Here is a 55,017-nt window from a genome sequence, read left to right on the forward strand (position 1 = left end):
GTTTAGTTTTCAAAGATCATTTTGTCTTTCGTTCAAGCGACTTTATTATTATATCTTATCAATCTCTTGAAGTCAACAACTTTTTAAATTTCTTTTTTCGTCAGCGCCTTGTTTAGCGGCAACGAATAATAATATACCACCTCACAAATAATAGTGCAATAGTTTTTTAAAAGAAAATCAAAAAAGTTTTACGAGCGGCTTGTTTCTAAAAAAGCGCCGTACTGCGATAAGCAGAAACGGCGCCTTCCCTTTTATTAGCGTTGTCTCATTTGAGGGAATAATAAAACGTCTCTGATAGACGGAGCATTTGTTAACAGCATGACAAGGCGGTCGATACCGATACCCAATCCCCCGGTCGGCGGCATGCCGTATTCAAGAGCTTCAACGAAGTCTTCATCCATCATATGCGCTTCATCGTTTCCTTCTTCTCTTTCTTTTAACTGCGCTTCAAAGCGTTCCCTCTGGTCGATAGGGTCATTCAGCTCCGTAAACGCATTAGCGTGCTCACGGCCGACGATAAACAGTTCAAAACGGTCTGTAAAGCGAGGGTCCTCCGGATTTTTCTTAGCAAGAGGAGAAATCTCTACAGGGTGGCCGTAAATAAATGTAGGCTGAATGAGTGTTTCTTCAATTTTTTGTTCGAAGAATTCATTGATGATATGACCCACCGTCATTGAGTTTGTGATCTCGATACCATGCTCTTTTGCATGACCGCGCGCTTCTTCAACAGTCATCTCATTCCAGAAATCTACACCTGTCGCTTCTTTGACCGCATCTACCATGTGGAGTCGTTTCCATTCAGGTTTCAGATCAATCTGCTCTTCGCCGTACTGGATTGTGGTGCTTCCAAGCACTTCCTGCGCAATATGTGCTACGAGGTTTTCCGTAAGGCTCATAATATCTTTATAATCGGCGTACGCTTCATACAGCTCGATCATCGTGAATTCAGGGTTATGGCGTGTAGAAACACCTTCATTACGGAACACGCGGCCGATTTCGTAGACTTTTTCCAATCCGCCGACAATCAGGCGTTTCAGGTGCAGTTCAATCGCAATACGCATATAAAGAGGCATGTCGAGCGCATTATGGTGCGTGATGAACGGGCGCGCAGACGCTCCTCCCGGTATGCTGTGCATCGTAGGTGTTTCAACTTCTAAGTATCCATGGTCATCTAAGTATCTTCTCATCGCTTGGATGATTTTGCTGCGTGTGATAAACGTTTGTTTGCTGTCAGGGTTTACGATGAGATCGAGATAGCGCTGGCGGTAACGCTGTTCAACGTCTTTTAACCCATGATATTTATCAGGAAGAGGACGCAGTGCTTTTGTCAGCAGTTCAAAAGATGTCGCTTTGACAGAAAGCTCGCCTACGTTTGTTTTGAAAACTTTCCCCGTGATGCCGATAACGTCTCCGAGGTCTGAAGATTTAAAGATTTCATATTGTTCTTCGCCGACACTGTCTTTTCTTACGTAAATTTGAATTTGACCTTCTAAGTCCTGCAGATGCGCAAAGCCGGCTTTCCCTTTTCCGCGCTTTGTCATCATACGGCCTGCAATGGTCACTTCGACCGCTTTTTCTTCCAGTTCTTCTTTAGAAAGCTCCTGGTAGGCGTCAATGATCTGTTGAGATTGATGCGTTCTCTCGAAACGTTCGCCGAAAGGGTCAATGCCGTTTTCTCTCAGCTGGTTCATTTTATCTCGTCTGACTTGCAGCTGGTCGTTCAATTCCTCATGATTTTGCTCTTCTTGACTCATTGGTATCACTCCGTTACATTTTGATTTCACGAAAAAGCAGAAAAACTGCCAGCGGTAAGCTGGCAGTGAGCAGCAATAGAGGGTGTATATTAACCTACTTTTGCATCTTGAAGCTCTTTTGCCTCTGCTTCGGCGGTAAATGCATCTAAAAGCTGCACAACTTCTTCACGCGTCTCACATTGGTTAATTTCGTTGCGTACATTCGCATTGCCTCTGACACCTTTCAGATACCAGGCAGCGTGTTTTCTCATTTCTCTGACTGCCACATTTTCGCCTTTTAACTTAATCAGGCGGTCTAAGTGCAGTTTGCATACCGACATTTTTTCACGGACTTTCGGTTCGTCTTTTAACTCGCCGGTTTCAAGGTAGTGCACCGTACGGTAAATCATCCACGGGTTGCCGAGTGCGGCCCGGCCGATCATGACGCCGTCAACTCCTGTTTCCTCAAGCATGCGTTTCGCGTCCTGAGGCGTTTTGACATCACCGTTTCCGATGACGGGAATGGAGACGGATTGCTTCACTTCTTTAATGATATCCCAGTTCGCAGTGCCTTCATACATTTGCACTCTTGTGCGGCCGTGCAGGGCAACGGCTTTTCCGCCGGCACGTTCAACGGCTTGGGCATTTTTCACCGCATAAATGTGCTCTTCATCCCAACCCATTCTCATCTTCACTGTAACCGGCTTATCAACAGCATCTACTACTGCGGATACCATTTCATAAATCTTATCGGGATCGAGAAGCCATTTGGCGCCCGCATCACATTTTGTAATCTTGGGTACGGGACATCCCATGTTAATATCAATAATATCAGCAGTCGTGTTTTGATCTACAAACTTCGCCGCTTCCACAAGGGTTTCCTTTTTTCCTCCAAAAATCTGAAGGCTGAGCGGTTTTTCACGTTCATCAATGTAAAGCATCCCCATTGTTCTGGCGTTATTGTAAAGAATCGCTTTGTCACTGACCATTTCAGCGCATACCAATCCGGCTCCGAATTCCTTTACAGTCAATCTGAACGCTGAGTTGCAGACACCGGCCATAGGGGCAAGCACAACCCGGTTTTTCAATTGAATATCACCGATTTTAAACATTTTTCCCCTCCTTTCATTTGTCTATTTTTCAGGCGGGGCCAATTCGTCCGCACTTATATTTAAAACATCTGCCGCATCTTGAATGATGGCATCTGACGGCAACCGGTTTCCGCGTTCAATTTCACCGACAATAGAAACTGATATACCTAATGCTTTTGCAAATCCTTCTTGAGTATAACCTTTCAGCTTTCTGAATGCACGAATTCGCCTACCCCAGATTTCTGCTTCCATACTCTTACACCTTCTTGGTTTGTTTCAGCGCTTATCGTGATATGATCCGCCTGCGGGCATATTTCTTTTAACGGCGCAAGGACAAATAAGCGCTCATACATTCTCGGATGCGGAACAATCAGCCGCTCTGTTTCAATATTTTCACGATTATACAGCAAAATGTCAAGGTCTGCCGTCCGCGGTCCCCAGCGAATCTCTCTCGTTCTGCCTAATTCAGCTTCAATGCTCTGCGTTACATCAAGAAGTTCAAAAGGAGATAACGACGTTTTCACTTCAACCGCCATATTAAGAAACTGATCTTGATCCTCATAGCCGACGGGATCTGTTTCATATATGGAGGACACCTTTGACACCGTCACGCCATGATGCCGGCTGAGCATGGCCACTGCCTGACGCAAATAATGTTCACGGTCGCCCATATTGGAACCGAGGCCGATATATGCCGTATTGTTCATGATTTCTTTCTCGTCATTTCTATGGCTACTGATTTATAATGGCCGGGAATCGGCGGGTCAGGCTTAACAACTTTTACCGTACATTGCTGCACCGGCTCAAATTTCTCAAGGACGGTGTCTGCGATCCGTTCCGCAAGCGTCTCGACCAAATTGACGGGTTCGCCCTCAACGATGCCGCGGCAGACACTGTACAATTCCGCATAGTTAATGGTATAAGAAAGGTCATCCGTTTTTCCCGCTTTGCTCAAATCCAGTTCGGCAGTCAGGTCTACTTTGAAGCGCTGGCCGAGTTTGTTTTCTTCTTCGAACACGCCGTGATATCCGTAAAACTCCATACCTTCCACATATACTTTATCCATAATGTACGCCTCCTTTGTTCAACATAGCATCCATCATCTTCGTCATTCTTGCGATCTCTTTGACATCGTGCACCCTCACAATGTCGCAGCCTTTTTGGACGCCAAGGCATACTGTCGCTCCCGTTCCCTCGGCACGTTCTTCAGGGGGAAGGTCAAGCACACGGCCGATGAACCTTTTTCTCGATGTCGCCAGAAGCAGCGGATAACCTAACCCGCTGAACACCTCCAGCTTGTTCATGACAGCCAGATTGTCCTCATAGTTTTTCGCAAAGCCGATCCCCGGATCCAGAATCATATTTTCATCTGTGACGCCGGCTTCCGCGGCAATTTTTACGCTTTCCATCAAGTCTGCAAGCATATCAGGAATAAGATCGTTGTAGTTTCTTTCCATGCGGTTATGCATTAAGATAATCGGAACCCCGTGTGCGGCGGCTACTGACGCCATGTCAGGATCACCTTTCGCCCCCCAGATGTCATTAAGGATAGAGGCTCCCGCTTTGACCGCTTCGTCTGCCACGGACGCTTTGTACGTATCGATTGAAAGCGGAATGTCCAGCTCGCTTGTGATCCGCTCTATGACAGGGATGACTCGTGACATTTCCTCATCAGCCGACACGAGTGATGCGCCGGGTCTTGTCGATTCACCGCCGATATCTATGATATGCGCCCCTTCTTCAGCCATCTTCGCCGCATGCAGAAGCGCCCTTTCCGTACTGTCGTATTTGCCGCCGTCAGAGAAGGAGTCTGGCGTTACATTTAATATCCCCATAACGAGCGTCTTCTCTTTATAGGAAAGAGTGCCTTTTTTTGTATGAATCAGTTTAGGATGTTCAATTGTTTGCTGCGCCATTTTGTTCCTCCTCCTGTACATTCATTTTGTTTATTTCCTGCTGATACTGCTTACGGAGCAATTGCACCGTTTTTCCGCTCACTCCGGGCAGCGGCACTTCCTCTATTTTAGAAAACGGGATGATTTCAAGCACGGAGTTTGTCAACCATGCTTCATCCGCTTCAAGCATTGATTGAAAACGGAATCGACCTTCGGTGACTTCTGTCCCCTGCCGTTTCAATTCATCAATGACAAACTGTCTCGTTACACCATCGAGAATTCCCGTATCCAAGGATGGCGTAAAGACCTTGTCTCCTTTTCGCCAAAACACGTTGGAGACAATGCCTTCCGCGACATCTCCTTCTCCGGTCAGGAAAATGCCTTCAAAATTGGGATCATTCCCGATCTCCCGTTTAGCATACATGTTGTTTAAATAGTGATGGGATTTTAACCGGAAATATCCTTCAGGCGTATTTCTCCTGATAGAGAGAAGCCTGCCTTCTTTTTGAACAGGCAGAGTTTCCGGATTGAGCCGGTTGACGAAACAAAGGACGGTCGGCTTTTCATAAGTCTGCGCGGCAAACCCTTTATCGCTGACGCCTGCCGAGATGTTAAGCCGGACACGCGCGCTGCCGTCCTTGATCTCATTGAGGAGCAACAGTCTCCGAAGCATATCAAGCAGCTCCTGTTTGTTCACCTCATATGCAATCTGCAGATCCCGAAGCGCCCTGTTGAGCCTGGCGACATGCGCATCCGGCAGAAACGGCCGGCCGCTGTAAAGCCTGAACGTCTCGAACGCGCCGATCCCGTACAGATAACCATGGTCAAAAGGAGAAAGCGCCGCTTCTTTCTCCTCTATATATTGACCATTCAAATATATAATCACACCGTCACTTCCTTTTTGCGGTGTGTCTCTATAAAGTTTCTGAGCATCTCTTTGCCGAAGGAGGTCATGATGGATTCCGGATGGAACTGAACACCTTCAACAGGCAGCTCATTATGGCGGATTGCCATAATTTCTCCTTCTTTGGTTTGAGCGGATACCGTAAAACAATCCGGCAGCGTGTCCGCTTTGACAATAAGTGAATGGTACCGGGTGGCGACAAGCGGATTTTGCAGGCCTTTAAAAATCGTCTGTCCGTCATGCATAACTTCTGACGTTTTGCCGTGCATGAGCCGCTCCGCTCTGACGACGTCGCCGCCGAATACTTGCGCAATCGACTGATGTCCGAGACATACGCCGAAAATAGGAATACTGCCGGCAAAATGTTTGATCGCTTCGAGGCTGATCCCCGCTTCATCAGGACTGCACGGCCCGGGTGAAATCATTAAGAAGTCCGGACCCAGCTCTTCAATCTGCTCAATCGTAATCTCGTCATTCCGTCTGACGATCAGTTCCTCCCCGAGTTCACCCAAATATTGAACCAAGTTGTACGTAAATGAATCATAATTGTCAATCATTAAAATCATCTCTGCTCACCTCGTCTGATTTTTTGTCTCTTCTTCGCTCAGCTCTAACGCCTTTTTCATCGCAAAAGCTTTTTTGAACGATTCCTTGTATTCATGCTTCGGAACCGAATCAATGACCACTCCTGCTCCGGACTGCATAAAAGCATGTCCGCCGGCTGCATAGATCGTCCGGATCACAATGTTAAACTGCAAATCTCCGTTAAATCCGAACCAGCCTATAGATCCAGTATAAAGCCCCCGTCTTGTCGGCTCAAGCTCTTCTATAATTTCCATCGTTCTCACTTTGGGCGCTCCCGTGATGGTGCCCCCCGGGAATACCGCATGAATAATGTCTGTCGCGTCATATCCGTCCTGCAGCTCTCCCTGTACGTTCGACACGATATGCATGACGTGGGAATACTTTTCGATCGCCATAAATTCGTTAACCCGCACGGAGCCGTAGCGCGATACGCGCCCGAGGTCATTGCGCTCAAGATCAACAAGCATGACATGTTCCGCACGTTCTTTTTCGTTGTGAATTAATTCATCAGCCAAAGCCTTGTCTTCAGCATCGTCTTTTCCTCTTGAACGCGTACCCGCGATCGGTCTCGTTTCAAGCTTCTTCCCCTTCTTTGTCACCAATAGCTCCGGCGACCCGCATATCACTTGAAACCCCGGTGTCTCGAGATAGGCCATGTAAGGAGACGGATTGACGTTTCTCAAGTGTTTATACACCTCATACGGATGAACGGATAAGGACTGAGACTGCCTGATGGACAAATTCACCTGGAACACATCGCCGCTCGTGATATATTGTTTAATTTGTTCTACAGCCTGTGAAAATCCTTCCTCAGTGAACGGAGCGGCGTACGATCCGTCCCCATTCCGATTCAGCGGTGAAAAAGGCTCGTCCGCCGTTTGGAGGGAACACCACATGTCCTCTAAGCGGGACAGCTTTTCTTCCGCAAGATCCGCTTCTTCCGCTTCAGTATGGGTAATGAGCCATAACGCCTCTTCCTCATGGTCATAAACGGCCACATCATCAAAAACAAGAAAGTAAATATCAGGTGTTTCCAGATCATCTAACGACAGCATCTTAAAATTCTCAATATATCGGGCGTAGTCGTAACTGATAAAACCAATCGCACCGCCTTGAAAGTCCGGAAACTCAACGTTTGTTTCCGTTCCGAGCGTTCCAAACCATTCATGAAAGGCCCGCAGCGGGTCACCTTCTTTAAACAGTGTTTCCCCCTCATGCTTGATCGTTGTAATTCCGTCTTTTCCTCTGACGGACGCAATCGGATCTAGACCGGCTATACTGAATCTTCCCCCTCTCGCGCTTTCGAGCAGAACATGCCGTTTTCTCGATTTCGAAAGGTTTTCATATCGCTGTAAAAATGCTTGTTTCGTAAAAGGTATTTTTCTTCCTGCCGGTCTGCGTTGTGCCATCATATCAATCCTCTGCTTCGTTTTACTGTAGTTTTATTTTAAAGCAATCACACTGGTGAAAAAAGTGAATTTCACTTCCAACCATAAAATTCGAAACGTTTTTTGGATTTTCGATGCTTCAGGCACAAAAAAACTCCCGGATACAGCCGGGAGCCGTGTGTATGTCTCTATTCAAACTGATAAAGCGGTGTGCTTAAGTAACGTTCTCCGTTACTAGGGATGATCGCAAGCACTTTCTTGCCTTTCCCCAATTTTTTCGCGATTTCCAGTGCCGCGTAAATGGCCGCTCCGGAAGAAATGCCGCCAAGAATCCCTTCTTCTTTTGCCGTTTTACGGGCATATTCAAATGCATCCTCGTTTTTGACGGGTATGATCTGATCATAGATGTCCGTATTCAATGTTTCAGGGACAAATCCCGCTCCGATACCCTGAATTTTATGCGGGCCCGGTTTTCCGCCGGAAAGAACTGGAGAATCCGCCGGCTCTACCGCATAGATTTTGATGGATGGATATGCTTCTTTCAGCACTTCGCCCGCTCCCGTGATGGTTCCGCCGGTACCGATTCCGGCCACGAACGCATCAAGCTGGTCGTCACCAAACTGTTCTACGATTTCTTTCCCTGTCGTTTGGCGGTGAATTTCCGGGTTTGCCGCATTGTTGAATTGCTGAGGCACAAAGTATCCGTGTTCCTCGGCAAGTTCTTCCGCCTTTTTAATGGCGCCCTTCATTCCTTCTGCGCCGGGAGTCAGCACAAGCTCCGCTCCGTATGCGCGCAGCAGATTGCGTCGCTCCATACTCATTGTATCAGGCATAACGAGAATGGCTCTGAGACCTTTAGCCGCTGCCACCATCGCAAGACCGATTCCTGTATTTCCGCTTGTCGGTTCAATGATTGTGTCGCCGGCTTTTAATTTTCCTTCTTTTTCAGCCGCTTCAATCATCGCCACTCCGATCCGGTCTTTTACGCTGCTGCCCGGATTCATGTATTCAAGCTTCAGATATACATCTGCACTGTTTTCATCCGTCAGGCGATTCAATTTCACAATAGGAGTATTTCCGATTAGTTCAGTAATAGAATTTGCAATACGCACCATGTTGGACACCTCAATTTCCGACTAAATTTATTGGTATTATAAATATAAGTTATCAATTTCAAAATTTTTTGTCAATCATTTAGTTCTTTTTTCCCCGTAGAACCAAGAGACCCCCGCCTCTTTCCACAGCGTTTTGACTGTCGCCTTGTCACCTAATTGATCCATCGCGATCTGGCGTCTGATTTGGCTCTTCACTTCATTGTATGAGAAAGTTCTCGATTTAAGCTTTTCTTTCAGCTGAATGACGGCGTATCCTGAAGAAACTTTAATCGGTTCAGCGGACCATTCATCTTCTTTAAGATTTTTAGCTTCTGTGATATATGCCTGCGGGATATTTTCCTGATTTTCTGTCACAAAGCCGAGGTCTCCGCCATACTGTGACGTGTATCTGTCCGTGGAACGCTCAGCGGCGACGGCTTCAAAGCTGGAACCGCCTTTCAAATCAGCAAGCACCCTGTCCGCCTCATCTTTGTTTTTGACGACAATGTGCCGGATTCTGTAGGAATCATCAAAATGGTACAATTCTTTATTTTTATTATAAAATGATTGCATTTCCTTATCCGATATATCGATGTCCTTCGTCAGCAGTTCTTCAAGAAGAATGTTGTAGCGGATCTGGTCTCTCCATTCTTTTTCGGTAATATGGCTGTCTTCATAAAATGAATTATCTACCGCTTTGATTAAAAGAAATTCCCGCTCCAATTCGCTGTTTGAAACTGTAAGTTTATTCTTTTTCGCAAGCTCTTCCACTACTTCTGCATTAATCATGTCTTCCAGAGTTGATTTTCCGTACTGGTCTTCCATCTTTTTCATCCAGTCTTGCCGTGTGATATGTTTATCACCGATTGTCGCGATGGATTCTTCAGATGACCCCGCGGCTTGGGATTTTGTTAACTTATACGCCACTATCACACTGCATACTAACAGCGCCGCTACAATAATCGTCAAAAGTGTTCTCGATTTCAAAATCTACCCCATCCCTTTTATAAAATAGAACAACCCGCTAAAGAGCTAGCGGGTTGTTTCGTCACGAAGCTCTTCCAGTTCTTCTTTTGTAAATAAATATTTCTCATTACAAAAATGGCAAACCGCTTCGGCTTTTCCGTCTTCTTCTATCATATCTTGTATTTCTTTTTTGCCTAGTCCTAAAATGGCCGTTTCGAATCGATCTTTTGAACAAGAACAGTGAAATTTGACCGGCATTGTTTCGAGAACGTCCGGTTTTTGACCTAGAACTTCTTCTAAGATTTCTTCCGGTGTCAGGCCTTTTTGAATCAATTTTGAAATTGGTTCGATTTGAGATAATTGCTTTTCAATTGTTGAAATGGTTTCTTCATCAGTCCCCGGAAGAAGCTGAATGATGAACCCGCCCGCAGCGAGAATGGTGTTATCAGGATTTACTAGAACACCTACGCCGACAGATGAAGGGACTTGTTCAGAAGAAACAAGATAATATGTGAAGTCGTCACCGAGTTCACCCGAGACAATCTCTACTTGTCCCGTAAAATAATCACGTAAGCCCAAATCTTTTACGACACTGAGTGTTCCGTCAGTTCCGACCGCCCGTCTGACATCCAGTTTCCCTTGTTCATTGAGATCAAAATGAACGTGCGGGTTTGATACGTATGCTCTTACCTCACCCTTTGCGTTCGCATCTGCGACAATGGCTCCGATCGGGCCGCCGCCTTCTATTTTGACTGTCAGCTTATCTTCACCCTTAAGCATCGCTCCTAGCATCAGAGAAGCTGTCATCGTCCGGCCGATTGCGGCTGATGCCGTCGGCCACGTGTCATGCCTTCTTTGCGCTTCATTAACCATATCTGTCGTTCTGGCTGCATAAGCCCGCACTTTACCGTCATATGCAATTGCTTTAATTAAATAATCCATCGTTTACCTCCTATACGTGACCCACGCGATTTCGCTCATAAATGATTTCCAGCCCTTTCAGAGTGAGAAACGGGTCAACAATATCAATACAATCTGATTCGTTTGCGATTAATGACGCAAGCCCGCCTGTCGCAATGACTTTCGGTTCCTGTGTTGCCTGCCATTTCATCCGCTTTACAATGCCTTCAACTTGTCCGACATAGCCGAAAAGGATGCCGGACTGCATGGCGCTTACCGTGTTTTTGCCGATGATATTGTCCGGACGGGCAATTTCAATTCTTGGAAGCTTCGCCGCACGTGAGTACAGCGCTTCCGTTGAAATTGTAATGCCGGGAGCAATCGCGCCGCCCATGTATTGTTTGTTTTCATCAATGTAGCAATACGTCGTCGCCGTTCCGAAATCAACAACAATTAAGGGGCCGCCATACTGCTGGATCGCCGCAACGGCATTGACGATCCTGTCAGCTCCCACTTCTTTCGGATTGTCATACTTTATATTTAAACCTGTTTTCATTCCCGGGCCGACAACTTGCGGCTCGATGTGAAAGTATTTTGTGCACATTCTTTCTAAAGAGAACATAATCGGCGGCACCACGGATGAGATGATAATCCCTTCAATCTGTTCAAACATGAGTCCGGAATGTTCAAATAAGGAGCGGAGCAGCATGCCGAATTCGTCTTCTGTTTTGTGCCTGCTCGTTTCTATGCGCCAATGATATTCTAATTCCCCATCATGATATACACCAATCACGGTGTTGGTGTTCCCCACATCTATAACCAGTAACAACCTCTATCACCACTTTTGAATAGTTTCTAATCATAACATTTTCAACATTCTACAATACCATACACGATCTGCGGCTCTTTTGTAAACAAAACGGAACCAGTAAAAAAACCGCCGGTATACGCCGGCGGTTTTCATATCAGAAAGCGAACTATTCTTTCGGCTCGTCTTTCTTTTCGTCTTCTGTTTTAGACAGGATGTTTACTTTCACATCGTCTTTTTGAAGATGGTCATCTGAGAAATTGCGCTCAGGGAGTTTTCCGTGATCCACGAGATGCTTGATTTGTTCCGCATCTAATGTTTCCACATCAAGCAATGTCTGAGCAATCAATTCAAGCTTATCACGATTTTCAGTCAGGATGGTTTTCGCACGCTCATAACATTCTTTAATGATGCGCTGAATTTCCTGATCGATTTCGTAAGCGATCTGATCACTGTAGTTTTGCTCGTTGTTGAAATCCCGGCCCAGGAATACTTGACCGCCTTGAGATTGACCGAACTGAAGCGGTCCGAGTTTTTCAGACATACCGAACTCTGTCACCATTCTTCTCGCAATGTTCGTTGCCCGCTGGAAGTCATTGTGAGCGCCCGTGCTGACTTCGCCGAAGATAATTTCCTCGGCAACGCGTCCGCCCAGAAGACCGACAATTTTATCGAGAAGTTCAGGTTTTGTCTGGAAGTAACGGTCTTCTCTCGGAAGCATGACCGCGTATCCGCCAGCCTGCCCCCTCGGAACGATCGTTACTTTATGAACCATATCGGCTTCATCCAGCACAAGTCCGATAACGGTGTGACCGCCCTCGTGGTACGCCACGATATTGCGTTCTTTTTTCGAGATGACGCGGCTCTTCTTCGCAGGACCCGCAATGACACGGTCCGTTGCTTCATCAATGTCGCGCATATCAATTTTCTTCTTGTTTTGACGGGCAGCAACGAGTGCCGCTTCGTTAAGAAGGTTTTCTAAATCGGCGCCTGAGAAACCGGGTGTTCTTGAAGCGATTGCTTTTAAGTTCACCGTTTCATCAAGCGGTTTGTTTCTCGCATGGACCTGTAATACGGCTTCACGGCCGATGACATCCGGACGGTCTACCGTAATCTGACGGTCAAAACGTCCCGGACGAAGCAATGCAGGGTCAAGAATGTCCGCACGGTTTGTCGCAGCGATAATAATGATTCCTTCATTCGCACTGAAACCGTCCATCTCAACAAGCAGCTGGTTCAGCGTCTGTTCGCGTTCATCATGCCCGCCGCCAAGACCTGCGCCGCGCTGACGTCCCACCGCGTCGATCTCATCAATGAAGATCAGACAAGGCGCATTCTTTTTCGCATTTTCGAATAAATCACGCACACGGGAAGCACCGACACCGACAAACATTTCAACGAAATCAGATCCGCTGATGCTGAAGAAAGGAACGCCCGCTTCACCGGCTGAGGCTCTCGCAAGCAGCGTCTTACCGGTTCCCGGAGGTCCGACCAACAGCACGCCTTTAGGGATTCTGGCGCCAAGCTCGGCGAATTTGCGAGGATCTTTCAGAAACTCAACAACCTCAACAAGCTCCTGCTTCTCCTCATCCGCGCCGGCTACATCTTTAAACTTCACGCGTTTCTTTTCTTCCGTATACAGCTTCGCTTTGCTCTTTCCGAAGTTCATGACACGGCTGCCGCCGCCCTGAGCCTGATTGAGCAGGAAGAAAAACAGAATAAAGATGATGACAAACGGAATGATCGTCGTTAAGAACGTCACCCACCCGCTTGTTTCCTGTGCGGGATCAACTTTTACGTCCGTCTTTTTAATTGCATCAAATATCTGGTCTGCTCCTTTTCCTTCAGGAACATGTGTTAAAAAGTACTGGTCTTTGTCGTATTTTTTCAGCTGTCCTTTTACCTCATAAACACCTCTGACAGGCTGAACCGATACGCTATCAACTTTCCCTTCATCGAGGTTCTTGATAAACGTACTGTACGACATATTTTCTGTTTTCGGGTTTGAAGTCTGGAAGTAACTCACAACCCCGATTACTACTAATAAAATAAGTAAATAAAAAATGGTATTACGGAAGACCCGATTCATTCCTTACCTCCTCCCACAGTAAGCACAACTATGTTCAATAGTACCATAGAAAATCATTCCAATACAACCGATAACCATCTCGGAAGCAGGCAGCCGATCAGCTTTCATAAATCGCCGGTTTTAATACTCCGATGTAAGGCAGATTGCGATAGCGTTCGGCATAATCAAGTCCGTAACCCACAACAAACGCGTCAGGAACTTCAAAGCCTACGAAGTCTGCTTTAATGTCCGCTTTTCTTCCGCTTGGTTTATCCAACAGGGTAACAATCTTAATTGATTTCGCTTTACGATATCGGAAGAGTTCTACGAGATAGCTCAAGGTTAACCCACTGTCGATAATATCTTCAATGATTAAGATGTCCCGGCCTTCTACAGATGTATCCAAATCTTTGATGATTTTGACTTCTCCGGAAGAAACCGTGGAATTTCCGTAGCTTGATACATCCATGAAGTCCATTTCCAAATATGTATCAATATGCTTTATAAGATCAGCCATAAAAGGAAGCGCTCCCTTTAACACACCGATTGCCAACGGAAACGTGTCGCTGTACTCGCTTGTTAATTGTTCTCCAAGCTGTTTTACTTTCTGCTGGATCTCATCTTCTGAGATCAGCACTTTTTCGATATCCTGTTTCATGTTAATGCTTGCCCCCTACACTTTTCATGCTGTCTATATTGTAATACAATGCGGTCACTGTTTGAAATCACAAGATCGTCAAAGATGGATTTTTTCAAGCCAGGCAGCCAGATAATTTCACCGCTCGCATCCGTTACAATCGGCCATTCGTCCCGATCCCGCAGAGGCAGTTTATGATCAATAAATATATCTTTCACCTTTTTCGAGCCATTCATCCCTTTAAGTTTGATCCGGTCGCCGATTTTTCTCGTCCGGATTGTTAAAGGAAATTGCACCTTGTTTCTGCTTGTCATAAAAACAGCATTCCCATTTTTGATATGAGGGTCAGCCTGATCGGCCACCTCTATCATAAAGCCGTTGGGGAGAACAGCAGTCTCGCCTTCCGCTCCTTGCAGCTGCAGCTCAAAGGGAACTTTTTCACATTGCCATTGTTCAAATGTAAACAAACATGTCTGATATGATTTGACCACCTTCAGCCCTTTCGGAAAATCAAGCACTCCCGAGGCGCTTCCATTTTCCGCCCATTCGAGAAACTGCTGTATGTGGCGGGCGGAAAACGACGATGGAACGTTTTCATAAAGATAGTTTAATATTAGTTGAACTCCTCTTCTTTGTAAAGGTATCGGAAGGGCAAGCAATTGAGAGGAATTGACTTCAACCGATGTGTCAGACTTGCTTGTAATAACCTTATTCATTCGTTCTTTCGTTAATGACTGCAGGTATTGTTCGTCTTCTGTCAGTGCTTCACTCACCTTTTGAAACATTTTATGAACGTCAGGTGATTCATGTTTTAAAAAAGGAAGCACGGTCTTTCTGAATCTGTTTCTTGTATAATCGTCTTTTGCATTGCTCTCATCCGTTCTGTAGCTGAGCCCTTCTTGACGGCAGTATTCAAGGATTTCATCCTTTGCCGCATAGAGGAAAGGCCTGATCAGCCAGCCGGATGCAAATTCGCGGACGGGCTGCATTCCCGCAAGCCCTGCCCCGAGCGTACCTTTCGCAAGCCTCATGAGCATTGTCTCAACCTGGTCATCGCCGTGATGAGCCAGCGCCAAAAACTTCGCTTGGTGTTTTGTCATCAGATCTTCGAAAAACTGATATCTGCAATCACGCGCGGCAGCCTGCTTGTTCAGCTTATTCTTCTTTGCGTATGCAGAAACATCAATCTGTACCGTTTCGCAGAGGATATGTTCCGCTTCGCAATATGACTGCACAAACTTCATATCTTCTTCAGATTCAGGACCCCTGAACTGATGGTCGACATGCGCCGCTATGATAACGGAAGAATGCCCGAAGTGCTTATTCAGCATACTGAGAAGCGCCATTGAATCAGGGCCTCCGGAGACCCCGGCAATAATCGTTTCTCCCTCCGCCTGAAGATGATATGTTTTGAAAAAATCTTCCACGCTTTTCACAATGTCCCCCTCACAATGAGCAGGTTTTTTAAAGATATACATATCCTATCACTTTCATTCCCTCCAAGCAAAGAAGAAGCATGAGCGCAGGCGTCCGGCCGGCACTAGATGAGAAAAAAGACGATGTAAGCGAAATAAAGGGCGAGAACGCTGATTAAAATAAGTGTTGTTTCAAACAAACCATTGTGCTTTGCGGGTTTTTGTTTAGGTTTATACCGCGTTTGAGATACAGTGCCCTGCCGCGGTTTTGATTGCGGCGGCTTAGGCTTGGCGGCGGCTTTCCTTTTACTCCCTGCACTCTGCCCCGCCGTCAGGATGTCATGCTTCATGGCTTCCGCAGACGGATATTGGCCGTTTAAAGCAGAAAACAGAACCTTCTTATACTTATTCAGAAACGGGTGGCCTTCAATGATAGAACGAAGCTGTTCTTTCGGCTGTCCTGACTTTTTGCACTCTTTCTTCTGGACACAGTGGATCATGATCATTGCGACAGCAAACAGGTCATAGGATGGTTCTGCTTTTCTTGTTCCATACCCCCAATAGCCCCTGTCGTAAAACTCCGTATACTCTTTAATCGCGCGGCCCTGTTTTGTCGTTCCCCCTACATCAATGCAGCGAATGGCAGCCGGTGGTCCGGTTACAATGAGATTGTCCGGTTTGAGGTCGCCAAAAACCCACCCTTGCTGATGAAGGACTGACAGGCTGGAAAGAAGCTGCACCATCAGCACCGGAATCCACTCCGCTCCCTTACTGCTGATATATTGCGGAAGAAGCGGCCCTTCTATGTACTCCATCACGTAAAAAGAGACATTTTTATTCAGCTGCGGAATAAACGCGTCATCCGCATCAAAAAAAGAAGGCCCCATCGTTTGCGACCGGACCTTTGAAAAGGATTTTAAGACATTCACTTCAGAGGTAACAGACATGCTGTCGCTGCTTATTTTCAAAGCGACCTGTCCGCCTGATGCTTCTGCCAGATATACAATACCGTTAGCCCCTTTTCCAAGCTGTTTGAGCAATCTGTAGGATTTGCCGTTCCATTTGCCCTGAATTGCCGTCCCCGGTGCCAGACTACATGCCAAACTCGTTAAAGCGTCGTTCATCATCTGCCAACATGCTCCTTCTTGAGCGGATTCTCTCAAACTGCTGCGTCGCTTCCCGGATAGCGGGGCCCGTAGGGGTGATACCGCCGGTCGACAGCTTCGCAAAGAGTGCAGAAAGGGATTCAAGCTTCGGCGTCCAATTCAGCACAAGCTCAACTTCCTGGCTTTTCCCGGGAAATATACACATTGCAAATTCATTTTGCCCGGCCCGGGAATTTAAACTGATGGAAAGATCGATCAGCGCTTCTTTCACCGTCGGCAGTTTCGGCGCCATACTCGCACTCGTATCAACCAGCACAAGCACTTGCAGATGAACCGTTTCGCCGAGTTCATCAACCACTTCCATCACTTCGCCGCGTTTTTCAGGAGAAAGCTCTTCCATTTCAACGTTTTTCCCTAAGATTTGTTTAAGCTCTTGATTGACGACACCTTGCAGCGTCTGGGTCATTGCTTTTTTCGTCACCATTTGAACCGTCTGAGACAATTGTGACGCATACACAACTTGATGGACGCCGCCTCCGGCCATGGCGATGCCTTCAACTTCCTTCATTGCCTCTTGGTCAATCGCGTTTTCTTCCATAATTCCTATAACATTCACCGTAATCCCCTGCTCCTTGGCGAAAGCCGCCATTGCGATCGGGTCTTCACCATGATTGGAGCAGCCATCTGTAATCAGCAGAACTTGATTTAAATGTCCCTTATTCACATACATTCCTCCCGGTGATACGATTAGTCCCATCTTCGCCAGAAGGAAAGTGATTTATACGAAATGATTAAGAAATCTCCTTTTTATTTTGGAAAACCGCCGGCACCGGTATGGAAGCCCATTTCGGCGTGTTGTGGTCAATCCGGACAACAACCACTGTCATATCGTCTTCGATTTGGCCGGAACGCGTTCTGATGACCTCTTCCATTAATATATCAGCGATTTCTTGCGGGTCTTCGGTTTTCAGCCCTTTCATTTTCCGTTTCATCCACAGGTCGTGGTTTTCAACGTGCTTCGGCCCTTCAAAAATACCGTCACTCATCATGACGAGCAGATCTCCCGCTTTTAACTGTTCACTTACAACCTCCACGTCAAATTCATTGATGATGCCGATCGGCAGATTGCTGGCCTGCACTTTCATGACTTGATCTCCCCGCTTGATAAAACTCGGCGTTGAACCGACCTTCAAGAATTTGCAGCTTGCATCCTGAAGATCAATGATAGAAAGATCGAGAGTTGAGTAGATTTCGTCTGTCGTCCGTAAAGACAGAATACTGTTGATCGTTTTTATCGCTATTTTTTCATCAATACCTGATTCGAGAATTTTTTCGAGCAGCTTAATCGTTTCATTGCTCTCATAATGGGCCCTCGCCCCATTGCCCATGCCGTCACTGATCGCGGCCGCATATTTTCTCGCCCCCAGTTCCATCATGCTGTAGCTGTCGCCGGAGACAAGGCCGCCGCCTTTTGCCGCATGAGCCGCGCCTGTCGATACCCGGTACGACTTGGTCGAACCGAACGCAACATGGCTGTAGCCATTCGGATGAGTCGAGTGCTGTTCGCTTTTGACAAGTATCTGCTCCTCAAGAATGTCAGACAGCATCGGGGCGATAATTTTCTCACTCTCGCCGTGTCCTCCGCTGAACGGGATTGTCATTTCGATATCAATATTGCCCTGCTCCAAGCTGTATATCTCGACATGCTGAATCTCGATTCCGAAATGCTGAAGCGCCTCTATCATTTGTTCTTCCTGAATAAAATGCTGCTCCCTCTCCCGTTTTATTTCCCGAGAAAAGTCCGCCATGACCTCAGAAACCCCCAACAGCTGCTCGGCAACAAGCCTTCTGCTGTCCTGAACTTTTCTCTTCAGTGTCAGATGGGCGTGATGGTGGGCAAGTTCGTCCTCAATCAGCTCTTCCACCTGTCTGGATTTGGAACAGTGCTGTTGAAACTCCTTTTTTAATCTGCGGTTTGAGGCATACTGTTTTTCTTCTGTTTCATGCATAACTTGTTTCATTAAGTCATATGTTTTATCAAAGTTTTGAACCCAGCATTTGCTTTTCTTATAGCAGGATTGGCACGAATGCTCCGTGATTTTGCTTAAAAAGAGATCCACTTCCCCTTCTTCCGCCTGCTCATCGGAAGACGTCTGATGAAAGGTGGCGAAGCTCTCCGACAAGGCATGAAACACATTGGAGAACTGGTCTACTTTCTGGGCGGTGACATCTCTGATTTTCCTCGCGTACTGCTGCTGTTCCTGACTGTGCTCAGCAGTGCCCGGTATGTATCGCGCCACCTTTTTCGTAATCGATTGAGGCGTAATCAAAAACAAAACAACGGCAATCAAAGATTCATAAAGAGTGGTCATTAATCCGGCAGACCCTTCTCCATATAATGAAATCAGCAGTGAGCCGATCACTAATCCGACTGCGGCTCCGGCTTTCTTTCCTTCTTTCAGCAGCCCGCCAAGAAGCCCGGAAAACGCAAGCAGACTCATTTGATAGAGGTTCCCGATATTCGCAAGCCCGAGGATCAGTCCGGTCACAACACCGACCGTACAGCCGATGCTTGCCCCGCCGACAAAGGAAAAACTCAGCACGACATAGCGGGCCAGGATATGTTCAGCCTGCATTCCCTGAAATGAAACACCGGCAAGCCCGGTTAAAACGGATGCGATCAAGATCATAAAACAGATGATTTCTTCTATTTTTAACGATTGCTTCACTTTTTTGATCGTGAAGATCGGCAGGCTTTGCAAAAAGATCAGCGTCAAAATAAAGGCCAGGCCCGCCTCGACAACAGCCATCACATAATCATAGGTGGTAAAAGCGCCGCTTTCAAAATAAACAAATCCGATTCTCGCGGCAGCCATAGAGAAAAACACCACGATCGGCAGCATCTTCACCCGGTCCTGCACGATATATGTACCGATTTTTGAAAATAGAGTGAAGACGGCCAAAGCTGTGAGAATCAATAAAGAGTGTTTCGGCGAAATGGTTAAAGCGCCCGCAAGTAAAGACAGACAAGCATAGAAGGCTTTATCTCTTCTGATCAAAAGCATCGCTCCGAAAAACGGCAGCGCAAACGGAAGAACCTCAGATAATATGAAAGCCCGTCCAAGTAAAAAACCGATCACGACATAAATGAAACCCTTATAGAAAAAAAGTGAATGCGCTTGATGGACTGTAAGCTTTGCCGCCTTTTCAAAAAACGATTGCAGTTTTTCCAGAGCTTGTCCCGCCATCGGCCCGTTCACTCTTCTTTCCGCTTTTTCCATTGCTCTCATCCCCCACCTGTTTTATTCGTTGCTTGTCATTATAAATGAAAGCCCAGATAGGATTTTGTCAAAAGAAGGTAACAATTCCAAAGAACTCTTCGACGCTTTCTCCCTTGTTCCCCTTTCCTTTCGTATTTCCTCCGACATTTCTCAAAAAGTTGTCTAAATATGAAAAAATCGGCTTCTGCAACAGAAGCCGATTCGCTTGATGACCCGTACGGGATTCGAACCCGTGTTACCGCCGTGAAAGGGCGGTGTCTTAACCGCTTGACCAACGGGCCATATATATGGTAGCGGCGGAGGGGATCGAACCCCCGACCTCACGGGTATGAACCGTACGCTCTAGCCAGCTGAGCTACACCGCCATATAGGTGCTTATAAGCACAAGTTATATAATACAAAGGTTTCTTCATTCCGTCAACAGAAACTTTAAAGTTTTAATTTTCTGACTATATGGGTGAATACAAAAAAAGCACCCGCTGGGATAGACGGATGCTCCATGTATTTATAGAAAGCAGCAAGTTATCCTCTTCTTGCTCCGCGCCCTCCACGTTTTGATTCCGTGTTTCGTTTTAAAGATGATAAGCGGTCTTCGCTATCTTTAAGAAACTTGTTCATTTTCTGTTCAAAAGATTCTTTCGGACGGAAATCATTTCTAGGTCTGGCTTGCGGACGGTCTTTAGCTTTTTTAATTGATAAACCAATTTTCCCGTCTTTTTCAACGTTGATGACTTTCACTTCAACTTGATCGCCGACTTTTAAATGCTCGTTAATGTCTTTAACATAATTATCGGCTACCTCACTGATATGAACGAGACCGGTTGAGCCTCCAGGCAATTCAACAAATGCTCCGAAATTTGTAATACCTGTTATTTTCCCTTGCAACTTGCTGCCAACTTCAATCGACATAAAAAAAGTGCTCCTCCTTAGGCTTATAAAAAGATCGTTTGTTTAATTATACCTAAATAAAAATTTAAGTGTCAACAAGGCTACTTGCTCTTCTTTTCTACATTGAAGAGAATCTCACCATTTCCTGACATAAACAAGTCTCTTCTGGCAAGCTCTGTGACGTAATCCTCATCCTTTAATTTGGAAATTTCATCTTTTAAATCAGCCTGTTTCGCGTTCAATTCTTTCACTTGTTTTTCCAGCTGAGCTTTCTTTTCTTCGTTTGCGCTAAGGGAAGAGGTCTGTGACCACAGAGAACCCGCTAAGACAATAGCCGTCAACAACACAAGGGCGCCGAATACGATCAACCGTCTGAAAAGCCCTTTCCGCCTTCTTTTCATAAGCTGGGATTGCCGTTCAACCTGCTCTTTATAGTCGTTTTGGATTTCAGTTATTGTACGTTCTCTAGATAGATTCAAACCAGACGGTCCTCCTTTCACCTTTTCAAAATACGTATCATGGTCGATCTGATTGTTATGATTAGTTTCTTGCTCTTTTGTAAAAATCCTGCACTTTTTTGAAAATATCGTTTGAAAGTAAGACGCCACTTTTCAGGAAGAAGTTTCAATAATTGTTTCAACAGGAAAAACAGCGGATACAGCAAAAACGTTACGATCTTAAAAAGACACTTCGCAAAAAAGGCACTCACCCGATAGGAGTATAAAGAAATAACCGTGATCAGCCCGATGAGCAGCTTAAAGAGCAGAAGCACCGGACGGAACAGCACGTGCTGAATGAGCTTTTTTGCGAATTGGTAAAGAGACACCGCAAGATGAATGGCAAATTTCAGTATTTTTATATACATTCGTTTAAACAGGCTTTGGTACGTCGCAATCCCCAGTAAGACAGCCAAGAAAATGTATACCCTGAGTTCCCCTTCATTCACGTTGAGCAGCACATAGAAAAACAGCAGACCTTGTACAATCCAAAAGAGAATGTCATGAATGAATAACAGCCATCTGGCCGTTTTGGCGCGGCTGACAAACAGCCTGTATGTATCAAGCGACGCTCCGAGCCAGGCGCCCATACCGGTCATTGCCAGCATCGTATAAAATTGGGTGGTCAGCGTCATTTAAACAACTTGCTAAAAAACCCTTTAGCTTTATCCCCTTGCTGCTCGTCTAAATATACAAGGTCAAACACCCTGCCTTTTATAGATACAATCCCTTTTTCCACATCAAGATTTTTCATCTGCAGGTTCTCGCCTCTGACGGAAAGCATTCCCATAACCGTTTCCAGCAAAAACTCTTCGTTGTCAAAACTTTCTACATGCTTGACGCCCGAAATGTCTAAATGCTTTCTCCCTTTCATCGTTACATCATGCTGTTCCGGAACAGAAGAAGAACCTTTTTGCTCATAATATGAATTCATCTATTCAGCCCCCATATCCTCGATACTTTTAGCATTATTACTGCATTGTATGAGACGGGAGCCTTGTTTAGAACAAGCCTATTCGCCGAGTTTTTCTTCCTTGACGATTGTATACATGCCCGCGGCTTCTTCTTTTTTCGTTGTTTCTTTCAATTCGTTTACCTTCACGGTGACAAGCTTCTGGCCGAAGCGGACCGTCAGTTCATCGCCGGCTTTTACGTCTGAGCTGGCTTTCGCCTGATTCCCGTTAACTGTGATTCTCCCTTGATCGGCGACCTCTTTCGCCAATGTGCGGCGTTTAATTAATCTGGATACTTTTAAAAACTTATCAAGTCTCATATCAGAATCTCCTCTCCATTTCTTTTGCTTCATCCCACAATTTGTCCATTTCCTCAAGTGACATTGCGGTCAATTCAAGTCCCTTTGCTGCCGCTTCTTTCTCAATATAAGCAAAGCGTCTGCGGAATTTGTCATTTGTCATGGCGAGCGCTTCCTCAGGCTCAATTTTATAGTATCGGCCGATATTGACCAATGCAAATAAAACATCGCCGAATTCAGCTTTTAAGCTGATTTCATCTGCTGATTCGGCGGAAGCCTCTGCAGAAAATTCCTTCAGCTCTTCATTTACTTTATCCCATATATCCTGAACGTCATCCCAGTCAAAGCCGGTTTTTGCGGCTTTTTTCTGAAGCTTGGCCGCTTTTGCAAGAGAAGGCAGTGTTTTCGGCACGGCATCCAGCAATGAAGTGGATGTTGTTTGCTTTTCCGCCTTTTTGATTTCTTCCCAGTTGGCGACGACATCATGTTCATCCTGAACCTTAACATCCTTAAACACATGCGGGTGCCGTCTGACCATCTTCGCACTGATGTCTCTGATGACATCATCAATTGAGAAATACCCCTCGTCTTCTCCGATCTGGGCGTGCAGCATAACCTGAAGCATGACGTCCCCGAGTTCTTCTATCATGTGATCCGTGTCCTCTTCGTCAATGGCCTCAAGCAGTTCGTAGCATTCCTCAATCATATATTTCTTTAATGACTGGTGTGTCTGCTTTTGATCCCACGGACAGCCGTTCGGCCCGCGAAGCTCGCGAATAATACTTCGGAATGCAGAAAATTCCTGGTAAAGGAGTTCTTCTTTTTTAATCGGCGGAACATACACGCTTGTTAAGTTATTTATTTCTACATTGCGGTCAAGCTCAAACAAAGGCACCTTGGTCATCTTTTCTCCCTTGCTTCCGGCTGCCGTGACGATGACCACTTCATAGTCGTCAGGCAATTTCTCCATAAGCGTCAGCTTCACCTCAGAGGCCGTCATTTGGTCATAAACCTGGCAAATGATCAGGTGATGGCGGAGTTCGAGCTCATCCGGCGTCATTGTTTGCGCATCCGTAAATTGAAACCCTTCAATCGGATCAATTCGCAATGCATTAAAAGTGGCATCCAAAAAGCTTTGCCCTCCGGCAGTATGAACAGCTACCTGTTGTTCTTCCCGGCGTTCAAATAACAGCTGAACGGTTTTCTCAGCGACAAACGGATGTCCGGGAACAGCGTAGACGACATCCTCTTGCTTCGCTTTTTCAAACAGAATGTCCGCGATCTCTTCATAGACCGCTTCAAACTGATCATGTTTTTCATAAATATCATCAAAATACCGGATGTCCGCTTCCGTCTCTTGCTCTAATTCCGGAATCAAAGGGTGGTCTTTCGTTCTTATATATAAATGCTTCGCCTGAGTCAGCAGCTTATGTATGCCCACTGTCAACTGATCCATGTCTCCGGCGCCGAGGCCGACGACCGTAATGTTACCTGCCATGTTTTTCTCTCCTCTTTTTCAATTTGCTTAAAGCACTGCCGAAAGGAAGGCCGCTCAGCTCTTCGTCCGTGAAAATCTTCATTCTTATCATACAATAAATAAACAATAGCCCTCCGATGACTGACGCAGACAGACTCTCACATACAGCTCCGGCCCTGCTGACGGGAACAAATAACTGCCATAGCTTCATATATACGAGCAGAAAGAAGACCATCAGCAGACTGCACCAGCACAGACGGGCAATCACGCCGCCGATATTCGTCAGCCAGCCCTTCGACCAAATTCTCCGGAGATTCAGGCACGCAACTGCGGCAAATGCCAAGACGGTCGCCAGTGCCGCTCCTCTAATACCCCAGCCGGGGACCAGCCAAACATTCAGCACCCATTTCAGCGCCCCTCCCGCCAAAACGGATACGGCGGGGAAAACGGTATGTCCCGCTCCTTGCAGAATCGCGGCTGCTGTAAGCGCAATCGAGGCAAAAAAGATAGATAAGCTGAATATTTGTAAGGTCTGCGTCCCCTCACTGTTTTGGAAAAGCATGATATTCACCGGCTCTAAAATGCAAAAAAGCCCGGCTGATGCACCGATCCCTACCGCAAGGCAGAGCTTGACGGCTGATGTCGCTTTCTCTTTTATGATAAACGGCTTATTCTCATGCACCGCTTTTGAAATTGAAGGAACCAATGACGCGGCGATACTGACGGCAAACACGGTTCCCAGCTGAAGGAGCGGCTGTCCGCGGTCATATATGCCTTTCAGCTGTTTCGCGGCATGGCTCTCCGTCCCGTCTGAAAGCAGTGAATATAAGTTTAAGGCGTCTACAAGCTGAATCAAAAGCATGAGTACACTGCTGATACAGATGGTGACTGAATAAAGCAGCAGCTTTTTTACAATGACGGCCGTTGCGATATGTCCGCCGTCTTTCTTGGTTTCTTCCCGCTTATACCAGAAAACAGCCAATACACAAAGGGCTGCCAAGCTTCCGGCAATTGATCCCGAGGCCGCCCCCGCACCAGCGGCGTATAATGAACGGCCGCTTTTCAAAAGCCAGAAGGATAAACCGAGAAGCACCGCCACGCGAAGAAGCTGTTCCGTAATCTGGGATAAGGCTGACGGCATCATATCATGCACGCCTTGGAAATACCCCCGGAAAACCGCCGTAAACGGAAACAGTATGAAAGCGAACGCCGCGACCCTTATCAGCATCACAAGGCGGGCGTCACCCATAAAACCGGCCAACGGCGCCGCGCCGACATACATGAGCGCAAACAGAACAAGTCCGGCCGCCGTGACATAAAGGGCGGAAATTTTCAGTATTTTTTGTTTCTGATCGCTATAATCGTTCATTAATTTTGAGATGATAACCGGAAAACCGGATGTTGACAGCATGACCGCGATCCCTAAAAACGGATACACCTGCTGATAAATGTAAAATCCGACGTCACCGACAATATTCTGAAAAGGAACCCTGTACACGGCGCTTAATATCTTCGTTACGATACCCGCAACGACGAGCACAAAAGCACCTTTCCATGCCGATTGCCGCTTGGCGCCAACTGAATCGTTCATCCAAAAGCTCCTTCCAGCCGCTAGAAAATCACGTCTATAAAACGAGCTTATTATATCACAATCCTAACGGCCGAACCGATAGAGAGCACATATGAATATGAAAAAGAACAGCACTTGTATAAGAGCTGCTCTTTCTCCGTTTTCTTATTTCAATAATGGTAATAAGACCTACTGCTCCATTTGTCTCGCCAAAAAACTGGCTGCCGTTTCTACCGCTTTATGTTCTACTTCTCCAAGTGCCTGTTCCTTGGAAAAGATGACCACGGCACCGATAGGATCGCCATTTGCCACGATCGGAGCTATTGTATAGGAGCTCATATCTTCATCAATGTCATTAACAAGCTGCGCGGACTTCACGTCGTTTTCTACCACTGAGCTGCGCTGATCCATCGTTTTTTCGAGCAAATCGCTGATGGCTTTGTTCAGAAATTCTTTTTTCGAACTGCCTGAAACGGCAATATACGCGTCACGGTCGCAAATCAAGACGGAATGGCCGAGACTGTCATACAAAGCATCTGCATATTCCTTCGCAAAATCGCCAAGCTCACTGATAGGAGAATACTTTTTCAATATAACTTCTCCGTCGCGGTCAACGAATATTTCAAGCGGGTCTCCTTCCCTGATTCGCAGAGTTCTCCGAATTTCTTTAGGAATGACGACCCGTCCTAGATCATCAATACGACGTACGATACCTGTAGCTTTCATCTCTCTGGTGCCTCTCTTTCATGTGATGATATTTAAGGGAAAGTACTAAAGCTCTTTACTTTATGTAGCTTCCGCCACTCGCTTGAAATTAGTATCCGTCACATCAAATGTAATATACACCAGAGAGTAACAATTTTTATGAAGACGCGATTGTTTCTTTCTTCACATCCTGAAGGCCTTTCAGCATGCCGAGCACGGTCTCCAGCCACTCTTCCGTTTTGCGGCCTTTCGTCTGTACTGAGATTTTCAGCTTTTTCCCTTCCATTCCCAGTCCGATCTGCCGGCCGTATTTATTGCCGAGTTCGAACAATTTCTGACCGTCAATCTGTGCGCTGGCCTCTTCAGAAATGGTAAATCTGATCGCGTCTTTATCCTGCTTGATGAGTTCGACGCGTTCATATTTTCCGTATACCTTCATCTCAGCAACCGTAAACAGCCATTCAACCTCTTTAGGATAGCTGCCGAACCTGTCGATGATTTCATCTTGAAGCTCATTTTTCTCCTCAATTGTGGCGATTGACCTGAAGCGTTTGTACATGTCGATTTTTTGCTTGCCGTCTTGTATATAGTTTTCAGGAATATACGCGTCAAGCTCGATATCAATTTCTGTCTCAAACTGTTCGCTTTTCGGAATATCGCCTTTCCGCTCTTCAATCGCTTCCTTGAGCATTTGCGAGTACAGGTCAAAACCGACTGAGTCGATAAAGCCGTGCTGCTGGGCGCCGAGAAGGTTCCCCGCTCCCCTGATCGTCAAGTCACGCATGGCGATTTTAAAGCCTGATCCCAGCTCGGTAAATTCTTTAATCGCCTGCAGCCGTTTTTCCGCCACCTCAGTGAGCACTTTGTCTCTGCGGTACGTAAAATACGCGTAAGCGACGCGGTTGGAACGGCCGACCCGTCCTCTCAGCTGATACAGCTGAGACAGCCCCATTTTGTCTCCGTCGAACACAATCAAGGTATTGACATTTGGTATATCTACGCCTGTCTCAATAATAGTCGTGCTGACAAGGACGTCTGATTCCCCTTCCAGAAAATTGAGCATGACGCTTTCCAATTCATTTTCGGTCATTTTTCCGTGGGCATATGCCACTTTCGCATCGGGAACAAGCATGGAAATTTCATCAGCCTTCCGCTCGATGTCATCCACGCGGTTGTACAAGAAATATACCTGTCCTCCGCGCGCCAGTTCTCTTTCGATGGCTTCCCGCACAAGCGCGCCGTTGTATTCCACGACATATGTCTGAACAGGGAAACGGTTTTCCGGCGGCGTTTCAATAACAGATAAGTCCCGCACACCGAGCATGGACATATGAAGCGTGCGCGGTATCGGCGTCGCTGTAAGAGTCAGCACATCGACATTGGCTTTGATCTGTTTGATTTTTTCCTTATGCGTTACGCCGAAGCGCTGCTCTTCATCAATGATGAGCAAGCCGAGATCTTTATAGACGACGTCTTTAGATAAGAGCCTGTGGGTTCCGATTACGATGTCTACCGTTCCGTTTTTCAGACCTTTAATCGTTTCATTGGATTCTTTTCTCGTTCTGAATCGGCTGAGAAGACCGATGTTAATCGGATAGTCCTGGAAACGCTCCATAATAGTTTCATAATGCTGCTGCGCGAGTATCGTCGTCGGCACAAGAAGCGCGACCTGCTTTCCGTCGGCGATCGCTTTAAAGGCCGCTCGGATGGCTACCTCCGTCTTCCCGTAACCGACATCACCGCAAAGCAAACGGTCCATCGGGCGCTCTCTTTCCATGTCCTTTTTAATCTCCTGAATGGAACGGAGCTGGTCCTCTGTTTCCTGATAAGGGAAAGCAGATTCGAACTGCCGCTGCATTTCATGATCCGGCGAGAACGCATAGCCCTTGCTTGCTTCCCGTTCCGCATAAAGCTTAATCAGATCATCGGCAATATCCTGAACGGAGTTTTCAACTTTTTTCTTCACCCGTTTCCATTCACTGCCGCCCAGTTTATAAAGCTTCGGTTCTTTTCCTTCAGAGCCGACGTACTTCTGCACCTGGTCGATTTGTTCTACAGGGACGTACAGCTTATCGCTGCCCTGATAATGAATGTTGAGGTAATCTTTATGAATGCCTTTGATTTCTAGTGTTTCGATCCCCAAATACTTACCGATCCCGTGGTTGACGTGGACGACATAGTCGCCGACCTGAAGCTCGGAATAGCTTTTGATCCGTTCGGCATTTGTCAGCTTCTGCTTTCTCGGCTTTTTCTTGATTCGGTTTTTGAACAGCTCTTCCTCCGTAATGACGGCCAGCTTCATCAGCGGCAGTTCAAAACCGGATTGCAGCTCGCCTTCCATGACATAGACCTGTCCTTGCACAAGCGCTTTGGAGCTGTCCGTTTTTGCGGCTTCAATTTCGTAATCGGCCAGCACGGATGCCAATCTGTCGGTTCTGTCCTTATTTGCGCCTAAAAAGACAACGGTGAAGTTTGATTTCTTAAAGCGCTCCATTTCACCTGCGAGCACATTCATCTGCCCGTGAAAACTCTGCATCTGCCGGCTTGTCACATTCACGATATTCTGAGGGCTTGTATGCTGGACATGACGCAAAAATAATGAATAATAAATAGCCGGGCGCCGCTTTTCGCTCATAAGCTCCTGAAAGCTGAAGGATAAATGAATGTCATGCAGAATTTTCCCTTCCTCGAGCAGACTTGTCATAAATTCGGCCTCTTCTTTTTGCAGCTGATCCTCCATTTCATGAATGCGGCTGACCTCGTCTAACAGTAACAACGTGTCTGCCGGTGTATAATCTAGCAAACTAGCAGGTTTTTCGTAAAAGTACGAGAGATACTTCACAAGTTCCTGATCAGTCTGTCCCGTTGATAACCGTTCTTTATCATGTGAGATATTGATATGAAGCATTTCCTTTTGTTTGTCCTGCTTCAGCTTTTTCAGACTGTCGGCAAGCCCTTTATCGAGCCTTTCCATCGCCCGGGCTTTTTCTTCCGCCCTGATGATCAATTCCTTCGCCGGTCCGATCGCCACATGTTTGAGCGTCTCAATTGATCTCTGGTCATCAGAATTGAAGCTTCTGATGGAATCGACCTCCGTATCAAACAGTTCAATTCGCACCGGATGCTCCGACGTCAGCGGATAAATGTCGATAATTCCGCCGCGAATACTGAATTCACCGGGTGCAGAAACCATATCGGAACGCTCATACCCCACCTCTACAAGGCGCGCGGACAGCTGATCCGGTTCTATTTCGTCTCCGAGTGAAATGACGAGCTGGCTGCTTTTCCACAGCTCCTTCGGCGGAAGCATTCTTCTCACTGCCGCAACGGGCGCCACAACGACCGGCGCTTCTCCGTTTGTTAATCTATTAATGACATCAAGCCGCTGAGCACGCAGTTCAGGGCTCGCTACCGCAATTTCTGAAGAAATCAATTCATTCACGGGGTATAAAAAAACAGATTGATCCCCGAGAAGCGCCGTCAGATCTTCCGTCACTTTTTGGGCCTGATATAAATTATGGGTGATAAAGAAAATCGGCCTTTTCGTTTCCTGTGCAAGGGCAGAGGTAAAAACAGAACGCGCGGAACCTGACAGACCCGCAAGCAGCTGTTCCTTCAGCCCCTCATGTAAACCGTTGACAATGGATTTAAAATCATCGCTTTCTTTAATAAAGGTTTGAATGTTGTCCATATGGGCCCTCCTCTCTATTTTCTGCAAGAACAGAAAAACGCTTTGGTCTAGAATCTACACCAAAGCTTCTTATTGAATAAATGTGTTGTGTTCATGGTAGTGCGGATTGCGCTCCAGCGCCTCTTGGCAGTCTTCACAAATTGTAAGAACATGGACATCTCCATTGTCTTTATATGAAATCATATCGTTTCTTTCCTCATTTGTTAAGTGCTGAAATCCAAGTGACTGTGTCGGCACCGTCGAATATTCCAGGCTCCCTACCTTAAAGCCGCAGTGGCGGCAGAAATAATGCAAAGCCATACGTTGGACCTCCTGATGTGAAAAAATCATTTTTCCCTAGTATGGTCTCCCATTATTTATCTTATACATTTGCATTAAATTCGTTCATGACTTCTAAAAATGGTTTCGTTAAGGAAGCTTCGCAGGCTTTTACGGTTTTTGTGACGGCATCATTGATATGCGGCGCTTCTTCCTTCGTAAAAGCTCCCAGTACATAGTCAACGACTTTCATTCCGTTGACGGGGCGGCCGATTCCGATTCTGACCCGGTCAAATTCAGGGGTTCCGAGGTGCTGTATAAGCGATTTAATTCCGTTATGTCCGCCTGCGCTCCCCTTCGTCCGGAGCCTGATTTTTCCCGTCGGAAGATCAAGGTCATCGTATATGACTTTCAGATCTTCATGATCGGCATCATAATAATCCAGTAGCGGCCGCAAACATTCCCCTGATAAATTCATATATGTAAGCGGTTTAACAAGTAGAACTTTTTTTCCGGAAACAAACCCGATTCCGTAAAGTCCGTTGAATTTCGTTTTATTCAATTCAATATTCCATTCTTTAGAAAGCTCGTCAATGGCCATAAAGCCGACATTATGTCTCGTGTTCTCATAGGTTTTCCCGGGGTTACCGAGACCGGCAATCACAAGCATCGTAAATCCTCCCTCAACATCGCTGTAATTCTTCTCATTCTAGCACAAAAGACGTAACCTCGGGCGGGTTACGTCTTAAAGCGCTTATTGATTTTCTCCTTCGGGCTCTTCCCCAGGAGACGGTTCTGCATCTTCTTCGAATGCTTCCTGCTTAGGAGGAAGGATGGAAGCCACGACTTCTTCCGGATCGTTTGTAAATGTATAATTGCCGTCAGCAGTCAGATTTGCGATGGTCAGCACATCATTCATTTCAAGCCCGGAAATATCAACATTGATTGTCTGAGGGATGTCCTTCGGCTTAGCCTTAATCGAAAGCTCATGCAGCGGCTGCTGGATGACGCCTCCGTCTTTGACTCCCTTCGCCTCTCCCGTCAGCTGAATCGGCACCTCGGCCTCCAGCTCCTCACTCATATTCACGACTTGAAAATCGGCGTGCGTCAATTCGTTTTTGAGCGGGTCTGTCTGAAGATCAGTCACCATAACCGATTGCTGATTTCCGTTGACATCAATTGTGATAATCGTGTTTTTTCCTTCGTCCCGCAATGTTTTAAGCAATTCAACACTGTCTAAAGAGACAGGCGTGTTCGTTATTTCTTTACCGTATATAATCCCTGGAACATGTCCTGAATGACGGATTTTCCGAAGCGTCGAACGTTTAAAATCTGTTCTTTCATTTGCTTTTAAAGTTGCCATATTCAGCACCATCCTAATTATCGTTTTATCGTCCTATTAGAACAATACCCACAATAACTGGGATTTAAACCTTAAAGTTTCGGTTTAGCTGAATAAATAGCTGACAGATTGTTTCTCGTGAACGCGGATAATCGCTTCAGCCAGAAGCGGTCCGACAGAAAGCTGCTTAAAGCGTTCGATTTTTTTCTCATCAGGAAGCTTAATGCTGTTCGTTACGACAAGCTCCTTGATTTTAGAGTTATTGATCCGCTCAACGGCAGGACCTGACAGTACAGGGTGCGTACAGCATGCATACACTTCTGCAGCTCCGTTTTCAACCAGCGCGTTAGCGGCAAGTGTGATTGTGCCGGCCGTATCAATAATATCATCGATCAGAATCGCTGTTTTACCTTCCACGTTACCGACGATGTTCATCACTTCTACCTCATTCGGTCTAGGACGGCGTTTGTCGATAATCGCGATCGGCGCTTTCAGACGGTCCGCAAGTTTGCGGGCGCGCGTCACACCGCCGTGGTCAGGAGAAACAATGACGATATCTTTCAAGTCTTTACCTTCAAAGTAATGGCCTAAAATCGGAACACCCATTAAGTGGTCAATCGGAATATCAAAGAAACCTTGAATTTGCGGCGCGTGTAAATCAAGCGCGATCACGCGTGTCGCACCCGCTGTTTCAAGCAGGTTTGCAAAAAGTTTTGCCGTAATCGGTTCACGTGATCTTGCTTTTCTGTCCTGGCGCGCATAACCGTAGTACGGAATGACAATGTTGATTGTTTTCGCGGAAGCGCGCTTTAAAGCGTCAACCATAATCAGCAATTCCATGATGTGCTCGTTGACCGGCGCACTTGTAGACTGAATGATATAGCAATCACAGCCGCGAATACTTTCTTCTATGTTGATCTGGACCTCTCCGTCACTGAATCTTGTAACAGAGCACTTTCCTAATTGAACCCCTACATTATCCGCGATTTCTTTTGCAAGTTCTGGATTTGAATTCAAAGAAAAAATCTTTAAATTCTTATCTCCGTATTCGTTAGACATGGTAAACCTCCGATTTTAGGATTATTTTTTATGAATGTTTTTCACATAATCTTCTTTATTTACTTGTCTTGCTCTGGCAATGGCAAGCGCTTCGCCCGGCACATCTTCAGTTACGGTTGAACCCGCAGCGACGTACGCGCCTTCTCCCACTGTAACAGGAGCGACCAGATTGGAGTTGCAGCCAATAAAGGCGCCGTCTTCAATTTTGGTTAAATACTTTTTCTTCCCATCATAATTGACCGTGATGGAGCCGCAGCCCAGATTCACATCCGTGCCCACTTCGGCATCACCGATATAGCTTAAATGAGATGCTTTGCTTCGGTCGCCGAATTGTGTTTTCTTGATTTCAACAAAGTTTCCGATCTTCACTTCATTGCCGATTGCGGAATCGGGTCTGATGTGAGCAAAAGGACCGATATTTACATCATTCCCAACTTTGCTGCGATTGACAACGGATTGTTTAATCACAGTGCGGCTGCCGATTGAGCTGTCCTCTATCTCAGTGTGGGGGCCGATGACACATTCATCGCCGATTTCAGCTTGTCCCTTTAACACAGTTCCGGGATAAATAACTGTATCTTGTCCGATACGTGCGTCAGGTGAGATGTACGTATTCATCGGATCGATTAAAGTGACTCCGTTCTGCATATGCCGTTTGTTAATACGCTCTTTCATATACATTTCAGCCTGAGAAAGAGCGACTCTATCATTCACTCCGAGCGTCTCTTGGAAGTTACCAGTCTGGTAAGCGGCAACAGTTTCGCCTTCGTCTTTGAGGATTTCGATCACATCCGGCAGATAATACTCGCCTTGGGCATTTTCATTCGAAACCTGTTCGATGACACGAAAAAGAGCCTCGTTATCAAAACAGTACGTTCCCGTGTTAATTTCTTTCACAAGACGTTCTTGCTCCGAAGCATCCTTGTGCTCCACGATTTTTTGAACGGCGCCGTCTTCACTGCGGATGATTCTTCCGTATCCGGCGGGATCGTCGGCAACGGCCGTTAACACCGTGGCTTTTGCACCTTTGTCTGTATGTTCATTCAGCATGGCTTCCATCGTCTCCGCCGTCAGAAGCGGTGTATCGCCGCAAATAACGATCGTGACACCCTTTTCTCCGTGAAGAAATGGTTTTGCCTGTTTGACCGCATGAGCCGTACCGAGCTGTTCTGCTTGGAGAGCGTAATCGCTTTTCTGTCCGAGCTGCTTCTTCACATCTTCGGCGCCGTGTCCTACGATGGTGACAAGCTTCGCTAAAGATAATTTCAGAGCTTCGTCTGCGACGTGCTCTACCATAGGCTTTCCGCATACCGGATGAAGGACCTTGTAAAGCTTCGATTTCATTCTCGTTCCTTTTCCGGCAGCTAAAATCACTGCAAACCGCTTATCCATTTAATGGCCTCCAATATCCCTTTTATCCATAGAAAAATATATCCTAAATAGCTGTTGATTTCAAGAAGACATCAAAAAGTGCAAGAATTTTCTATGTAATCGCTTTATTACTGAAAAATCAGATTTAAAAAAGGACTGCCGGAAAAGGCCTTGTGTCAGCCTTTATCAGCAGTCCTTACATTTTGTTATGTTTAAGAAGCCCCGGCTTCTTCATATTCTAATGCTTCAGAATCACCCAAACGATGATACTCATTTAAAACAGCATCCTGGATCTTGCCCCGCGTGCTGGAATTAATAGGATGAGCAATATCGCGGAATTCTCCATCAGGGGTGCGTTTACTCGGCATCGCAACGAAAAGACCATTGTTTCCATCAATCACACGAATATCATGTACGACAAATTCGTGATCCAGCGTGATGGATGCAATCGCTCTCATGCGACCATCGGTATTCACGCGGCGTAATCTTACGTCAGTAACTTCCACAGTAGTTCACCACCTTTTCCCTATATAAAAGCATTAGTCTAACAATTCCACGATTCTTTTTAAATTCCTGCACGTTTCAAAAAGTTTTTTTGAAAATATAGGATATACATACACAATTAGGTGATAAACCATATTTGGGGATCATATACTGCATAAAAAAAGTGATCCCGGAGACCGGAACCACTTTTCTGAGATTTAAGATTTCACCAGCGCAATGACTTCAATTTCCACGAGAGCGTCTTTCGGCAGTCTCGCCACTTCCACACAAGACCTTGCCGGCTTATGTACATCAAAGTATTGTCCGTACACTTCATTCACTTCCGCAAACTGCTCCATATCAGCAATAAACACCGTTGCTTTGACAACCGTCTCGAGAGAAGCGCCCGCTTCTTTCAGCACAGCTTTTAAATTGCTGAACACCTGATGCGTTTGTTCTGTGATATCACCGTTTACCATTTCTCCTTCAGCAGTAAGAGGAATCTGGCCTGAGCTGTAAAACATGTTGTTTACGATGATTCCCTGTGAATATGGCCCGATCGCTGCCGGCGCGTGTTTTGTATGGATTGCTTTTGTCATTTTTCTGTCTCCCCATTCTTTAAATGCTGTTCTTTAAAAAATCGCAGAAAATTGCCGTTTTGAATCTCAATCGTTTTGTCTTTCATATTGATGGTTGAAAGCGTGAGCAGTGACATGTATTCATCGACAAGCCGTTCGTTCACTCCCTCGGCTTCAACCAAGACGCCTATTCCCGCAACGTTTGCATTAAACTCATCAAGCAGGCTGATCATGCCGTTAATGGTGCCGCCGGCTTTCATAAAATCGTCAATAATCAAAACGTTCGAACCCGTAGCCAAACTTCTTTTCGCAAGCGACATCGTTTGAATGCGGTTAGATGACCCTGATACATAATTGATGCTCACCGTGGAGCCTTCCGTCACCTTATTGTCTTTTCGCACGATGACAACCGGAACGTTCAGATAACTGGCCGCTGCGTAAGCAAGAGGGATTCCTTTTGTCGCAACGGTCATCACCACATCAATCTCCCGCTCCGCAAAAACGGAAGCAAAAAGCCTGCCTACATGAGAGAGGACAGATGGTTTTCCTAAGATATCCGTTAAATATACATAACCGCCCGGAAGGATACGCTCAGGATTTACTAAAGACTGTCCCAGCTCCTGTATAAACGCTTCTGCTTCAGCCTGTTTCACTTTCGGAATGTATTTGACGCCTCCGGCAGCTCCCGGCACTGTAAGCAGCGTCCCAATGCCTTGCTGTTCAAAGGTCTGTTTAATAATCGTTAAATCTTCACTGATTGATGACTTTGCTGATTGATACCGTTCTGAGAAAAACGTTAACGGTATTAATTCATGCGGATGGGTTAACAAATAATTTGTTAAGTCCACCAATCTGCCGCTGCGACGAAACTTCATGAACTTACCCCCAAAATCCGAATAATTTAAAAATAATATAACTTAACATACGGATTTAATCAAGAGCATTCTGTTCGCCGATCATCCGCACCGCGTACACTTGATCACAGAAACCTCTTAACCCGTTATAAATCCGCTGCACCTTCGATTCGTATTGAACCAAACCGAATACAGTCGGTCCGCTTCCGCTCATTAACACCGCATCAGCGCCGAAGCGTTTCATTTGATTTTTAATCATCGCCACCTCGGGATGGAGGCTGAGCGTAACCGACTCCAATACGTTTCCTAATTGTCCGCATACCTTTTGGAAGCTTTTTTCTTCAATCGCGTCAATCATCGCCTGCACATCGGGATGCCGAACCTGCTGTAAGTTCAGCCGGCGGTACACTTCGGCAGTCGATACCCCGATCGTCGGTTTGGCGAGCACGACCCAGCAATGAGGCGGAGCACTGATGTGCCTGATCTTCTCACCGCGTCCGGTTGCCAGAGCAGTGCCCCCGTATACACAGAAGGACACGTCTGAACCGATTTCAGCTCCAAGCTCCGCGAGCTCTTCGACAGAAAGCTTTAAATCCCAAAGCCTGTTCAGCCCTCTGAGCGTGGCTGCCGCATCGCTGCTTCCGCCGGCAAGCCCTGCCGCTACAGGGATCACTTTTGTAATCATAATGGAAACGCCTTTTTTGACTTGAAATCGTTCTTTAAGCAGTTTGGCTGCCTGATAAGCCAGATTCCTTTGATCATCCGGAACAAAGCGATTATGCGACGCCACTCTGATAACGTTTTCGGGCAGTTCTGTCAGTTCAATCCGATCTGCCAAATCAATTGTCGTCATGATCATCTCCACTTCGTGATAACCATCCGGGCGTTTACTCGTCACATCGAGGGACAGATTGATTTTGGCCGGCGCTTTTTCTAAAATACGCATAGCTTTCACCTACTTCTCCATCTAAACATAAGTATGAACATTGTATCACATTTGGAGACCCGGAGGTACTTATCCGAAATTGAAGCCGGTTTTGACAGCCGATAGAAAAAACCGGGGAACGGATTGTCCCCCGGGCCACTGCATTATCGGTTATTTTGGTTCTGAGCCGCCATCTGCTGTTCGGCAATCTCAATCGCGCGCTTTACCATATTCCCGGCGTCACGCGCCCGAATGCCTCCCCAGCCCTCGTTTTTCACCGTATCGTAAAAACCAAGGTCCTTCGCCAGCTCATATTTGAACTCATCTGACATAACTCCACGACGTCTGCCCAAACGAAACAACCCCTTTTATAGAATTGATCACCATTCGTGCACGCCACGATAAAACATGTGACACTTATAGCTTCCGTTTAATCGGCTGAAACTTTCGAGGGAATAATTAGAAGAGCTTTAGAAGGCAAAACAAAAAGCAGTAAACAAAAGGTTCACTGCCCATTAAAATGCTACTGAGCTTGCCGCATCGTCATTGAATGTCAATTCAACAGTCTCAGTCAGAATATCAGCATAACTGTATGAAACTCTTTCAAACGAATTCTCGTCTTGATCTAGTTGTATCACAAAAACAGAAGGGTACGTCTCAGCTAAAATGCCCGAACGCTCAATCGTTTTTCGGCGGCCGCCGTTTGCTTTTAACGTAAGCCGTTTACCTAAATTCCCATCAAGCGATCTTTTTATATCGGACAACGTCTTCGCCATTGCATCCACCTCACTACATTTATTGTACAACAAGAGCCCAATTTTGTCAAATAAAATTTAAATTATATCAACGTTAATAAGTCATTGTCAACAAAATTATTTTGACAAAATTCTATTGATTTCTGCGTTATTTTTCACAAGTTCCGGAAATTTATGTATCAATTTGTAAAATAATTAACCCGCATAGCGAAATATATGCGGGTTTTATCACTCATCCATTTGATTTATACGGCATACCGACACGCAGCACACCCTTCGTTTCAATTCCTCCCAGCCCTTTCTCTCTCGTCAGCGTATTTCTCAGGACATCCCACACATTGATCCGCTCCATAAACGGAGTGAAGCTGATTTTCGCGACAATATATACCGGGTCAAGCGCATGAATATTGACGCGTGACGGCGAACTTGCGAAATTCGCGCCCGCTCTGATTAAAGACTCGAAATGAGATTGGCAGGCCCCCGCGAATATGACCAGCTGATCCAAATGAGGGACTTTACGCCTCGCTCTTTGAACGGTTTCGACAAAGTGTTTGGAATGCCTGTAGGCGCTTAAATCGTTCACGCCTCCCTTATGCTTGGAATATGCATCATGGCCGGTGATGACTAAAATATCCGGCCTGTATTTATCAAGCAGCTCGTCAATTGATGCCGGCATTTTTTTCTCATGGCAATGAATTCCGTATACCGGCACACCGATTTTTTCATAAAAGTTCAGGCACTTTTTCAAATAGGCCTCATCGCCGTCCAGATGCAATACCTTTCCGGGCATATGAAAGTAGTGCTCCTGATGCTGATATTGATTTGTCGCATAATATTCCTGTTTTTCCCGAAGCAGCTTATAATCCTGGCGGAGCAGCTCGAGAGATTCATTCATCCTGCTTTCATCTCTTTTCTTTCTCATGGCCTGTTCGTCTTTTCTGACAGGCTCCAAATCAGAAAAATCAGCATCCGCAATCAATCTGACTTCGTCACCATGCAGGATGGCAATTGAATTTCCGTTGCTTGTTTGCTCTATACCGATAATGCGAAATAAAACATCCATTTGATAGGATTTCCTGGCTACCATATCTCCTATTTGAAATTGCACGTTACCCACTCCACAAATAGACTAAGCCTCATCATGAAAGAAGTCTTGGCAAATACACCTCTTTCCGCTGCGGCGCTTGATGTTTCAAGCTTTTCTTGCAGTTGAATGAATAAGGTTCTCCTCTAGCCTATGTAGCGGCAGTCCAAGTGGTGACGCAAAACAAAAAGCCCTCTTAGAAAAGGGCTTTATGCAATCCGTTGGACAGGAGCGCGAATTCTTCTATGGACAGGGATTCACCGCGCCGCTTTCCGTCAATATTCGTTTCTTGAAGAACTTCTTCAATTTGAGCTTTTTTCTCTTTTCCGCCCGGAAGATTGTTCACAAGGTTGTTAAGCAAGGTTTTCCGGCGCTGTGCGAAGCTTGCTTTAATCAGCTGGAAGAAAAACGGTTCATTATCGACGTCAACCGCCGGGCCGTCACGAAGCAAGAGACGGATGACGGCAGAATCAACATTAGGCTGAGGCACAAACACCGTTTTCGGGACGGTCATGACGGTTTTGGCCTCCGTATAGAATTGAACCGCAATGGAAAGCGATCCGTACTCCTTAGAAGAAGGATCAGCGGCCATCCGCTCAGCGACCTCTTTTTGCAGCATCACGACAATCCCTTTTAACGGAAGATGTTCTTCCAAGAGCTTCATGATGATCGGCGTCGTCACATAATATGGGAGATTCGCCGTCACCATAATTTCATCACAATCCTGAAAATGCTCTTCAATGACGGATTTGACGTCTGCTTTCAGCACATCTTGATGAATGATCGTTACATTGTCATATGGAGACAGCGTATCATTGAGAATGGGCAGGAGGCGCTGATCAATTTCAAACGCGACGACCTTTTTCGCCCGTTTGGCAAGCTGCTCTGTCAGCGCGCCGATTCCGGGCCCGATTTCAATGACTCCGGTCCGATCCGTAATTTCCGCATGGTCCACAATTCTGTCCAATATATTTGTATCAATTAAGAAATTCTGTCCCAGACTCTTTTTAAAAGAGAAACCGTACTTTTTCAGAATTTCCTTCGTTCTGATAGGTGTCGCGATATCTTTATTGTTCATCCTGTTCCTCCTGCCTCATAGCATCGAGCGCATCAATAAAATCACTTCTTTTGATTTGAAACATTTGCAGCCGTTTTTGAAGCTGCTTGCCGTTTGTATAGCCGATCTTCAGCAGGTCGCCCAATCGTTCGCGGCGTCTTTTGGCAGCCGGTCCGCCGATCAGACCGGCCTGTATGACATCTTCAGCTGAAATCTCACTCGGCTTTGCCTCCATCTCTTCATGCACATTTTCCAGACATGCTCTGATGCTTTCAATGGATGCGTGCTCAACGCCAATGCCGCGCTTGTTTTTCGGTTTGGCAAGATGTTTGGGCAGAAATGCGTGTTTACAGCCGGGTACTGCTTCAGAAATGGTTTTCCGGATCTTTTCCCCCGGAAAATCCGGGTCCGTCAGCACGATGACCCCTCTCGTTTCCTGCGCCAGCCGAATCTGTCTGATGACTTCGTCTCCGATTGCGGAACCGTTTGTCTCGATCGTATCCGCATCAACGGCAAGTTTTATGCGCGCAGTGTCATCGCGTCCCTCGACTACAATAATTTCTTTAATTTTCATTACTTCCTCCAAAAAAACTTTTTATATCCAAAACGAAACCTTTGCTTACATGTCACGTCTAATATACTGAAAATACACTTTACCTATTATAACGAAAAAAACAGAGGGCGCAAAACCCTCTGAGTGAATCGGAATTAATTTAAGATTTTTATTTTGACCTGTTTCTTTCCCCAGCGGTAAGCCGAAGATTTTTCAGGGAAAAAGACATCAATCCGTCTTCCTTTAATGGCTGAGCCTGTATCAGCGGCCACGGCATCCCCGTATCCGTCTACGTGGACTCTTGTGCCGAGCGGAATGACGCTTGGGTCTACCGCAATGACTTTAGCATTCGGATTGCTTGTCAGGTTAACGCCTGTAGCCGTATGGCCGGAACAGCCGCTGCAGCTTGCGGTATAAGCCGTGGAAGACACGGTAATCACTTTACCGGAAGATCCGGTTTCGCCAGAAGATGCCTTCACAGGTGCACTGAGCTGCTCAATCTTGGGACTGTGCCGCTTTGTGCCGACCGCAATGATTTGATCTTTGCTTTTTTCAGATGTTTCTTCTTTAACAAGCTTTCTTGAAACTTCTTTTCCATTTTCTTTGACAACATGAAAATGCTTTTTAAGTTTGCCTTCTTTTCCTTTTTGAACGATCTTTTCTTTCCCGCTGTCGAGAGACGCATCTTCTTTTTCTTTCACTTGATACGCTATTTTTTCCTCAACTACATCGGTGACTTTTTCGATACGAGTGATTTGTATGCCGGCCTGATTTTTTGTGAGCTTTTCGTGTAATGCCGGTTTTACTTTATCTTCGTCTTTCATGTCCATCTTATGCTGCGTTAAAAAGTCAGCGACCGTAGTCGAAGTCGTCCATATTTTCTTTTTCTTTCCCGCATCATTTACAGTGACCTGAAAAGCCGGGTCGACCGTGACTTTCATGCCGTTTGTCACTTTCGTATCTGCTGCTGGATCTATTTTATCGTGCTGATTCACAGGTGTATGCTGTTCGTTCAGAAATGCGCCGACTGTTTTTGCCGTTGACCATAAAGTCTTTTCTTCTCCGCCTCTTGTCACACGGATCTGCTTTGCAGCTTCATACACGACATTCATGTTGTCTGCCAATGCTGTCTGCTTAGACGGGGTAATCCGGTCTTCATTTCTCGTCTCTATATGTAAATCTTCCAGAAGTTCCCCAACCGTTTTTGCATGAGTGCGTATTTGCTTTTTCTTGCCGTTGATAGAAACAGAAACTGATTGTTTTGAGAGCTCATGTGCCCCGTATGCAGTCCCGGTTCCGCCCAGCAGAATAATAGCTGCAATAAGAATAACCTTGCTTTTACCAAGCTTTACGGAAAACAGTTTTTTCATTTTTTGTGTGATGAAAAACGCCTCCTTCTCCTCGGAGAGATTATATAGAGTATCTAAAATGCTGTCAACCCTCCCATCTCGAAGATGAAAAACCTTCAGCGTATCCCTCATTATGCAAAAACAAAGCAAAAAAAGGAAGAGAGACATATCGACAACCTATCTTATGAGGAGAAGGAAGCTTGTAGAACCGTTTTACATATCCACTGAATCGGACAAGCCTTTACACGTTACGACAGCGCATTCTGTCAGTTCATGCGGAAAAGTCTTTTTGCGTTTTCGGTTGTAATTGAGGCAATTTCTTCATATGTCAGCCCTTTTAATTCAGCGAGCTGTTCAGCAACATATTTTACGTAGCTTGGCTCATTTCGTTTACCGCGGAAAGGATGCGGTGTCAGGAAAGGACAGTCCGTTTCAATCAGCAAACGGTCATTCGGAATTTCCTTTGCTACTTCTTTTGGTTTCTTCGCATTTTTGAAGGTAACCGGTCCGCCGAATGAAATATAAAAATTCATATCGATACACTGCCGCGCAACCTCCGCGCTCCCTGTAAAGCAGTGCATAATACCGCCGACTTCTTCCGCCCCCTCTTCTTTCAAAATCGTGACAACATCTTCCGTTGCATCACGATTATGAATGATAATTGGAAGGTTCACTTCTTTGGCGAGAGCGATTTGTTTCCGGAATACTTCTTTCTGAATGTCTTTTGGTGATTTATCCCAGTGGTAATCAAGGCCCATCTCTCCGATTGCCACAACTTTTTCGTGAGAGGACAGTTCCTTAATCCATGATAAATCTTCCTCTGTCATGTCAATTGCGTCTACCGGATGCCAGCCGATCGCAGCGTATATAAAGTCATATTCCTCAATCAGCTCCATCGCACGCGTGATAGTGGGTTTGTCGAATCCGACAACGACGATCCGTTCAACTTTTTCAGCCTTTGCACGCGCAATGACTTCCTCTAAGTCTGTGTCAAATTGCTCGGCATTTAAGTGCGCATGTGTATCAAAAAGCATCATAAAAACTCCTTTCTTGTTGAAAAACAAAAGGTGTTCGACGGAATGTTACACGTGAAACACCTTTTGCATCTATTATTTAATTCGAGTGCCTTTCGGTAATGACTGGTCGACAGCTACAACTTTGAGAACGCCGTCCGATTCTCCTGCCAGTATCATTCCTTGAGAAAGCTCGCCTCTCAGTTTTACCGGTTTTAGATTCGTTACACAAATGATCTTCATTCCCACAAGCTGATCCGGTGTGTAATGCTTCGCGATACCTGATACAACTTGGCGCTGTTCAAAGCCCAGATCAATTTGCAATTTCAGCAGCCGATCTGCTTTTTTCACCGGCTCTGCGGACAAGACTTCTGCGACGCGAAGTTCTGTATCCATAAATTGATCAAACGTAATTTCAGGAAGACGTTCTGCTTCTTGCGGCTCTTCCGCCTTTTCTTCTTTAGCAGGAGCAGTTCCTTGCATTTTTTGCTTGATGTAAGCTACTTCTTCTTCAGCTTCAAGACGAGGGAAAAGCGGTTCCCCTTTTTTCACTTTCGCGTTCTTCAATTGGCCGAATGTCTGAATGCTGTCCCATGCTTTAAGAGACTGATCCTCAACTCCGAGCTGGGCAAACATTTTTTCAGGCGTTTGTGTCAAGAAAGGCTGGAGCAATACGGCTGAGATACGTAAAGATTCAGCTAAATGATACATGACGGAACATAATTCTTTTTCTTTTTCCTGGTCTTTAGCAAGCACCCACGGAGCAGTTTCATCAATATATTTGTTCGTACGGCTGATTAATTGCCATAGCGTTGATAAAGCGACTGAAAACTCCATGTTTTCCATTGCCTTTTCATAAGCTTTAACCGTTTCACCGGCTACAGAAGAAAGCTCTGAATCAAAATCGGTCACATTTCCTTCATATGAACCAATCTCACCGTCAAAATATTTTTGGATCATCGCGACTGTACGATTCAGAAGGTTTCCTAAGTCGTTCGCCAAGTCATAATTAATCCGTTCTACGAAACCTTCCGGCGTAAAGACACCGTCTGAACCGAACGGTACTTCGCGAAGCAGGTAATAGCGAAGCTCATCCAAGCCGTAGCGTTCAATTAACGTTACCGGATCAACGACATTTCCTTTTGATTTCGACATTTTTCCGTCTTTCATCAATAACCAGCCATGCGCGAATACTTGCTTAGGCAGCGGGAGATCAAGCGCCATCAGCATAATCGGCCAGTAAATGGTATGAAAACGGACAATTTCTTTACCGACAAGGTGGACGTCAGCCGGCCAGTACTTTTTGTAAAGCTCATCATTTTCCGTATCGTAACCGAGCGCTGTAATATAGTTGAACAGTGCGTCAATCCATACATACACGACATGCTTCGGATTTCCCGGCACTTTTACGCCCCAGTCGAACGTCGTTCTGGAAACGGCCAAGTCTTCAAGCCCCGGTTTAATGAAGTTGTTAATCATTTCATTTTTGCGTGATTCAGGCTGGATGAAAGAAGGATTTTCCTCATAAAACTTCAGCAGGCGGTCTGCGTATTTGCTCATGCGGAAGAAGTATGACTCCTCTTTGATTAATTCGACCGGATGGCCGCTGTCCGGGCTTTTTCCGCCGACAACCTCACCCTTCTCATTTCGTTCCACATCCACCAGCTGTGTTTCCGTATAGAATGTTTCATCAGGGATGCTGTACCAGCCCTCATACTCATCCAGGTAAATGTCACCATTATCAAGAAGTTTTTGAAACACTTTCTCGATAATTTCTTTGTGCCGGCTTTCCGTCGTCCGGATGAAATCATCGTGAGAAATGTCGAGCTGCTTCCATAGTTTTTGGATTTCAGCAACTGCACGATCCACATAAGCTTGAGGCGTGATATTCTCTTCCTCCGCTTTCTGCTGGATTTTCTGTCCGTGCTCATCCGTTCCGGTTAAGTAGCGTACGTCAAATCCTTTTAATCTTTTGTAACGCGCCATCGCATCGCCGGCCACGGTAGTATAAGCATGGCCGATATGTAATTTTCCGCTCGGATAATATATCGGGGTTGTAATATAAAAAGTATTATTGTCTTGCGGCATGTTGCAACCTCCCATTCAGAATGTCGAAAAGCTCACGCCCAAAGGACGAGAGCGGTTTTATTTGATATACAATATTGATATTTGTCCTCTATCTATGATACCATCTTAGCCTTTAAGATCAAGGATATATACGTACTGCGCGTAAAAGAGTAAATAAAATTAAAAATTTTTATTGAAATTAAAAAAAGTCTTAACATGTCGAAATTTGTCGTATATAATCTACTAATATAAAACATCTTGGTTCGAAAGTCTTGATTTAAAAGGATTTTCAGTAGGATAATAGGTTCGAAAAAGCAGTCAAAAAGCCTGTTATTTCAGGATTTCCAAGGCTTTACTTACTATAAGAACTAATTCTTACAATCAATAGTAAACAAAAAGATTGACGATTATTGGAAACCTTGTTATGCTAGGAATGTAAGGAATTTTGTCGAATAATGACGAAGAAAAATATAAACTACAAAATAATTATCTCTCGGGAGGAGACTGTTAATGAAATCTACTGGTATCGTACGTAAAGTTGATGAACTTGGACGCGTCGTTATCCCTATCGAACTTCGCCGTACACTGGGCATCGCAGAAAAAGACGCTCTTGAAATTTATGTTGATGATGAAAAAATCATCCTTAAAAAATATAAACCAAACATGACTTGCCAAGTAACTGGTGAAGTTTCTGATGATAACCTTAAACTTGCCGGCGGCAAATTGGTACTCAGCAAAGAAGGCGCTGAGCAAATCATCTCTGAAATTCAAAACCAGCTTCAAAACCAAAAATAAGCTATTTCATACAAAAACCGTTCTTGTTACGATACAAGAACGGTTTTTTTTATGATTGAATGTGATAAGCGTCATAAATCTCTCGTTTCGGTACGCCCCGATCTACCGCTGTTTGTTTTATGGCCTGTTTGGAAGATGCTCCTTCGTTTATGTAATGCTCCACATGCTCTTTCTCAGAAAGCTCCGTCCACCAAGGCTTTTCCTCTTCATCCGGTTCAGCGGTTTGATTTCCTTCGACAACGAGACAGAACTCACCGCGGATTTGATCTTCATTTGCCCATTCCATCACCTCGGCGATGGTTCCTCTGATGAATTCCTCGTACTTTTTCGTTAATTCTCTCGTGACGGCGATGGTTCGATTACCCAAAACGTCATGCATTGCTATTAATGTTTCTTTTAATCTGTGCGGCGCTTCGTAAAATATCATCGTTTCCTGCCGTTTTTTCAGGATTTCGAGTTCTTTCTTCTTTTCTTTTTTCTGTCTGTTTAAAAATCCGTAGAAGAAAAACGGCTGCGGGGTGATGCCTGATGCGGTCAGCGCGGTTAATGCCGCATTAGCACCCGGGAGCGGAACGACATATCCGCCGATTTGGGTGAAATCTCTCACAATCTCAGCCCCCGGGTCGGAAATTGTCGGCATGCCGGCATCACTGACCAATGCCACATTCTTTCCGCTTTTCAGCCATTCAATGATTTTATGGCCGCTGCTTTCTTTATTATGTTCATGATAGCTGATGAGAGATGTTTCTATGTCATAAACATGGCACAGCTTTTTCGTCTGTCTCGTATCTTCGGCAGCTATGACATCGGCCGATTTCAGCGTCTCTACTGCACGAAAGGTCATGTCCTCCAAATTGCCGATCGGTGTAGGAACAAGGTACAGAGTTCCCATTTCAGATTTTCCGTTAAAACTCATCTGGCGTCTTAACATATACAGCCTCCTTGCTGCGTCGTTTTTCTTCTATATATTGCTCTTTTTTCTTTCGGGTCAGCTGCTTAAAACGGTATTCCGCCTGCATCGCTTCCCGTTTTGTTTCAAATGATTCCGCATGGCATAACGAAACCGGCCTACGCGCCCTTGTGTACTTCGCGCCCTTTCCCTCATTGTGGGTTTTTAGCCGTTTTTGCAGATCATTTGTATAACCGGCATACAGACTGTTGTCATTGCACAGCAGCACATAAAAGAAATGACTATTTGTCTCCATATAAAATCGTGCGGATCTCTTTCGTATATTCATTTTGTTCATTGTATACGAACAGCGGGGGAAGAATTTTGAGATCAGGGCGGCCGCCTTTAATTCCTTCAACCAAAATGGTATTCGCTTCTTTACCTTGTTTCGGATAAATAAACTGAACCCGTTTCGGTTCTATTCGGTACGCTTTCATTAATTCAAAGATTTCCAAAAGCCTCCCCGGCCGATGAACGATAGCCGCTTTTCCGCCTTGCTTCAGCAGTTTGCTGCTGACGGAAATCACATCTTCAAGCGTGCAAAGGATTTCGTGCCTTGCGATTCTGAGATGCTCGTTCAGGTTCTGCTCCGCCTCTTTCGGTGTCTTAAAATAAGGCGGATTGCAGGTGACAACATCATATTTATTATGTCCGAGTCTTTCCGGCATATTTTTCAGATCATCATGAATGAGACTGATCTGACCGCCCAGCCCGTTGTATTCCACGCTTCGGAGCGCCATATCATACAAGCGTTCCTGAATTTCAACCCCGGTGATATCAGCTTTTGACCTTGTGCTGAGCAAAAGCGGCACAATGCCGTTCCCCGTGCATAAATCAACGATGTTCCCCTTTTGAATCGGAACGTATGCAAACTTAGACAGCAGCACGGCATCTAATGAAAAAGCGAAAACCGTCGGACTCTGTACTATTTTCATATCCTCTGCTAATAAGTAATCCAATCTTTCATCATCACGTAATGAAACCATAATCTTATTCCTTTCGGCACTCTTTGAAAAAGGCTTCCGACATCAGCGGAAGCCTTTTCCTTATTTTTTATTTAAGAAGGACAGACAAAAAAGGCAATCTCCCTTGCGGACGCTCCCATAATGGACGTTGCAAATATGAAAGCCTTCTTGATACAGCCGGGCCAGATTGTCGTACCCTTCTCCTATATCACTCTGCTCTGCCTTCTGTGTTTTTGTTTCTTTCTGATCGGCTTTGAATTTCTCAATTTGCTCTGTCGTATCATCAAGCCGCTTACGCAAATGCTTATTTTCAAGCTGAAGATGGTGATTCTCTTCAATCATTTCGCCGATATGCTGCTTTAAGTCACCCAGCTGACGGTACAGCGAACCGATTTGTTCCTCCAGGTTTATGACAGTATCAAATAACTCTTTTTTATCCAAGGTTCCACACCTCGTTAATCTGTGGTTTGTGCGGATACGACGCCCTCTTCCAAGAGCTCTTCCCAAGTATATTCTATCACTTTTTCACGATTCTTCAGTTCCACCTGAAGCACCCGTTCCAGAATATTAAGACCGACAACCTTTGCGGGGCCGTTTGCCGTCGTAATCATTTCGCCTAAATCCGGCAGCTGTTCTTTTGCCGTCTCATACTCATCATTTTCGTACTTCAAACAGCACATCAAACGGCCGCACAGACCGGAAATCTTCGTTGGGTTCAACGATAAATTTTGATCCTTCGCCATTTTGATGGACACCGGTTCAAAATCACCGAGGAACGTGGAGCAGCAAAGCATTCTCCCGCATGGTCCGATACCGCCGAGCATTTTCGCCTCGTCCCTCACCCCGATTTGGCGCAATTCGATTCTCGTTTTAAAGATAGAAGCCAAGTCTTTGACCAATTCCCTGAAATCAACCCGTCCGTCTGCTGTAAAGTAAAAAATGACTTTATTGCGGTCAAATGTAAACTCAACATCAACCAGCTTCATATCTAAGCCGTGGTCAGCCACTTTTTTCTGACAGACTTCAAAAGCGGACAGGGCCTCCTGTTTGTTTTCTTCTACAATGAGAAGATCGCGTTCATCAGCAACGCGTATGACCTTTCGAAGCGGAAGCACAACATCATGCTCGTCCACTTGTTTATTTGCGATGACAACCTGCCCGTATTCGACACCTCTTACGGTTTCAACAATGACGCAGCTGTCTTGTTCTATATCAAATCCGTTCGGATCAAAATAATAAATTTTCCCCGCTTTTTTAAAGCGGACGCCTATTACGTTGTACAAGCTTATCCCTCCTGCAACGTTAACACCAAGTGCTCCATTAATCCCTGCACATTCACATTGGAATGAAGCCGTTTTTTTGCTTCTAAAACAGCGAGAATTTGGTTCGTAACGCTTTGTTGTGTAAATTGCAGCGCATGCTGTTTTATTGATTGGAATAAGTCTTGATAAATCAGTTTATCTTCATTTCCAATTTGGATGGATAATACATCACGGTATATCAATAAGAGCATATCAAGACCCATTTCTTGATGGGTTTTTTCTTTGAAAAAGGGCACCCACTGATCCTGAATGAAGAAAAAGGCATGTCCTTTCCGCTGATGTAAGACTTCATACAATTTTATCACTTTCGCTCTGGACTCTGCAAACTCATCATTTCGACTTAATTCGACTGCTTCCGCAATATTATTTGTCATATTTGCTAAGAGCCGGGCCATGTGAGGGCTCACTTCCTGTTCAATCAGTCTTTCTTCTATGGCTTTCGGCTGAAGCGGCTGGAACGGGAGAACCTGACATCTCGAAACGATGGTATCCAGTATTCGGTGGAGCTGCTCAGTAATAAGAATTGCGATGGTGTCTTGACTCGGCTCCTCTAAAAATTTCAGCAGACTGTTTGCTGCATTTGTCGTCATTTGATCCGCATGGGATATAATGTACAGCTTTTTATGCGATTCCAGTCCTGTTTTAGAAAACTCTTCCTGAAGCGATTGGATCTGAGCCTTTTTAATGGATAATCCGTCGGGCTGAACCACATGCAGGTCGGGATGGTTTCCGGATTCAATACGCTTACAGTTCCGGCACTCCCCGCAAGGCTCAGTCCCGTCTTCAAGGCAAAAAAAGCTTTTTGCGAGAAGCAGTGCAGCATCCAATTTGCCCGTTCCTTTTTTGCCTTCAAACAGATATGCGTGAGAAAGCCTTTTCTTTTCAATGCTGTTATGCAAAAGCCGCATCACTCTGGGCTGCTGCCCGGTCATTTCCTTCCATGATATTGCCATTGTATCACTCTCTATGTGTAAAGGTTAATCAATAAACCTTTTATTTCTCCGATTCGATCCAGCAAATCAATTGCCGGTTTTTCCTGATCTAACATTTCTTCTGTCAGCTGAAGCAGTTTTTCATCTATTTCTTTCACAAGCCCCAGAGTCCGGCTGCTGCCGTACAGGTCAAAGCTTTTCTCCGTCTCATGCGATAATCCGCTGTCTACGGCCTCTTTTACAAAACGTTTTACCAATCCTTTGAATTTCGCTAAGTCTTTGAAGTTTCTCGACTTCGTCAGCCTTTTCCCGAACGTTTCTATATCCGTTAAGAACCTGCTCAGCTGATCAAATTTCAGCTTGCTGCTTTGGCTGTCCATTGAACTTTTAAATGTTCCGGAAAGCTCTGCCGCTTTATAAGCAGGCTGCTGCTTTTTCTCAATAAATGTACGTAAGTCAGAATTTATTTTCACGTCGTCAAATCCTTAAAATTGATGAAATTCATCGACCGGGAGGACAAAGACCGTCGCTCCGCCGACTTCCACTTCGACGGGATATGGAACGTAGGAATCCGCATTCCCGCCCATCGGGGATACCGGGGCAATCATCTGATCACGTTTACAGCCATTCTCTTTAATGAGGCTGAGCGCTTTATCGACACGGATATCTTCCACCCCGATCATAAACGTCGTATTGCCTGATTTAAGGAATCCGCCTGTTGTCGCAAGCTTCGTCACCCTGAAGTTGTGGTCGGTTAATACTTTCAAAAGCCTGTTGCTGTCCTGATCCTGCACCACTGCCACTATTAGTTTCATTCTCTAGGCCCCCTTTAGGTTGGAAAGAACATTATCGTTACATTCATTATAGCAACTTATGAGAAACAGGTCACAACTGAATTTTTTTCAATGCTTCATTTATCACTTGAAGTGCGTCCTGAATGACGAGTTCCTTCTTTTTCGATGCGTCGATTGTATGGAATCTTTCCGGAAAACGCTGCATTACCTTTTGGTATCCTTCCCGTACTTTCGTATGAAAGTGCAGGGCCTCAAGATCGAGACGATTCTTCTCTCTTGAATCATTCGACGTAATCCGTTTCAACCCTTCTTCCGGCTCAATAGAAAAATAGATGGTGACATCAGGCATCGTATCGCCGATTGCAAACTGGTTGATAGAAAGGACTTCATCAATGCCGAGCCCTCTCGCATAGCCTTGGTAAGCCAGCGAACTGTCGATGAAACGATCGCACAGCACAATGCGGCCTTCTTTCAATGCAGGCTGCACCTTTTCGACTAAATGCTGTCTTCTCGCCGCAGCGTAAAGCAGCGCCTCCGTTTTGGCATCCATCAGTGTATTGTTTTTATTTAAGATCACTTCTCTGATCTGTTCCGCAATGTCGATGCCGCCCGGTTCTCTTGTCGCTGTCACCGGGAGCCCCTCTGCCGACAGAATCTCTTTCATTTCCTGAAGCACAGTCGTTTTCCCTGCACCTTCAGGACCTTCAAATGTTATAAATAAACCGCTCATGATTTCTCCTCTTCTATATAGACAAGTAATTGTTCCCCGTTTAACAAGCCTTGAATATGCGCGTCCATGCCGATTAAACGGGAAAGCTTTTGTACGATCTCTTCTGTTATCCGTTCTCCGTCCATGATCAGCGGAATTCCCGGCGGATAAGGAATAATGTTGCCCGCATGCAAGCGCCCGGCCGCCTTATTTATATCTGCAGGCTCTTTTGTAAACTTCCGCATCTCATTTTGCGGGTATTCAAGTGTCGATATGGACGGAAATGTCCAATTCACGGCATCCGGCAATTTATCGGGCGGTGTATTCTCCAGTTTCTGCTGTATGTTTCTTACGGTTGCCTGTTCTATCATCCGCCGGCCGCCTATCGGCAGTACGAGCAATACTTGGTACTCGTCAGCCAGCTCGGCAACAATGCCTTCACTCTCCAAAATCCGTTGTAATGAATAGCCGGAATGTCCGAGCTTTGACCGAAGAATTAATTTTAACGGGTCCGCCCGCAGCCCATATCCAGAAGGCTCGATTATTTCAATAGAAGAAATTGATGCGAACCTTCGTTTGATTTTCTCAATGTGCTCCATATGAACGGGAAGTGTCCCTTTTTCAGCAATATCCTGCACATAAGCGCGCGCCGTATCTAAAGATGCCATAATCGGGTATGACGGGCTGCTGCTTTGCAAACTGCTTACATAATAAGTTAATCGATCTCTGTCAATTCTGGTGCTGTTCAAATGAAAGTAAGACCCCATCGTCATAGCCGGAAGCGTTTTGTGAGCCGATTGAACAACGGCGTCTGCCCCCATAGCCAATGATGAAGGCGGGAAAGGCTGGCCTAACACAAAGTGAGCCCCATGAGCCTCATCCACCAGTACAGGAACGCCGTATGAATGGGCTTTGTTAACTGCCGCAGTCAAATCGGCAGCATGCCCGTAGTAAGTCGGATTGGTCAGAACAAGTCCTTTCGCGTTCGGATATGACGCCAGCGCTTTTTCGATGACTGAAAGGGATACATGTGCCGGCACATGTATGTTTTCATCGATTTCCGGCGCCAAATAAACCGGCTTGGCTCCGGCCAATGCCGCCGCATGGAAAACAGACTTGTGACAATTACGCTGGATCAGAATGGGTTCACCCGGTTCACAAACAGCTAAAATCATCGCCAGATTGCCGGCGGTCGTTCCATTGACGAGAAAGAAACTTTCCTGAGAGCCGTAAAATCTGCTCACCAAATCCTGCGCTTCCTTAATGACCCCCGTCGGGTGATGCAAGTCATCAAGACCCGTGATCTCAGTCATATCAATAGATAAAAGAGATTGATATACAGATTTGGCTTCATCAAAAAAGACATCTCCATTGTGATGTCCCGGAACATGAAAAGAATACGTATTTCGGTGCGCATGCTTCATCAGCGCTGTATATAAAGGTGTGTCCATTTTTAAACAAATCCTTTGCCTGTCTTTCTTATTATATCGTGCCTGCGAGCCAACTTAAAGCTAAGACTTTTTGCCATCTAGCCGTTATCCCGGCCGGACCTCATATCAAGCAGCTTCTTTTTTAAATCGCCTTCCATGATAACAAGCTCCTCCTCGGCACGCCTGCGTTTCATCCTGCCTTCTGCTTGAATAGACATGATTTCTTCAAGTGTGCTGACTAAGCTTTCCTGCACTTTTTTGAGGGTTTCTGCCTCAACAAGTCCGCGCTCATTGGCTTTCGCGGTCTCGACTGTACTTGTTTTCAGAAGTTCAGCGTTTTTCAGCAGCAATTGATTTGTCGTATCCGCCGCCTTCTGCTGCACATCTGCCGCACTCCGCTGCCTCATAAGCGTCAGCGCGATGGCGACTTGATTCTTCCATAAAGGAATAGCCGTAACAACGGAGGACTGAATTTTCTCTGCCAGTGCCTGATTCGTGTTTTGAATCAGGCGGATTTGCGGCGCACTCTGAAGCGTAATCTGCCTGCTCAGCAGCAGATCATGCACCCTCTTATCCAGACGGTCGGCAAACTGGCGAAGATCGTTCACTTCCTGCGCGGCCATTTGATTGTGTTCTTGTAATTCGGCTTTTCTTGCCGCTTCAGGTATCAGCTTTGTTTTCAGCTCATCTGATTTTAATTCCCCCGCTGCTATATACATAGTTAAATCAGAAAAGTATTGTTTATTTTGGGTGTACAGCTGATCTAACAATTTATTGTCACTCAACAGCACATTTTTAGAATATTCCAGTCTTCTGCTGATACGGTCAATCTGCACACTTGTCTTTTGATATTTCGAAAGCACTTCCTGCACAGAACCGGATACCCTTTTAAACAGCCGGGCGAAAAACCCTTTGTTCTTCATCTGCAGATCATCAGGGTTTACCTGGTCAAGCTTCATCATCAGATCAGCCAATATTTGTCCCATCTCTCCTGCATCTTTTCTTTGCACGTGCTCTATCATCGTATGGGAAAATTCCAGAAGATTCGCCTGCGCCTGTGAACCAAACAGAACAATGCTTTGCATGTTCCCAGGGTCCAGTTTTTCAGCGAGCTGAAGTGCCGCTTCTCTTTTTTCTTCCGGCAGCGTATCTGCAAGCTTTAGAGGGGTCTGGTCATTTTGGGCGCCCATGCTGTCGTCAGAACGGTCTTTGGCCATTTCCTTCTTCCTTTCTTATTTTCTCAGTGAATGCTTTGCCATATCTAATTCAAAGTGCAGGTCGTCGATGTCCTCCTTCATCACTTCATGAAGATCCTCTTCCAGCCTTCTGGAAAGCTCTGCCAGAGTCATTCTCGTCTCACTCAAGGACATTGATAAATCTTTATTTTTTCGCGGCTGTGAGGAGAGCAGAGCATACTTTTCCGTCAGTTCCACAACAGAATCAAGCGTTTGATAATAGAAACGCTCTGCCTGATAAAAACGCTTCGGCTCCTGCTTTGTGAGCAGATATATTCGTCGGGTTATCCGCAGTATCTCTGCATTCTGCTTCAGCATTTGTATACTTTTAGAGCGAAAAAGCGCCCTGCGTAATCGGATGATTTTACCCTTTGCTTCCTCAAGATTTTCCTTGATATAAGCATATTCTTTTCTTGTCAGCCGGTGTTTTTTTAAAAAGAGACGCTTCGCATTCCACAGACCGGCCGCACTGGCTGCGGCTCCGCTGGCTGCCCCGTATAAAAGCGAATACAGAAAAGGCTGATGCCCTATCGTAAAGAAGGTTATCCCCGCTAATACAAAAACTGTGCTGCCGCAAAACGTCCATTTCATATATTGAATAAACGGTTTCATACTTGATCGACTCCTATTTATTCACTTTTATCAGTATTATCTATTACATTCCATGTCTAAACAAGTTCCTCTTCTTATCGTATCAGTTCTTTTATAAAAAGTGTAAAAACTCCTCTGATTTCAGGCAAAAAAAAGACCCTTTTCAGGGTTAAGAATATAACGTCGGTGTATGAAGGCTTTTCAGTTTACGAACGAAAAATTCATAATTTGGATCAGAGGTCGGAGTGGAAACTACTTTCTTCTCACACTCTAAACATATAAATTTCGTATAAATATGGATTCCCCTGCTTTTTTTGGTTTCACACACAATACATGTCTCTTCATGGCTGGACGTTTCATTCATTTTGCCCACCTCCGTATGAATAGCCTTCCCTTAAGCTGTTGATTGTATACACAATTTGGACCTTTTTGAAGTTTGCAATTAGTATATGGGCGTTTCCGTATTTCGGTGTTTGTTTTGTTTTTATTCAAAAACAAACAAGGCAGCTCATGATGAGCTGCCTTTATCATAATATAGCTTGGCGGCGTCCTACTCTCACAGGGGGAAACCCCCGACTACCATCGGCGCTGAAGAG

The 55,017-nt window shown here is 45.5% G+C and carries 59 protein-coding genes and 2 tRNA genes; 1 reads left to right on the forward strand and 60 read right to left on the reverse strand.

Annotation, left to right across the window (positions count from 1 at the left end):
- Positions 1 to 254 precede the first annotated feature (254 nt).
- The 47 genes from lysS to metG form a co-directional block, all read right to left on the reverse strand.
- Positions 255 to 1,754 (reverse strand): lysine--tRNA ligase, encoded by a 1,500-nt coding sequence (lysS, locus tag D5S11_RS17415; protein WP_007409949.1) that lies wholly within the window; start codon positions 1,752 to 1,754, stop codon positions 255 to 257.
- Between the two features lie 89 nt (positions 1,755 to 1,843).
- On the reverse strand, positions 1,844 to 2,845 hold the full coding sequence (gene dusB, locus D5S11_RS17420) for a tRNA dihydrouridine synthase DusB (RefSeq protein ID WP_007409948.1): 1,002 nt from the start codon (positions 2,843 to 2,845) through the stop codon (positions 1,844 to 1,846).
- A 21-nt stretch (positions 2,846 to 2,866) separates the two neighbouring features.
- Positions 2,867 to 3,076 carry a helix-turn-helix domain-containing protein gene (locus D5S11_RS17425; protein WP_003150668.1) on the reverse strand — a complete coding sequence of 70 codons (210 nt, stop codon included), beginning with the start codon at positions 3,074 to 3,076 and terminating at the stop codon, positions 2,867 to 2,869.
- The gene (folK, locus tag D5S11_RS17430) at positions 3,028 to 3,531 is read right to left on the reverse strand and encodes a 2-amino-4-hydroxy-6-hydroxymethyldihydropteridine diphosphokinase (protein WP_007409947.1); all 504 of its coding nucleotides are present in this window, start codon (positions 3,529 to 3,531) and stop codon (positions 3,028 to 3,030) included. The genes D5S11_RS17425 and folK overlap by 49 nt, the downstream gene beginning before the upstream one ends.
- Complete coding sequence (gene folB / locus D5S11_RS17435) at positions 3,528 to 3,890, reverse strand: dihydroneopterin aldolase (protein WP_003150671.1); 363 nt, start codon at positions 3,888 to 3,890, stop codon at positions 3,528 to 3,530. The genes folK and folB overlap by 4 nt, the downstream gene beginning before the upstream one ends.
- Positions 3,883 to 4,740 carry a dihydropteroate synthase gene (gene folP / locus D5S11_RS17440; RefSeq protein WP_042635686.1) on the reverse strand — a complete coding sequence of 286 codons (858 nt, stop codon included), beginning with the start codon at positions 4,738 to 4,740 and terminating at the stop codon, positions 3,883 to 3,885. Before folP ends, folB begins: the two co-directional genes overlap by 8 nt.
- The gene (pabC, locus tag D5S11_RS17445) at positions 4,721 to 5,605 is read right to left on the reverse strand and encodes an aminodeoxychorismate lyase (RefSeq protein ID WP_094031441.1); all 885 of its coding nucleotides are present in this window, start codon (positions 5,603 to 5,605) and stop codon (positions 4,721 to 4,723) included. Before pabC ends, folP begins: the two co-directional genes overlap by 20 nt.
- Positions 5,602 to 6,189 (reverse strand): aminodeoxychorismate/anthranilate synthase component II, encoded by a 588-nt coding sequence (gene pabA / locus D5S11_RS17450; protein ID WP_007409944.1) that lies wholly within the window; start codon positions 6,187 to 6,189, stop codon positions 5,602 to 5,604. The genes pabC and pabA overlap by 4 nt, the downstream gene beginning before the upstream one ends.
- Positions 6,190 to 6,195: 6 nt before the next feature.
- Positions 6,196 to 7,617: an aminodeoxychorismate synthase, component I gene (gene pabB, locus D5S11_RS17455; RefSeq protein ID WP_007409943.1), complete on the reverse strand. Its 1,422-nt coding sequence runs from the start codon at positions 7,615 to 7,617 to the stop codon at positions 6,196 to 6,198.
- A 167-nt stretch (positions 7,618 to 7,784) separates the two neighbouring features.
- Positions 7,785 to 8,711 carry a cysteine synthase A gene (gene cysK / locus D5S11_RS17460; RefSeq protein ID WP_007615206.1) on the reverse strand — a complete coding sequence of 309 codons (927 nt, stop codon included), beginning with the start codon at positions 8,709 to 8,711 and terminating at the stop codon, positions 7,785 to 7,787.
- A 75-nt stretch (positions 8,712 to 8,786) separates the two neighbouring features.
- Positions 8,787 to 9,677: a peptidyl-prolyl cis-trans isomerase gene (locus D5S11_RS17465; RefSeq protein WP_108725192.1), complete on the reverse strand. Its 891-nt coding sequence runs from the start codon at positions 9,675 to 9,677 to the stop codon at positions 8,787 to 8,789.
- A gap of 45 nt (positions 9,678 to 9,722) precedes the next feature.
- Positions 9,723 to 10,598, reverse strand: coding sequence for an Hsp33 family molecular chaperone HslO (gene hslO / locus D5S11_RS17470; protein ID WP_004264606.1), 876 nt, complete (start codon positions 10,596 to 10,598; stop codon positions 9,723 to 9,725).
- 10 nt (positions 10,599 to 10,608) lie between these two features.
- A complete protein-coding gene (locus D5S11_RS17475; protein ID WP_007409940.1) occupies positions 10,609 to 11,385 on the reverse strand; it encodes a type III pantothenate kinase in 777 nt (258 codons plus the stop codon).
- A 148-nt stretch (positions 11,386 to 11,533) separates the two neighbouring features.
- Complete coding sequence (gene ftsH / locus D5S11_RS17480; protein ID WP_004264608.1) at positions 11,534 to 13,453, reverse strand: ATP-dependent zinc metalloprotease FtsH; 1,920 nt, start codon at positions 13,451 to 13,453, stop codon at positions 11,534 to 11,536.
- Between the two features lie 97 nt (positions 13,454 to 13,550).
- Entirely contained in the window at positions 13,551 to 14,090 is a 540-nt protein-coding gene (hpt, locus tag D5S11_RS17485; RefSeq protein ID WP_004264611.1) for a hypoxanthine phosphoribosyltransferase, read from the reverse strand.
- The gene (tilS, locus tag D5S11_RS17490) at positions 14,087 to 15,505 is read right to left on the reverse strand and encodes a tRNA lysidine(34) synthetase TilS (RefSeq protein ID WP_015239029.1); all 1,419 of its coding nucleotides are present in this window, start codon (positions 15,503 to 15,505) and stop codon (positions 14,087 to 14,089) included. Before tilS ends, hpt begins: the two co-directional genes overlap by 4 nt.
- 104 nt (positions 15,506 to 15,609) lie before the next feature.
- On the reverse strand, positions 15,610 to 16,611 hold the full coding sequence (locus D5S11_RS17495) for a protein kinase domain-containing protein (protein WP_108725193.1): 1,002 nt from the start codon (positions 16,609 to 16,611) through the stop codon (positions 15,610 to 15,612).
- The gene (locus D5S11_RS17500) at positions 16,577 to 17,314 is read right to left on the reverse strand and encodes a vWA domain-containing protein (protein WP_004264624.1); all 738 of its coding nucleotides are present in this window, start codon (positions 17,312 to 17,314) and stop codon (positions 16,577 to 16,579) included. Before D5S11_RS17500 ends, D5S11_RS17495 begins: the two co-directional genes overlap by 35 nt.
- Positions 17,315 to 17,381: 67 nt before the next feature.
- Complete coding sequence (gene spoIIE, locus D5S11_RS17505) at positions 17,382 to 19,871, reverse strand: stage II sporulation protein E (RefSeq protein ID WP_007409936.1); 2,490 nt, start codon at positions 19,869 to 19,871, stop codon at positions 17,382 to 17,384.
- Between the two features lie 209 nt (positions 19,872 to 20,080).
- Positions 20,081 to 20,152 (reverse strand) — tRNA-Glu (locus tag D5S11_RS17510).
- A 7-nt stretch (positions 20,153 to 20,159) separates the two neighbouring features.
- Positions 20,160 to 20,236 (reverse strand) — tRNA-Met (locus tag D5S11_RS17515).
- Between the two features lie 157 nt (positions 20,237 to 20,393).
- Positions 20,394 to 20,780, reverse strand: a complete 387-nt coding sequence (locus tag D5S11_RS17520) for a S1 domain-containing RNA-binding protein (RefSeq protein ID WP_004264630.1) — start codon at positions 20,778 to 20,780, stop codon at positions 20,394 to 20,396.
- Positions 20,781 to 20,860: 80 nt separating this feature from the next.
- Positions 20,861 to 21,238 carry a cell division protein DivIC gene (divIC, locus tag D5S11_RS17525; protein WP_004264632.1) on the reverse strand — a complete coding sequence of 126 codons (378 nt, stop codon included), beginning with the start codon at positions 21,236 to 21,238 and terminating at the stop codon, positions 20,861 to 20,863.
- A 17-nt stretch (positions 21,239 to 21,255) separates the two neighbouring features.
- The gene (gene yabQ, locus D5S11_RS17530; protein ID WP_007409935.1) at positions 21,256 to 21,891 is read right to left on the reverse strand and encodes a spore cortex biosynthesis protein YabQ; all 636 of its coding nucleotides are present in this window, start codon (positions 21,889 to 21,891) and stop codon (positions 21,256 to 21,258) included.
- A complete protein-coding gene (gene yabP / locus D5S11_RS17535; RefSeq protein ID WP_004264638.1) occupies positions 21,888 to 22,190 on the reverse strand; it encodes a sporulation protein YabP in 303 nt (100 codons plus the stop codon). The genes yabQ and yabP overlap by 4 nt, the downstream gene beginning before the upstream one ends.
- Positions 22,191 to 22,268: 78 nt before the next feature.
- Entirely contained in the window at positions 22,269 to 22,529 is a 261-nt protein-coding gene (locus D5S11_RS17540; protein ID WP_007409934.1) for an RNA-binding S4 domain-containing protein, read from the reverse strand.
- Between the two features lies 1 nt (position 22,530).
- Entirely contained in the window at positions 22,531 to 24,006 is a 1,476-nt protein-coding gene (gene yabN / locus D5S11_RS17545; RefSeq protein WP_007409933.1) for a bifunctional methyltransferase/pyrophosphohydrolase YabN, read from the reverse strand.
- Positions 23,996 to 25,576: a putative polysaccharide biosynthesis protein gene (locus tag D5S11_RS17550; protein WP_108725194.1), complete on the reverse strand. Its 1,581-nt coding sequence runs from the start codon at positions 25,574 to 25,576 to the stop codon at positions 23,996 to 23,998. Before D5S11_RS17550 ends, yabN begins: the two co-directional genes overlap by 11 nt.
- Before the next feature lie 168 nt (positions 25,577 to 25,744).
- Positions 25,745 to 26,281, reverse strand: a complete 537-nt coding sequence (gene spoVT, locus D5S11_RS17555) for a stage V sporulation protein T (RefSeq protein WP_004264646.1) — start codon at positions 26,279 to 26,281, stop codon at positions 25,745 to 25,747.
- Between the two features lie 136 nt (positions 26,282 to 26,417).
- Positions 26,418 to 29,951, reverse strand: a complete 3,534-nt coding sequence (gene mfd, locus D5S11_RS17560; RefSeq protein ID WP_007409931.1) for a transcription-repair coupling factor — start codon at positions 29,949 to 29,951, stop codon at positions 26,418 to 26,420.
- Positions 29,952 to 30,020: 69 nt separating this feature from the next.
- Complete coding sequence (gene fin, locus D5S11_RS17565) at positions 30,021 to 30,251, reverse strand: anti-sigma-F factor Fin (RefSeq protein WP_004264650.1); 231 nt, start codon at positions 30,249 to 30,251, stop codon at positions 30,021 to 30,023.
- A gap of 61 nt (positions 30,252 to 30,312) precedes the next feature.
- Positions 30,313 to 30,879, reverse strand: coding sequence for an aminoacyl-tRNA hydrolase (gene pth / locus D5S11_RS17570; RefSeq protein ID WP_108725195.1), 567 nt, complete (start codon positions 30,877 to 30,879; stop codon positions 30,313 to 30,315).
- 84 nt (positions 30,880 to 30,963) lie between these two features.
- Positions 30,964 to 31,572 carry a 50S ribosomal protein L25/general stress protein Ctc gene (locus D5S11_RS17575; protein WP_108725196.1) on the reverse strand — a complete coding sequence of 203 codons (609 nt, stop codon included), beginning with the start codon at positions 31,570 to 31,572 and terminating at the stop codon, positions 30,964 to 30,966.
- A gap of 84 nt (positions 31,573 to 31,656) precedes the next feature.
- Positions 31,657 to 32,610 (reverse strand): ribose-phosphate diphosphokinase, encoded by a 954-nt coding sequence (locus tag D5S11_RS17580; protein WP_007409928.1) that lies wholly within the window; start codon positions 32,608 to 32,610, stop codon positions 31,657 to 31,659.
- A 21-nt stretch (positions 32,611 to 32,631) separates the two neighbouring features.
- On the reverse strand, positions 32,632 to 34,002 hold the full coding sequence (gene glmU / locus D5S11_RS17585; protein WP_004264658.1) for a bifunctional UDP-N-acetylglucosamine diphosphorylase/glucosamine-1-phosphate N-acetyltransferase GlmU: 1,371 nt from the start codon (positions 34,000 to 34,002) through the stop codon (positions 32,632 to 32,634).
- A 191-nt stretch (positions 34,003 to 34,193) separates the two neighbouring features.
- Positions 34,194 to 34,487 carry a septation regulator SpoVG gene (gene spoVG / locus D5S11_RS17590; protein ID WP_004264660.1) on the reverse strand — a complete coding sequence of 98 codons (294 nt, stop codon included), beginning with the start codon at positions 34,485 to 34,487 and terminating at the stop codon, positions 34,194 to 34,196.
- Between the two features lie 195 nt (positions 34,488 to 34,682).
- Positions 34,683 to 35,063 (reverse strand): 2-iminobutanoate/2-iminopropanoate deaminase, encoded by a 381-nt coding sequence (gene ridA, locus D5S11_RS17595; RefSeq protein WP_004264663.1) that lies wholly within the window; start codon positions 35,061 to 35,063, stop codon positions 34,683 to 34,685.
- Positions 35,060 to 35,917, reverse strand: coding sequence for a pur operon repressor (gene purR / locus D5S11_RS17600; protein WP_004264666.1), 858 nt, complete (start codon positions 35,915 to 35,917; stop codon positions 35,060 to 35,062). The genes ridA and purR overlap by 4 nt, the downstream gene beginning before the upstream one ends.
- A gap of 55 nt (positions 35,918 to 35,972) precedes the next feature.
- Positions 35,973 to 36,842: a 4-(cytidine 5'-diphospho)-2-C-methyl-D-erythritol kinase gene (gene ispE / locus D5S11_RS17605; RefSeq protein WP_007409927.1), complete on the reverse strand. Its 870-nt coding sequence runs from the start codon at positions 36,840 to 36,842 to the stop codon at positions 35,973 to 35,975.
- A 143-nt stretch (positions 36,843 to 36,985) separates the two neighbouring features.
- Positions 36,986 to 37,174, reverse strand: a complete 189-nt coding sequence (locus tag D5S11_RS17610; protein ID WP_011996172.1) for a small, acid-soluble spore protein, alpha/beta type — start codon at positions 37,172 to 37,174, stop codon at positions 36,986 to 36,988.
- A 162-nt stretch (positions 37,175 to 37,336) separates the two neighbouring features.
- Positions 37,337 to 37,597, reverse strand: coding sequence for a biofilm formation stimulator Veg (veg, locus tag D5S11_RS17615; protein ID WP_003218330.1), 261 nt, complete (start codon positions 37,595 to 37,597; stop codon positions 37,337 to 37,339).
- 211 nt (positions 37,598 to 37,808) lie between these two features.
- Positions 37,809 to 38,684, reverse strand: a complete 876-nt coding sequence (yabG, locus tag D5S11_RS17620; protein ID WP_004264691.1) for a sporulation peptidase YabG — start codon at positions 38,682 to 38,684, stop codon at positions 37,809 to 37,811.
- Positions 38,685 to 38,856: 172 nt separating this feature from the next.
- Positions 38,857 to 39,738, reverse strand: a complete 882-nt coding sequence (gene rsmA / locus D5S11_RS17625; RefSeq protein WP_015239023.1) for a 16S rRNA (adenine(1518)-N(6)/adenine(1519)-N(6))-dimethyltransferase RsmA — start codon at positions 39,736 to 39,738, stop codon at positions 38,857 to 38,859.
- Entirely contained in the window at positions 39,728 to 40,291 is a 564-nt protein-coding gene (rnmV, locus tag D5S11_RS17630) for a ribonuclease M5 (RefSeq protein WP_004264696.1), read from the reverse strand. Before rnmV ends, rsmA begins: the two co-directional genes overlap by 11 nt.
- A gap of 134 nt (positions 40,292 to 40,425) precedes the next feature.
- The gene (locus D5S11_RS17635; RefSeq protein WP_023356663.1) at positions 40,426 to 41,751 is read right to left on the reverse strand and encodes a resuscitation-promoting factor; all 1,326 of its coding nucleotides are present in this window, start codon (positions 41,749 to 41,751) and stop codon (positions 40,426 to 40,428) included.
- A gap of 134 nt (positions 41,752 to 41,885) precedes the next feature.
- Entirely contained in the window at positions 41,886 to 42,653 is a 768-nt protein-coding gene (locus D5S11_RS17640) for a TatD family hydrolase (protein ID WP_042635683.1), read from the reverse strand.
- Positions 42,654 to 42,728: 75 nt separating this feature from the next.
- Positions 42,729 to 44,720 (reverse strand): methionine--tRNA ligase, encoded by a 1,992-nt coding sequence (gene metG / locus D5S11_RS17645; RefSeq protein WP_042635682.1) that lies wholly within the window; start codon positions 44,718 to 44,720, stop codon positions 42,729 to 42,731.
- Positions 44,721 to 45,203: 483 nt separating this feature from the next.
- Here metG and abrB point away from each other — a divergent pair, with 483 nt between their 5' ends.
- Entirely contained in the window at positions 45,204 to 45,494 is a 291-nt protein-coding gene (gene abrB, locus D5S11_RS17650) for a transition state genes transcriptional regulator AbrB (RefSeq protein WP_169510469.1), read from the forward strand.
- A 49-nt stretch (positions 45,495 to 45,543) separates the two neighbouring features.
- Here the strand turns inward: abrB and rsmI are convergent, their stop codons facing one another.
- The 13 genes from rsmI to D5S11_RS17715 all read right to left on the reverse strand — a co-directional run bounded on the left by rsmI (position 45,544) and on the right by D5S11_RS17715 (position 54,785).
- Positions 45,544 to 46,425, reverse strand: a complete 882-nt coding sequence (rsmI, locus tag D5S11_RS17655) for a 16S rRNA (cytidine(1402)-2'-O)-methyltransferase (RefSeq protein WP_020953847.1) — start codon at positions 46,423 to 46,425, stop codon at positions 45,544 to 45,546.
- Positions 46,400 to 46,699: a GIY-YIG nuclease family protein gene (locus tag D5S11_RS17660; protein ID WP_007409921.1), complete on the reverse strand. Its 300-nt coding sequence runs from the start codon at positions 46,697 to 46,699 to the stop codon at positions 46,400 to 46,402. Before D5S11_RS17660 ends, rsmI begins: the two co-directional genes overlap by 26 nt.
- Positions 46,686 to 47,429 (reverse strand): tRNA1(Val) (adenine(37)-N6)-methyltransferase, encoded by a 744-nt coding sequence (locus D5S11_RS17665; RefSeq protein WP_015239018.1) that lies wholly within the window; start codon positions 47,427 to 47,429, stop codon positions 46,686 to 46,688. Before D5S11_RS17665 ends, D5S11_RS17660 begins: the two co-directional genes overlap by 14 nt.
- Positions 47,430 to 47,489: 60 nt before the next feature.
- Positions 47,490 to 47,849 (reverse strand): replication initiation-control protein YabA, encoded by a 360-nt coding sequence (yabA, locus tag D5S11_RS17670; protein WP_004264720.1) that lies wholly within the window; start codon positions 47,847 to 47,849, stop codon positions 47,490 to 47,492.
- A gap of 14 nt (positions 47,850 to 47,863) precedes the next feature.
- Positions 47,864 to 48,691 (reverse strand): competence/sporulation regulator complex protein RicT, encoded by an 828-nt coding sequence (gene ricT, locus D5S11_RS17675; protein WP_004264723.1) that lies wholly within the window; start codon positions 48,689 to 48,691, stop codon positions 47,864 to 47,866.
- Between the two features lie 2 nt (positions 48,692 to 48,693).
- Positions 48,694 to 49,683, reverse strand: a complete 990-nt coding sequence (gene holB / locus D5S11_RS17680) for a DNA polymerase III subunit delta' (RefSeq protein WP_007409919.1) — start codon at positions 49,681 to 49,683, stop codon at positions 48,694 to 48,696.
- An 11-nt stretch (positions 49,684 to 49,694) separates the two neighbouring features.
- The gene (locus D5S11_RS17685; protein ID WP_004264730.1) at positions 49,695 to 50,135 is read right to left on the reverse strand and encodes a YaaR family protein; all 441 of its coding nucleotides are present in this window, start codon (positions 50,133 to 50,135) and stop codon (positions 49,695 to 49,697) included.
- Positions 50,136 to 50,147: 12 nt separating this feature from the next.
- Positions 50,148 to 50,477 carry a cyclic di-AMP receptor DarA gene (gene darA / locus D5S11_RS17690; protein ID WP_004264734.1) on the reverse strand — a complete coding sequence of 110 codons (330 nt, stop codon included), beginning with the start codon at positions 50,475 to 50,477 and terminating at the stop codon, positions 50,148 to 50,150.
- Between the two features lie 70 nt (positions 50,478 to 50,547).
- Complete coding sequence (gene tmk / locus D5S11_RS17695; protein WP_007409918.1) at positions 50,548 to 51,186, reverse strand: dTMP kinase; 639 nt, start codon at positions 51,184 to 51,186, stop codon at positions 50,548 to 50,550.
- Complete coding sequence (locus D5S11_RS17700; RefSeq protein WP_020955207.1) at positions 51,183 to 52,616, reverse strand: aminotransferase class I/II-fold pyridoxal phosphate-dependent enzyme; 1,434 nt, start codon at positions 52,614 to 52,616, stop codon at positions 51,183 to 51,185. Before D5S11_RS17700 ends, tmk begins: the two co-directional genes overlap by 4 nt.
- 77 nt (positions 52,617 to 52,693) lie before the next feature.
- Positions 52,694 to 53,812 (reverse strand): toxic anion resistance protein, encoded by a 1,119-nt coding sequence (locus tag D5S11_RS17705; protein ID WP_042635681.1) that lies wholly within the window; start codon positions 53,810 to 53,812, stop codon positions 52,694 to 52,696.
- Between the two features lie 15 nt (positions 53,813 to 53,827).
- A complete protein-coding gene (locus tag D5S11_RS17710; RefSeq protein ID WP_042635680.1) occupies positions 53,828 to 54,442 on the reverse strand; it encodes a 5-bromo-4-chloroindolyl phosphate hydrolysis family protein in 615 nt (204 codons plus the stop codon).
- Positions 54,443 to 54,590: 148 nt separating this feature from the next.
- Positions 54,591 to 54,785 (reverse strand): sigma factor G inhibitor Gin, encoded by a 195-nt coding sequence (locus D5S11_RS17715; protein WP_007409914.1) that lies wholly within the window; start codon positions 54,783 to 54,785, stop codon positions 54,591 to 54,593.
- Between the last annotated feature and the right edge of the window lie 232 nt (positions 54,786 to 55,017).

Origin of the sequence: Bacillus sp. L75 (genome assembly GCF_003676355.1) — a bacterium.
GTDB lineage: Bacteria > Bacillota > Bacilli > Bacillales > Bacillaceae > Bacillus > Bacillus velezensis.

Excerpts from the sequence above, each read along its gene's own strand:
- lysS (WP_007409949.1), bottom strand. The coding sequence starts at position 1,754 with ATGAGTCAAGAAGAGCAAAATCATGAGGAATTGAACGACCAGCTGCAA.
- dusB (WP_007409948.1), bottom strand. The coding sequence starts at position 2,845 with ATGTTTAAAATCGGTGATATTCAATTGAAAAACCGGGTTGTGCTTGCC.
- D5S11_RS17425 (WP_003150668.1), bottom strand. The coding sequence starts at position 3,076 with ATGGAAGCAGAAATCTGGGGTAGGCGAATTCGTGCATTCAGAAAGCTG.
- folK (WP_007409947.1), bottom strand. The coding sequence starts at position 3,531 with ATGAACAATACGGCATATATCGGCCTCGGTTCCAATATGGGCGACCGT.
- folB (WP_003150671.1), bottom strand. The coding sequence starts at position 3,890 with ATGGATAAAGTATATGTGGAAGGTATGGAGTTTTACGGATATCACGGC.
- folP (WP_042635686.1), bottom strand. The coding sequence starts at position 4,740 with ATGGCGCAGCAAACAATTGAACATCCTAAACTGATTCATACAAAAAAA.
- pabA (WP_007409944.1), bottom strand. The coding sequence starts at position 6,189 with ATGATTTTAATGATTGACAATTATGATTCATTTACGTACAACTTGGTT.
- pabB (WP_007409943.1), bottom strand. The coding sequence starts at position 7,617 with ATGGCACAACGCAGACCGGCAGGAAGAAAAATACCTTTTACGAAACAA.
- cysK (WP_007615206.1), bottom strand. The coding sequence starts at position 8,711 with ATGGTGCGTATTGCAAATTCTATTACTGAACTAATCGGAAATACTCCT.
- hslO (WP_004264606.1), bottom strand. The coding sequence starts at position 10,598 with ATGGATTATTTAATTAAAGCAATTGCATATGACGGTAAAGTGCGGGCT.
- ftsH (WP_004264608.1), bottom strand. The coding sequence starts at position 13,453 with ATGAATCGGGTCTTCCGTAATACCATTTTTTATTTACTTATTTTATTA.
- hpt (WP_004264611.1), bottom strand. The coding sequence starts at position 14,090 with ATGAAACAGGATATCGAAAAAGTGCTGATCTCAGAAGATGAGATCCAG.
- D5S11_RS17495 (WP_108725193.1), bottom strand. The coding sequence starts at position 16,611 with ATGATGAACGACGCTTTAACGAGTTTGGCATGTAGTCTGGCACCGGGG.
- spoIIE (WP_007409936.1), bottom strand. The coding sequence starts at position 19,871 with ATGGAAAAAGCGGAAAGAAGAGTGAACGGGCCGATGGCGGGACAAGCT.
- D5S11_RS17520 (WP_004264630.1), bottom strand. The coding sequence starts at position 20,780 with ATGTCGATTGAAGTTGGCAGCAAGTTGCAAGGGAAAATAACAGGTATT.
- yabQ (WP_007409935.1), bottom strand. The coding sequence starts at position 21,891 with ATGACGCTGACCACCCAATTTTATACGATGCTGGCAATGACCGGTATG.
- yabP (WP_004264638.1), bottom strand. The coding sequence starts at position 22,190 with ATGAATTCATATTATGAGCAAAAAGGTTCTTCTTCTGTTCCGGAACAG.
- D5S11_RS17540 (WP_007409934.1), bottom strand. The coding sequence starts at position 22,529 with ATGAGACTTGATAAGTTTTTAAAAGTATCCAGATTAATTAAACGCCGC.
- yabN (WP_007409933.1), bottom strand. The coding sequence starts at position 24,006 with ATGGCAGGTAACATTACGGTCGTCGGCCTCGGCGCCGGAGACATGGAT.
- D5S11_RS17550 (WP_108725194.1), bottom strand. The coding sequence starts at position 25,576 with ATGAACGATTCAGTTGGCGCCAAGCGGCAATCGGCATGGAAAGGTGCT.
- spoVT (WP_004264646.1), bottom strand. The coding sequence starts at position 26,281 with ATGAAAGCTACAGGTATCGTACGTCGTATTGATGATCTAGGACGGGTC.
- mfd (WP_007409931.1), bottom strand. The coding sequence starts at position 29,951 with ATGGACAACATTCAAACCTTTATTAAAGAAAGCGATGATTTTAAATCC.
- fin (WP_004264650.1), bottom strand. The coding sequence starts at position 30,251 with ATGGCTTTGCATTATTTCTGCCGCCACTGCGGCTTTAAGGTAGGGAGC.
- pth (WP_108725195.1), bottom strand. The coding sequence starts at position 30,879 with ATGCTTGTGATTGCCGGTCTCGGTAACCCCGGGAAAACCTATGAGAAC.
- D5S11_RS17575 (WP_108725196.1), bottom strand. The coding sequence starts at position 31,572 with ATGGCAACTTTAAAAGCAAATGAAAGAACAGATTTTAAACGTTCGACG.
- D5S11_RS17580 (WP_007409928.1), bottom strand. The coding sequence starts at position 32,610 with ATGTCTAACGAATACGGAGATAAGAATTTAAAGATTTTTTCTTTGAAT.
- glmU (WP_004264658.1), bottom strand. The coding sequence starts at position 34,002 with ATGGATAAGCGGTTTGCAGTGATTTTAGCTGCCGGAAAAGGAACGAGA.
- ridA (WP_004264663.1), bottom strand. The coding sequence starts at position 35,063 with ATGACAAAAGCAATCCATACAAAACACGCGCCGGCAGCGATCGGGCCA.
- purR (WP_004264666.1), bottom strand. The coding sequence starts at position 35,917 with ATGAAGTTTCGTCGCAGCGGCAGATTGGTGGACTTAACAAATTATTTG.
- ispE (WP_007409927.1), bottom strand. The coding sequence starts at position 36,842 with ATGCGTATTTTAGAAAAAGCGCCGGCCAAAATCAATCTGTCCCTCGAT.
- veg (WP_003218330.1), bottom strand. The coding sequence starts at position 37,597 with ATGGCGAAGACGTTGTCCGATATAAAAAGATCGCTTGATGGGAATTTA.
- rsmA (WP_015239023.1), bottom strand. The coding sequence starts at position 39,738 with ATGAACAATAAAGATATCGCGACACCTATCAGAACGAAGGAAATTCTG.
- rnmV (WP_004264696.1), bottom strand. The coding sequence starts at position 40,291 with ATGAAAATTAAAGAAATTATTGTAGTCGAGGGACGCGATGACACTGCG.
- D5S11_RS17635 (WP_023356663.1), bottom strand. The coding sequence starts at position 41,751 with ATGAGGGATACGCTGAAGGTTTTTCATCTTCGAGATGGGAGGGTTGAC.
- D5S11_RS17640 (WP_042635683.1), bottom strand. The coding sequence starts at position 42,653 with ATGCTTTTTGATACACATGCGCACTTAAATGCCGAGCAATTTGACACA.
- metG (WP_042635682.1), bottom strand. The coding sequence starts at position 44,720 with ATGCCGCAAGACAATAATACTTTTTATATTACAACCCCGATATATTAT.
- rsmI (WP_020953847.1), bottom strand. The coding sequence starts at position 46,425 with ATGTTAAGACGCCAGATGAGTTTTAACGGAAAATCTGAAATGGGAACT.
- D5S11_RS17660 (WP_007409921.1), bottom strand. The coding sequence starts at position 46,699 with ATGGAGACAAATAGTCATTTCTTTTATGTGCTGCTGTGCAATGACAAC.
- D5S11_RS17665 (WP_015239018.1), bottom strand. The coding sequence starts at position 47,429 with ATGGTTTCATTACGTGATGATGAAAGATTGGATTACTTATTAGCAGAG.
- holB (WP_007409919.1), bottom strand. The coding sequence starts at position 49,683 with ATGGCAATATCATGGAAGGAAATGACCGGGCAGCAGCCCAGAGTGATG.
- darA (WP_004264734.1), bottom strand. The coding sequence starts at position 50,477 with ATGAAACTAATAGTGGCAGTGGTGCAGGATCAGGACAGCAACAGGCTT.
- tmk (WP_007409918.1), bottom strand. The coding sequence starts at position 51,186 with ATGAGCGGTTTATTTATAACATTTGAAGGTCCTGAAGGTGCAGGGAAA.
- D5S11_RS17700 (WP_020955207.1), bottom strand. The coding sequence starts at position 52,616 with ATGGACACACCTTTATATACAGCGCTGATGAAGCATGCGCACCGAAAT.
- D5S11_RS17705 (WP_042635681.1), bottom strand. The coding sequence starts at position 53,812 with ATGGCCAAAGACCGTTCTGACGACAGCATGGGCGCCCAAAATGACCAG.
- D5S11_RS17710 (WP_042635680.1), bottom strand. The coding sequence starts at position 54,442 with ATGAAACCGTTTATTCAATATATGAAATGGACGTTTTGCGGCAGCACA.
- D5S11_RS17715 (WP_007409914.1), bottom strand. The coding sequence starts at position 54,785 with ATGAATGAAACGTCCAGCCATGAAGAGACATGTATTGTGTGTGAAACC.